We start from the raw sequence: 56,648 nt of genomic DNA on the forward strand, positions 1-56,648 counted from the left end.
GACTGCGCCGCCGCCTGTGGCCACAACGAGGGAGTGGCGCTGACTAATCGCGCTGAGCACCTGGGTCTCGAGGCTTCGGAATCCGCTTTCACCATCGCGCTTGAAAATCTCGGGAATGGTGCAGCCTGCGGCTTGCTCAATCACGGCATCGGCATCCACAAAGCCGTATTGCAAACGTTGGGCGAGGGGCCGCCCGGTGCTGGTTTTGCCGCTCCCCATCATCCCGACGAGATACAGGTTGCGGCCGCCGAGCCGCTGTCTGAGGGAAGGGACGGGATCCAGCATGGCTCCGAATTGCCGTTAGCTCATTAGGATGCCTCCCGGCCGGACCTTCACATGACTGAAACGAAGTCGATTGCCCGGCACGGCCAGGGCCGCGGTTGTGTGATCACCCGCCGAGCCTGTTTCAGCGCCAGTCATCGCTACTGGTTGCCGGAACTCTCTGCTGATGACAACGCAGCCCGCTTCGGTGCCTGTGCGCTGGCTCCCGGTCATGGACACAACTACGAGCTCATCGTGTCGATGGCGGGTGACCTCGATGCCGATGGCATGGTGCTCAATCTCTCCGAGGTGAAGCACGCCATCCGCAAGGAGGTCACCGATCAGCTCAATTTCCGATTCCTGAATGACGCCTGGTCGGATTTTGATGTGTCAAGACCGGAAGGTTGCCTGCCGACCACCGAAGCGCTTGTGCATCGCATCTGGCAACGGCTTGCACCGCATTTGCCGATCACGGCACTCCGCCTTTACGAACAACCGGGCCTCTGGGCCGACTACCTCGGACATCCCATGGACGCCTTCCTCACCATCCGCACCCACTTCGCTGCCGCCCACCGTCTTGCAAGACCGGAGCTGAGCCAGGAAGAGAACGAGCGCATTTACGGCAAATGTGCTCGTCCCCATGGTCATGGTCACAACTACCTGGTGGATGTGACGGTCCGTGGTGCCATCGACCCACGCACCGGCATGGTCTGCGATCTCTCCGCGCTCCAGCGACTTGTGGATGATTTGGTGGTGGAGCCCTTCGATCACACCTTCCTTAACAAGGATGTGCCCTTCTTTGCTGAGTGCGTGCCCACTGCGGAAAACATCGCTCTGCACATCGCCGACCGTCTTTCGGGTCCTGTGGGTGCCATTGGTGCCCAGCTCCACAAGGTGCGCCTTCAGGAAAGTCCCAACAACGCGGCTGAGGTGTACGCCGAGATGCCTCAGCTCGAAATGACACCAGCCACGTTGGAAGCGACGGCCGGGGTCTGATCGCGTCCCTGGATGACTCTTCAGACAACAGTCAGGCTGGTGCTGGCCGTCAGCCTGGACGGACGTTTGGCCTATCCCCAGGGAGGCCCTTCCCAGCTTGGGGGGGTCGGTGATCGCAAGGCTTTAGAGGAAGCCTTGGCCTGGTCTGACGGGGCATTGATCGGAGCTGGAACCCTGCGGGCGCATCGTTCCAGTTGTCTGATTCATGCGCACGATTTATTGGAGCAGCGCCAAGCGGCGTGTCGTTCTCCACAGCCCGACCTTTTTGTGGTGAGTCGCCAAGCGGATTTCCCTCTGCATTGGCCGTTTTTTCAGCAACCCTTTGCGCGTTATCTGCTGACCCCGGGGGGCGGCGGTGCTAAGGGATTCAATGATGGCTATCCCCTCGCTGCGTCGTGGACCGAGTCCTTGGCCAGCCTGGCTGTCCGTGGCTGGTCAAAATTTGTGCTCTTGGGAGGGGCTGGTCTTTGCGAATCGATGCTGGCGGACGATGCCGTAGACGAGCTGCAGCTCACGCTCTGCCCGCGACTTCTCGGTGGCCCTTTTTGTTGGGTGCCGTCCTTGGCCCCAGCACTCCCTGAAAACCTGGCCGGGGCTGATGCCTGGTTGCTGGAGCACAGCCATCCTCTTGGCGGCGGTGAGCTGCTGGTGCGTTACCGGCGTAACCGGAGCATCAGGTCTTTGAGAGGAAGGTCCTGAAGACCTGTGGCCGGCAAGCCAAGAAGAGAAGCCAGGCAGCGTTTGACCACCACCTGGGTGTCGTCTCCCACCCGACCGCTGATCAGTTCACTGACGATGCCGAGTTCTCTCCCACTGCGAGAGGCTTCGCGGATCAAGCATTCGCTGGCTGGCAGCGCCAGGTCACGACAAGGTTGCAGAACCGTTTCGTCAATGCCGGATATCAGCTCACCCAGAGGCAGGGAGCTGATATCGATCCTGCCAATAGCACGCTTGGCGATTCGCTGGCATTCCCCGGCAAGCTGCTGCTCCACCCTGGGCCGCATCAACTGCAGCAAGGGCTCCAGCAGCCCGGCCCTGGCCTCGATCGCCATCGTGCTGATGCCTACGGCCAAGAAGGCCATCAGCAAAGGTTGCCAAGGTCTTCTCCAGATCAAGGGTCGACGACATTGACTCTTGATCTTCGCCCCCTTGATCTCACCTCGTTAGGGTTCGACTACGGCACATGGATTGGCCTGAGATGGCGTCGCTCTCGGCTCGCTGGCATCGAAGCATCAGCGAGATTCCGGAGGAGCGGTGGGACGATCTGGTCGGTGATCAGGTTTCTCCTTTTTACCGCTGGCGATGGTTGCTGGCGTTGGAGCGTTCCGGCAGCGTCTCCCCCGATCAAGGCTGGCAGCCCCTGCACCTGTCGTTGTGGCGCGACGACAACGATCTCGTGGCTGTGGCCCCTCTGTATCTCAAGGGTCACAGCTATGGCGAATTCGTGTTTGATCAGTCTTTCGCGCGCCTGGCCGGTGATCTTGGGCTTCGTTATTATCCGAAATTGATCGGGATGAGTCCGGTCAGCCCCGTGCAGGGTTATCGCTTCCATCTGGCCGCCAGTGAAGACGCCCAGGAGCTCACCACGCTGATGCTCGGCTTGATCGATGACTTCGCAGCACGGCACGGAATTCTCAGCTGCAATTTTCTCTATGTCGATCCCGCCTGGCAGCCACTCGCTCAATCAGCCGGTTGTGCCGGCTGGCTGAATCAGCAGAGTCAGTGGTCCGCTGACGGACAGCAGACCTTCAGCGACTACCTCGCTGGTTTCAATGCCAATCAGCGTCGCAACATCAAACGGGAACGCAAGGCCGTGCGGAATGCAGGAGTCACCGTGACACCGATCACCGGTGACGCTCTTAGCCCTGCTCTGGTGTCGAGAATGCATGATTTCTACGAGCAACACTGTGCTCGCTGGGGAGCCTGGGGTAGCAAATACTTGGATTCCAGCTTCTTTGATCAACTGTGTGAGCCCTCACTGGCTCAGCATGTCGTGCTCTTCAGTGCCCATCGTGGAGATGTGGATCTCCCTGTTGCCATGTCGCTTTGCGTCAGAGACGCCCAGCATCTCTGGGGGCGCTACTGGGGAAGTGATGAGGAGATTGATTGTCTGCACTTCGAGGTGTGTTACTACGCACCGATCGAGTGGGCACTGCAGCAGGGGTTGGTGAGTTTCGATCCAGGTGCTGGTGGAAGCCACAAGCTGCGAAGAGGTTTCTCGGCCATGGCCCGCACCAGTCTTCATCGCTGGTATGACCCGCAGATGGATGCTCTGATCCGTTCGTGGCTACCGCGTGCCAATGCCTTGATGCGTGAGGAGATCGAGGCCATCAATGCGGATCTGCCGTTCCGTGCTCAACCTCCTGATTTGGTGAGCTGACCTTCGGATTCGTAAGGTGATCTGATGATAGATGGCACCCTCTCTCTCGATGATCAGCTTTCCCAGCGTTTCATCGCACTGGATCCCAGCGGATATTTTCTGATTCGGGTTGATGAGGATGCAGGGCAGTTGGTGGCCGAGCACTATCGCAATGATGTTGACTCCAAAGGCCGAGCAACCGACCCAGAAACCGGTGAGGTGCTCAGTTGCCGGGGCGGAAGCCAACGCACTCCCTCTTTTTCTTATCGAGGGCGAACGGCCAAAGAGCTGGGAATCGCGCTCACGGAAGGTGATGGACCCCATCCGGTGAGCTGTCTTGATCATGCCCTCTATCTCGGACGGGAACTCCAGAAAGCAGAAGAGTGCTTGTTGAAGGGAACGACGTACGTTCAGGATTGAGCCTTTTTGAACGTAGTCCTCGCTCTCAGACGGGTTGAAGTTCCTTGGACGCGCTGGGTTCTTCAGGTGGCAGTGATTCAAGTTGTTCCCTGATCTCGCTTTGAACGATCGAGCGGTACTCGAGAAAGTGCTCGTTGTGAGCCAGAACCACGAGGAATTGCTCCAAAAGAGCCGGATTCTGCATCGCCATACCAAGCATGTAACGCCAGAAGCGTCCACGGGTGTTTCGCTTCAGACCTTGGCGCCAAATCACGATTGAAAGAGCTCGGAGATCAGTCAAGCTCGGCAGCTGGGTGGATCCCTTCCAGCGAGGAGCGCCCATCTTCAAGTAGTAGGAATACACCCGATCCATGTAGGCATTGGGTTCGTACAGAGCGCAGAAAGCCTCCACGTACTCGTTGGCGATGTCCCGAATCGGTCTTGTGGGTTTGAAATTCAGGAGGTTGGTCTGATTCACGCCCTTTGCGGCGTCTTTGTCTTGGATCAGGCGGCCTTCCTTCTCGAGGCGATACCAAAGAGCGGTATTGGGGAGGGCCTGCAACATCCCCATCATCGCCGCGGGAATGCCCGTTCGCGTCACGAAGTCCACGATGCGACGACCTGCACCATCTTTTTCACCATCGAAACCGATGATGAACCCAGCCATCACGCGGATGCCATTGGCGGTGATGCGATCCACGGCCGCGTCAAGAGGATTGCGTGTGTTTTGGATCTTGCGGGAGGTTTCGAGGCTGGCCTCATCGGGCGTTTCAATGCCGAGGAACACACTTTCGAAACGGGCTTCATGCATCATTCGCATCATCTCGTCGTCATCGGCAAGATCCACTGAAGCCTCAGTGGCGAAGCTGAAGGGATAACCACGCTCTTCTTGCCAGCGTTTGATTTCGGGAAGCAGCAACTTGGCATTGCGCTTATTGCCGATGAAGTTGTCGTCCACAAGGAAGATGGATCGTCTCCAGCCGAGGTCGTACAGGCTTTGAAGCTCGGCCACCAGCTGGTCAGGCGTTTTGGTGCGGGGTTTGCGGCCGTAAAGAACGATGATGTCGCAGAACTCGCAATTGAAGGGGCAGCCCCGGGAAAACTGAACGCTCATGGAGTCATAAGCGTCGAGTTCGAGCAGATCGAAGCGGGGGATGGGGGTCGACGTCACATCCGGTTTTTCACCTTCTGAGCTGAACCGCCCGCCGCTGTCTCCCCTTTGGATGGCTTCGACAAACATCGGGAGGGTAATTTCTCCTTCATCCAGCACCTTGAAATCAGCATCCGCGATTTCGGGAGCGTCAGGTGTTGAGCTGGCGTAGGGCCCCCCAACGGCTACAGGAAGACAGCGACGCTTCGCTTCTTCGATCTGAACCTGCATGTCGTCCTTCTGGACGATCATTCCTGAGATCACGACCAATTCAGCCCAGTTCCACTCGGCTTCTGTGACCTCGCGAACATTGCGGTCAACCAGCTTCATCTCCCATTCCTGGGGGAGGAGAGCTGCCACAGTGACAAGTCCGAGGGGTGGGAGCAGAACCTTGCGGTTCACGAGTTCAAGGATTTTTTCGTAGCTCCAGAACGTCTTCGGGAACAGGGGATAGATGAACAGGGTGCGCATAATCCGAAGTCGCGTTTGTTGAGCTCTGGTGCTGACGGTCGACCCTGCTTGCAGACCCGTCCGATTCCTTTTGATTTCGATGCACGCAAGCTTAGGCGGGATCTGTCGTCTAGAGACCCGATTTCTGATCTAATGGTCCTGCATTCTGTGACTGCAATGGGAGTTGTTATTTATCTCGGCCTGGTGGGCGCTGGTCTCGTCACCGCAGCCGCCATCAGCTTGGTGTTACGTGGAATCAAACTGATTTGATCTCGGTCAGAACAGTGCCCCCACGGCGGCGAATTTCGACCAAAGCCAACACAACTCCGATCCCACCGGTGATGGCAAATGTGGCGGGCAGGCCAACGCTGATGCTCAACTGAGCTGCGATCAGGCCGCTGATTCCACCGCCGCCAAGAAAGGCAATCTGACTGAGTCCGGCCATACGGCCTCGCAAAATCTGATTGGATCCCACCTGGGTGATGAGGTTGCTGCTACTCAAAAGGCCTGCTGTTCCAGCGCCGATTAAAAAAGTCATCAGCAGGATGAACGAGATACTTCCTCCTCGCGCCATACCAAGCTGAGCCACAGCTGTGACCAGGCCAAACCCGGCGAGCGTTAGAGATGGACGCCTGCAGAAACTGTGACTGTTGCGTTGAAGAACGATTCCTCCAGCAATGCTCCCTAAGGCCAGAACACTGGTGAAAAGCCCCAGATCCATTGGGTCTGTTCCCAACTCCTGAGCGGCAATCAATGGGGCAAGCCCAGGGTGGAAAAAGCCAACGATGCACATCATTCCTGTGAACAGAACCACACGACGCAGGGTGGAGCCGCAGTCTCTCCAAGCCACTGCAAGCGACGATTCCTCGGTTGATGTACTGCGCTGCTCTCGCTCGAGCCGGGGATGAAGTAGCCAGATGACGCTGGCGATCGGCAGGAGGTAAGTGGCTGCATCGAGGGTCAGCGCTGTAGCGGGACCTGTGAGTGTGACAAGCCAGCCACCAATGGGCGGCCCCACTAATTTGCCAACGTTGAAGACCACGGAGAAACTCGTCAGATAAGGAGCGAGCTGGGCGTTGTCGTCAACCAGAAGAGCGCAGTACTTGTTGCGAGCTGTGAGTTCATAGGCCCCAGCGATCCCCACCAGAAGGGTGCTGGCCAGCAACATCAACACCTGAGGCAACCCATCTAGCCAAGGAATGGCGACAGCTCCCACGAGGCCTGATCCCAGCAGGGCCCATTGCGCCTGGATCAAAACCTTTTCACAGCCGATGCGATCGGTGCGGACCCCTGCCGGTCCGCTCACCAGCAGGGTTGGCAGCGACAGCGCTGCAAAATGAAGCGCCAGCACCATCGGGGCGGCGGTTTCATCCATGAGAATCCATCCCTTCGCTGTCAATCCGGCGAAGGATCCGGCGGTACTGACGCCAGAGGCGATCAGGAAAATGATGCGTTGGCGTTCATGCAAACCACTCCAGCTCACAGGTCGGCCCGTGCCGAGGCCACCATCGATGCCGCACCCACGATCTCTGCGCGGAGGTCGTAGATATCCGATCCTGTGATCTGGACAGGGATCATGGTCCCTGGTGCAGCCTGTAATCCGTCGGCCCTGGGCTCGACGTGAACCTCCCCATCCACCTCTGGTGCGAATCGGCCACAGCGACCGATCATCGCGCCGTTCGCAGGGTTGTGCTGTTCGATCAGGGCATCCACCGTGCGGCCGACCCAGCGCGCGTTGGCCGCTGCAGAGATGGGTTGCTGAAGCGTCATCAGACGATCTTTCCTAGCCATGGCGATGTCGGCATCGACGGGGTCGGGTAATTCGGCCGCGGCCGTTCCCTGTTCCGGCGAAAAGGTGAACACCCCGACGTGATCGAACCGTTGCCGCTCCAGAAAACTCGCCAAATGCTCGAACTGCTGCTGAGTTTCCCCTGGAAAGCCGACGATCAAGGTGGTGCGCAGCACCGCGTCGGGTAATTGGCTTCTGATCTGATCGAGCAGCCGCTCATTCACATCGGCTTGCCAGGGGCGATTCATGGCGCGCAGCACCTCTGGATGGCTGTGTTGCAGTGGCAAGTCGAGATAGGGCAGCACATTGGGCACATCCCTGTACGCACTGATGACCTCGTTGGTTAGGCCTGTGGGGTAGGCGTAGTGAACACGGATCCAGGGAATCTCCACCTCCCCGAGGGCCTGAAGCAGATCTGCCAAGCGTGGGCGCCCATACAGGTCTAGGCCGTAATTGGTGGTGATCTGGCTGATCAGGATCAGTTCTTTCACGCCTTCCGCTGCCAGCTGATGCGCTTCTGCCACGATTGATTCAATTGGTCTCGAGCGCTGATTGCCTCGGAGGTGGGGAATGATGCAGAAGGCGCAGCGGTAGTCACAGCCTTCGGCAACTTTCAGGTAGGCCACGGCCTCTCCGGTGGTGCGATGGCGCGGAAGTCGCTCGTCGGCCACGAAGGTGGGCGTTTTGCTGACCCGGTTCACCCGTTCTCCGGCCTCCACCCTCTCCAGCACTTCCACGATGTGCTGGTAGTCGCCAGTTCCCACAATCGCCTTCGCTTCGGGGAGGGATTCCAGAAGCTCTTCCTGGAAGTGCTGGGCCAGGCATCCGGCGATGATCAGCTCCTTTCCCTGCTCAGCCAACCCGACCAGCGTCCGCACGGATTCTTCCCTTGCGTCCTGAATGAAGCTGCAGGTGTTCACAACCACCACGCTCGCGTCGGATTCATCGCTGCTCACCCCATAGCCCGCTTCACTTAGAAGACCGAGCATGTGTTCGGTATCGACTCGGTTCTTCTCGCAGCCCAGATGGGCAAACGCCACCGTTGGCTTGGTGCTGGCCCCGTCTCGGCCAGGACGTCGGTCCGGGGACATGGGCATGGCGAATCAATCAGTCACCATAAATCCCGTTCCCACTCCTGCCAGAATTCACCCATTCTCTGCAGTTCGCATGGCCGCCAGCAGACTGACCAGCCGCCGTCGCCAAGACCAGGGCTCCAAATGGGTGCGGATCGCCATGGCCGTGCTGGCCACCGTAGGCGTGATCGATACCGGTTCGATCACTCTTAAGCGTTGGGGTCTGCTGGGCAATCTCAACTGCCCGATGTCCGCGGACGGTTGCGACAAAGTCCTCAACAGTCCTTGGGGAACGCTCTTTCAGGGAGACGGTTTCAGCGTCCCGCTCTCGTTTGTGGGGTTTCTGGCCTACTTGGCTGTGTTGATCATGGCCCTGGTTCCTCTCTTGCCAGGACTGTCTGAAAATCGCGGCGATCTGGCACGGCGCACTTGGTGGGGACTATTCGCTGTATCCCTCGGAATGGCGGTCTTCAGTCTTGTGCTGGTAGGCCTGATGGTGTTCAAGATCCAGGCGTTCTGTTTCTTCTGCGCTCTGTCCGCCACCCTGGCCATTCTTCTGTTGATTCTCGCTGTGGCTGGCGGGGGCTGGGACGACCCGTCCAAGCTGTTCTTCCGTGGCTTCCTCCTGGCGCTTGCCGTGTTGCTGGGAAGTTTGATTTGGGCCTCCGTTCTCGATCCGGAGCGTCCGGATGTCGCAGTCACGGGCCCTGGCGCGCCTCCTTTGGTGACGACTGAAAGCACACCGGCCAAGGTGGCTCTGGCGGAACATCTCACTGCCAATGGTGCCGTGATGTACAGCGCTTACTGGTGCCCCCACTGCCACGATCAGAAACAGGCGTTCGGCAAGGAAGCAGCGAAAAAACTCACGGTGATTGAGTGCGCTGCGGATGGCCAGAACAGCCAGCGTTCTCTGTGTGAGAGCAAGAAAATCGAGGGTTTCCCCACCTGGGAAATCAACGGAAAACTGGATTCAGGCGTCAAGCCCTTGGATGTGCTGGCGCGTCTTTCCGGTTTCAAGGGGGGGAGTGATTTTTAAAGGGTGATGTGGCCTGGTTCCTTCAATCGATGACCGGTCGGGTGTGGATGGTCTTGCCTTTGACCTGGCGGCTGTGGCATCGCCACTGCGGAAGTGGTGTCGGGGCATCACCGCGGAAGTGGCCTCCCCGGCTTTCGGTGCGAAACAGGCAAGCCTCAAGCAGCAGTCGGCTTGCCTGCTGGCGGTGATGAAGGTCCAGGAGAAGATTGATGTTGCTGCGACAGCTCTCTTCCAGCAGGAAGCATCGGTCTTTGTCCTGACGACGCATCGCCTCAAGAAGAGGGCTGGATTGCAGCGCCGCGTTGGCCTTGAGAAGCTCCCGCAAGGTCTGTCGCATCCCGATCACATGTCGATCGACTCCAGCTACATCCCAGCAAGCTGATCGGAGCGAGTTGATCGATTGGCTCAGGGATTCAGCAGCAGGCCCTGGCCCTGGCATTGGGATCTCCATCCCGAAAGGCTCCAGACCTTTGCTTGAAATTGTTCGTGCGCTGCGGTCATTAAGGGTGATGTCCCTGAGCCTCCCAGCGAATACAAGGCATTCCATCAATGAGTTGCTGGCCAACCTATTGGCACCATGCACCCCTGTGCTGGCCACCTCCCCAACGGCAAAAAGGCCGGGAATCGTTGTGGCCGCTTGCAGATCCGTGGCGACCCCTCCCATCCAATAATGCGCGGCTGGTGCCACTGGGATCGGATTCTGCAAAGGGTCGAGTCCGTATTCCCGGCAGCGCTCGAGAATCGTCGGAAAACGCCGTTTGGCCTTGTCTGCTGGAATTGGTGAGAGATCCAGCCCAAGACTGCTCAATCCTTGGTCGCGCATGCATCGCAGCAGGGCTCGGCTCACCTGATCGCGTGGAGCAAGATCGCGCTGGGGAAGCGCTTCCACAGGACTGCGCCCGAAGGGATCCACCAAGACGGCGCCTTCGCCACGGACGGCTTCGGAGATCAGAAAACAGGGCGCATCATCGCGTTTCAACGCCGTGGGATGGAACTGAACAAATTCGAGATCGTCGACTGCCGCACCGGCTTGCCATGAGAGAACGACGCCTTCACCACAGGCTTGGGGTGGATTCGTGGTGTTGGTGTAGAGATGGCCTCCGCCTCCTGTCGCCAGGACAACCGCTCGGGCTGCAACCCAATGCAGCCAAGGGCCATCAAGAACCTGAACCCCGCAGCAGCGTTGATCTTCAACCCAGAGTTGGGTGACCCGGACGCCGCGTCGATGGACCAAGCCTGGTCTGGCCTCGACGCGCTCTCGTAGGACATCCACCAAAGCCCTTCCGGTGCGGTCTTGCACGTGCAGGACCCGATGCTGGCTGTGGGCTGCTTCAAGTGTGGTCGCCAGAGACCCATCGGGATTGCGGTCAAACGCCATGCCGAGGGAGAGCAACCGGTCAACGCAGCGGGGTGCCTGGTCCACGAGGAGTCGAACGGCATGGCCATCGCAGAGTCCTGCACCTGCCTTCAGGGTGTCTTCCCCATGGCAGAAGGCGGAGTCATCAGGACCGGTGACGGAGGCGATTCCCCCCTGCGCCCAGCGACTTGAAGATCGTCGACCGGCATTCCGGTTGAGAAGGAGAACGTTCAGCTCAGCAGGGAGCTCCAGGCAGGTCATCAGGCCAGCTGCGCCTGCTCCAACAACCACGACATCCCAGGGGCCGTTGTGGATCGGATCCTGGGGTGTTAAACGCGCTTTGCTCATCGGAGCTTTTCGTAAACCACCGCTCGACCCGGCGGTTTAACCATGACGCATTCTCAGCGGTACTGCCCGTCGTTAATCCTGTCGAAGCCCTCGTTGAGCGCAATAGACGGTGCTGTCACAGTGAAATTGTCGCGGTACTTTTCGAAGAGTTCCTTCTGGCGCTCGGTGAGATCAAGAGACAACACGTCATCCACATTGTCGTAAGGACCGCCCAGCACGATTTTTCCGGCCAGGGTTGGGTACATCCCAGGAAATTGCTGGAAGCGCCGGACGGATGAATTGTTCAGATCAACCTTGTCGCCGCGCTCGGCAATCTTGTCGTCAGCCACATTGCGGATGTCAGCGGCCTGGACGCTGGAGGGCATGCTCAGGCTCATCAGCAAGCCAGCCATGACGACGAGACCTGTCAGCCAGGACAGCAGACGCTTCATGAAATTCTCCGTCTGAGAATCGGAAAGGGATGATGCCGGCAGAACCGACCAGCAAACCTTACAAGTGCTCTTCCCAGGCACCGGCATAAAACCACAGGGTTTTTGCAGTTCGTTTCAGATGAGACCGCTCAGGCCTGGTGCCAGCAAGGAAATCCCAAAGAAAACTCCATCAATGACCAAAGTGGTGAACAACACTGATGTTGCAACTGCCCATGCCGAAGAGTGGTCTCCAATCCGATCAACTCTGGAACGGCATTCGGACACCAACTTCGTGATCAATGACGCGGCAAGAATCACGACCAGGAGAGACTTTGGTGTTAAGACCTGAGAGGCTGCGCTGCGAAGCAGAGCTGGTGCCTGGTCGGCTGTGGCTGTGACCACCTCTGGCCACAGATTCATCACCCCGGAGATGGCCATCGAGAGATCGGTGAAGGCGGTTCCGATCAGGGACGCCAGATAAAAGGCGCAGGCGCAGCGCCACCGAGTGTTCAGTCCTCCCACTGCCAGAGGCAGGGCGAATGCCTCGACCGGTAAATGCAGAACAGGGTGAGCAGGCAACCACCCCCAAAACAAACTTCCTGCCATCCAGCTGCCACTGAATCCCAAGAGGAGGGCTCCAAGATCTCTCTGTCGGTTGTGATCGGCCTTGAGGTTGATCAGGATTCCCGCCCAGGCAAGGACAACCCCGAACAAACAAGAGCTGAACGGTTGGTGACGGACCCATGGTGCCTGCACAAACACAGGCATCACCACGAGAACAGAGGCCCAAAAGGGAAGCGATGTCAGAACGACTGAGGCAGGAAGCCTCTGCGTGCCCAGTGCCGGATTTTGCATCAGCCCACTGGACAAGGCCGCACCTCCAAACTGTCACGAAAGAATCGAAACCTTAGAAGATTTGAACGTGGCTGCGGGCTGAGTGCTCAATGTTGAGCAGCACTGGCGTCCTTGGCCTGATGGGCATAGCGTCCGACCACCCAACCATTGGAATCTGCGGTGTCGGAGCCCGGTCTTCTTGAAGCCATTTGGAGAGATTTCGTTCTCGGCGTTGTGCAGGGGCTTACTGAGTTTTTGCCCATCAGCAGCACAGCTCATCTCAAGATCGTGCCGGTGCTTGCCGGATGGGGTGATCCAGGAGTCTCTGTAACCGCTGTGATTCAACTGGGCAGCATCGTGGCGGTGATCGCTTACTTCAGAGCGGATCTGGCCGGTGTTTTGAGAGGGATGAGTGGTGCTCTGCTCAGGGGGCAGTGGCGGGAGCCGGAGGCACGGCTGGGTATCGCCATGGCGATTGGAACCATTCCGATTCTCTTCGCTGGGCTCGCGATCAAACTTTATTGGCCCGGTTATGAAACCTCGCCACTGCGCAGCGTGCCTGCAATTGCTGGTGTGTCCATCCTGATGGCTCTGCTTCTTGCTTTGGCAGAACGTTTGGGACCGCGCTCCAAGCAGCTCGATCAGGTGCAGGGACGGGATGGACTCGTTGTGGGCTTGGCTCAGGTCCTGGCACTGATTCCCGGTGTTTCCCGTTCCGGTAGCACCCTCACCGCTTCGCTGTTTGACAGTTGGAAACGGCCCGATGCAGCTCGGTTTTCTTTTCTGCTGGGCATTCCTGCCATCTCCATTGCTGGACTAGTCGAACTTAAAGATGCTTTCAGTGAACCCAGTGCTGGTGGGGTACTGCCCCTGATGGTGGGCATCATTTCTGCCGCGGTGGTGTCCTGGCTAGCGATTGACTGGTTACTCAAATTCCTGCAGCGACACAGCACCTGGGTGTTTGTGATCTACCGGCTGCTGTTCGGAGTTCTGCTACTGGTCTGGTGGGCCGGTCCTGGCTCAAACTGAAATCAGTCGAATCCATTCCGTGTGGAATGAACCCTCCGCAGGTGTTGCGGTTGCCGCTCTCGATCCGTCGAGCGTTGGACGTCAGCCCCAGCCCGCGATCGTTGCATCGGTGGAGCCTGGCTCGATCGGTGAAGATCTCGGCTTCGAACCCGGCGATCAGTTGCTGAGCATCAATGGTGTTCGACCGCGTGACCTCATTGATTACCGCTATCTGACCGTTGAGGAAGATCTCATCCTCGAGGTACGAGACAGCGAGGGGGAGCTCCATCGTGTGGAATTCGAAAAGGATGCGGATGATGGTCTCGGGCTTGCTTTTACAGAGGCGCTATTCGATGGCTTACGCCAATGCACCAATCGCTGCCCGTTCTGTTTCATCGATCAGCAGCCGCCAGGACATCGCGACAGCCTCTATCTGAAAGACGATGACTACAGGCTCAGTTTTCTTTATGGCTCTTACTTAACGCTGACCAATCTCGGTGAGGGCGACTGGAACCGGATTGAAGAGCAACGCCTCACCCCCCTCTTTGTGTCGGTGCATGCCACAGACCCAGGCCTCCGTTCTCGGTTGCTTGACAACCCACGGGCGGGTGAGCTGCTCCATCAGCTCCAGTGGTTCGCGCAGCGCGGATTGCAGATTCATGCACAGGTTGTGGTCTGCCCGGGGATCAACGACGGCGATGCTCTGATGCAGACACTCACTGACCTTGTGCGGTTTGGTGCTGGTGAATGGCCGGCTGTTTTATCAGTTGCAGTGGTTCCTGTTGGGTTGACGCGATTCAGGCCTGCGCAGGATGGACTTCGCGCTGTCACCCCGTCGGACGCTCTCAGGGTGATTCAGGCTGTGGAGCCGCTTCAGGACAAATTTCAGAGACAAATCGGCAGTCGGTTCGCCTGGCTGTCTGATGAGTGGTATTTGATGGCTGGTCAGCCTCTGCCGCCTAGAAGCAACTACGAAGATCTCCCCCAAGAGGAAAACGGTGTTGGCACCATCCGAGCGTTTCTTGAATCACTAGATCAGGCAACTCAGACGCTCCCTGAAAGGATCGATTCTCCGCTTCGCAGCAGTTGGGTGGTGGGCCGTTTGGTGGATCAGGCTCTGGCGCCAGTGCAAGCACGCCTCAATCAGGTTGATGGGGTGACGTTGTCGCTCCATGGGCTGCCGAGTCCCTACTGGGGCCAGGATCAGGTGGTGACCGGCTTGCTCACAGGCGAAGACCTTCTGCATGGACTCAGGGATCAAGTTTTGGGGGATCAGCTGCTCCTGCCTTCGGTGATGCTTCGCCAAGGAGAGCCTGTGTTTCTTGACGACATGACGCTTGATCAGCTGCAGCAGCAACTGCCAGCGCCGATCCGGATTGTGCATGGAGCAGCTGACATCGTGTCTGCTGTCCTGGGACAGCAAGTCAAAACCTCCTAAACTCCGTCCAGCCCCGGAATCGTTGTGCCTCGGACTGCTGCACGTCTCTTACTCATTGCGGGAGTTTTGCCCTTTGTCATTGGGGTTTCATCGAGGGCTCAGGAAGCATTGTCTGCTGGTTCTGCATCAACTGCAGATGGTTCGGAGCTCATTGACCAGTCGACCCTTCCAACTGCGACAGAAATCAAAGGCACAAGGCCGAAATCGGATCCTTCAGTCCTTCCTCCAGCCGCAACGACGCTTCCTGAGGGGCAAAAAACTCTCCAGGCGCCACCGCCACTCGCATTGCCTGATAAGCCTGCTCAGGTCAGGATTCGTGAGCTTCGCCCTCTCACGCTCGCCGAAGTTGAGCGTTTGGTTGAAGTCAACAATCCCAGCTTGAAAGCAGTCGCTAGCCAGGTACAACAGGCTAAATCATCTCTTCGTGCAGCACTGTCGTCCTGGTATCCCACTCTCAATCTCAACGCTAACGGATTGCCTCAATATCTCTCAGGAGAGCGGCAGACATTTAATACCGATTCCAACTTCAATCCTAATCAAAGTTCTGACTTCGATAATCCAAATAATCTCGATTCTTTGTCTGATCGGTCCTCCGGGGGGTCAAGACGCACTGTTTCATCGCGTTGGTCTGCGAATTTTGCCGCACAGTTGAATTGGAACCTTATCGACCCTGCAAGGGTTCCGCAGATTTCAGCCGCGCGAGATAATTATGAACGTACTCAAGACACGTATTTGATTGCACTGCGTGATCTTCGTCTTGAGGCAGCCAACGCTTTCTTCCAACTTCAGCGTCAAGACGAACAAGTACGAATTGGACAGCAGTCGGTAAGGGCTTCGCTGGTTAGTCTCCGCGACGCCAGAGCCCGTTACCAAGCAGGCGTGGCCACCAAGCTCGAAGTCTTAGAAGCTGAGACACAGCTTGCTCGCGATCAGCAGCTTCTCACCAATGCACTTGGTGCTCAGGTCTTCGCTCGTCGATCTTTGTCGAGTCTGATGGACTTGCCCCAAGACATCACCCCTACCTCTGCAACTCCCGCTCGTGTTGTCGGTTTGTGGGAGCCTTCACTTCAGGAAAGCATCATTGCGGCCTACACGTTCCGCGAGGAATTGGACCAGTTCCTGCTCGATATTTCTATTAATAACAGCAATGCCAACGCTGCTTTGGCTGCGGTTCAACCAGTTCTGAGTATTTTTAATAATTTCAATACGCAGCGTTTTCAAGGTGAAGCCAACGCGTTTCCCCCTGTTAATGATGACGTTAATGGGTGGAGTTTTGATAATTCTGTTGGTCTATCGGCCCGTTGGAATATTTTTGATGGTGGACGGGCGCGTGCCGAATACCGTCGTAACAAGCAGGCGGCAGAGGAAAGTCAATTCAATTTTGCTTCGGAGCGCGACAGAATCCGGCTTGAAGTTGAGCAGAGTTTCTATGAACTCAGGGATGCGCAGCAGAACATTCGCACGACAACAAGAGAAGTTCTGTCTGCCACCGAGTCCTTGCGGCTAGCACGGCTGCGTTTTCAAGCGGGTGTGACCACACAGCGTGAGGTCGTCGATAACCAGCGTGATCTCACCAGTGCTGAGGTGCGTTATGCCGACGCAATTCTCGATTACAACTCCAATCTTGCTGGATTAAGGCGGCGTACAGGGCTTGACCAAGTTGCGGCTTGTCCTGAGCTCAAGCTGCCAGGTACGAAGCCTGAGGTTGATGAAATGGAAGCTGTTCCGATCGAACCAGTCCCCAACATTCCAGCCTGTGAGGCTTCTCAGCTCGGCGCCTGAGTCTGGGCCTGTGACCCCAGCTCCTCTATCGCCGACTCAGCTGCTGGCTGTCCATCAACTGCTTGACCATGTTGCTGACAGACAACGTCAAGACTTTGGTCACATCGTGTCCGATGTCAAGCCAGATGGGAGTTTGATCACCGCTTGTGATCGCTGGAGTGATGCGACTTTGGTTCAAGGTCTTGGAGAGATTTCACCAGGGGAACGCACTCTTAGTGAGGAAGGCGACAAACGTTGCCCGAGTACGTCAGCGTTCTGGGTTGTTGATCCATTGGATGGGACAACCAACTTCGCTGCAGGTATTCCTTATTGGGCGATCTCAGTGGCGCGATTTGTGGATGGTCAACCGATGGAGGCGTTCTTAGAGATTCCTTCCTTGAAACAGCGCATCGTGGCGATTCGTGGTCGTGGTGCCTGGCGTAATGGCAAGCGGCTGACGACTGAAACCCGTCTGGCGGCAGGAAGTGCCTGCGTATCCCTGTGTAGCCGAGCAATTCGGGTGTTACAGCGCCGCCATCAGGAGCCGTTCCCAGGAAAGATTCGTCTTCTTGGGGTTGCCAGCCTCAATCTTGTGAGTGTGGCGATGGGGCAGACCGTGGCTGCATTGGAGGCCACCCCCAAGATCTGGGATCTTTCCGCGGCTTGGTTAGTGCTGTCGGAGCTTGGTTGCCCTGTTCTTTGGTTGCGTGAAGATCCAACCTCTCTTGTCCCCGGTCGTGACCTCTCTGATGTGGGTTTCCCAGTGCTCGCAGCCAGTTCCGAGGATCAGCTGACGCGGCTCAAACCTTGGGGGCAGTCCTTGCTTCTGTCTTAATGCGGTTTGTAGTTGCCTGAAAGGGGGTGGGGGGTGTTATGGTTATGGACTGCGCGGGGGGCTGAGGCCTGAAGCGCAGCTTTCAAGCATGAAGAGCGTGAGCTTGTAGTGTTTGGGAGTGCTTACAAGGCCAAAGGGGAGCGATCCCACGGTGTTGTAAGTTTCACAAGCGGTCGCGAGACCGCACCGCCAACCGCTTCTGCAAGGGAGCGCGACGGCAGAACCTGGACAACTGAAAAGTTTAGGAACTGACGCTTTCATCGCGTTTGTTGCTGATGACTCAACTGAGAAGTTGAGGAGTGAGTGATGAATGAAAGAGCGATGAAGGTGTGAGGTCCCGTCAACAACAATTCGTTGCGAAGAAGCATTGTGCTTACAACTTGGAAGTTTTCACGAGCTTTTGAGTTGTCGGTGTGCGCAATGTGGAGCAACAACCGGATCTGAGATCCTGGAAAGTCACGAAGGAGAGATTCTAAGTGCACTCTTTTGAACCCTTCTGTCAGAGGAAGGAGGCATCAACTGTGATCAGTACGCCAGTGCTGATGAATGGGTGAAGCAAATCATTTTGAGGATGCGCGAGCATTCAAGAGGAAATGATCTACAACGGAGAGTTTGATCCTGGCTCAGGATGAACGCTGGCGGCGTGCTTAACACATGCAAGTCGAACGAACCTTCGGGTGAGTGGCGGACGGGTGAGTAACGCGTGGGAATCTGCCCTCAGGAGGGGGATAACGGCTGGAAACGGCCGCTAATACCCCATATGCCGAGAGGTGAAATGAATTTCGCCTGAGGATGAGCCCGCGTCTGATTAGCTAGTTGGTGAGGTAAGAGCTCACCAAGGCATCGATCAGTAGCTGGTCTGAGAGGATGATCAGCCACACTGGGACTGAGACACGGCCCAGACTCCTACGGGAGGCAGCAGTGGGGAATTTTCCGCAATGGGCGAAAGCCTGACGGAGCAACGCCGCGTGAGGGATGAAGGCCTCTGGGCTGTAAACCTCTTTTCTCAAGGAAGAAGATCTGACGGTACTTGAGGAATAAGCCACGGCTAATTCCGTGCCAGCAGCCGCGGTAATACGGGAGTGGCAAGCGTTATCCGGAATTATTGGGCGTAAAGCGTCCGCAGGCGGCCCTTCAAGTCTGCTGTTAAAACGTGGAGCTTAACTCCATCATGGCAGTGGAAACTGTTGGGCTCGAGTGTGGTAGGGGCAGAGGGAATTCCCGGTGTAGCGGTGAAATGCGTAGATATCGGGAAGAACACCAGTGGCGAAGGCGCTCTGCTGGGCCATAACTGACGCTCATGGACGAAAGCCAGGGGAGCGAAAGGGATTAGATACCCCTGTAGTCCTGGCCGTAAACGATGAACACTAGGTGTCGGGGGAATCGACCCCCTCGGTGTCGTAGCCAACGCGTTAAGTGTTCCGCCTGGGGAGTACGCACGCAAGTGTGAAACTCAAAGGAATTGACGGGGGCCCGCACAAGCGGTGGAGTATGTGGTTTAATTCGATGCAACGCGAAGAACCTTACCAGGGTTTGACATCCTGCGAACCTCTTGGAAACGAGAGGGTGCCTTCGGGAGCGCAGTGACAGGTGGTGCATGGCTGTCGTCAGCTCGTGTCGTGAGATGTTGGGTTAAGTCCCGCAACGAGCGCAACCCACGTCTTTAGTTGCCAGCATTTAGTTGGGCACTCTAGAGAGACCGCCGGTGATAAACCGGAGGAAGGTGTGGATGACGTCAAGTCATCATGCCCCTTACATCCTGGGCTACACACGTACTACAATGCTACGGACAAAGAGCAGCAAGTTCGCGAGGACAAGCAAATCTCATAAACCGTGGCTCAGTTCAGATCGTAGGCTGCAACTCGCCTACGTGAAGGAGGAATCGCTAGTAATCGCAGGTCAGCATACTGCGGTGAATACGTTCCCGGGCCTTGTACACACCGCCCGTCACACCATGGAAGTTGGCCACGCCCGAAGCCGTTACTCCAACCCTTGTGGAGGAGGACGTCGAAGGTGGGGCTGATGACTGGGGTGAAGTCGTAACAAGGTAGCCGTACCGGAAGGTGCGGCTGGATCACCTCCTAACAGGGAGACAAACAACGATTTTGATGTCTGAGTATTTTATTCTTAGGCCAAAATCCTGTCACCTTAGGTCGATCGGTACCTCAACTTTGAAGCTATCAAATTTGCAGCAATGCAAGTGAGGATAGTGGAAATTTTTAGTTCCTAAACTTTGTCTAGGTCACACCCCTGAAGGGATGAGACTCCTGGGCCATTAGCTCAGGTGGTTAGAGCGCACCCCTGATAAGGGTGAGGTCCCTGGTTCAAGTCCAGGATGGCCCATTCGGTGTTGGGGGTTTAGCTCAGTTGGTAGAGCGCCTGCTTTGCAAGCAGGATGTCAGGAGTTCGAGTCTCCTAACCTCCACTGACCAAACTGTATCCCCATCTCCAAAAGGAATTGGAGTATGAATTCGATTGGAGTGTGATTTTAGACGTGTCCGCTGGATGGACCCCAGCTTCCTGTCATTCCAAATGAAAGCAAAAAAGATTTTGCTAATTGATTTTGGTTGATAAGATGCTGGGCTCAATTCAAATGATCAAGCAATTGATGATTTGGTTTGAAGTTCTAGCAGAACCTTGACAACTGCATAGGTAAGTCTGGAAAGAATAAAGCATCTCTCATGGATGCATCATTCTTTTTAAGGATGATGTCGATTCTTGAGCAAGAGCCGAGACTCCATCACGTTCTTTTGATTGTGTCGAGCAATCAAGAGTTTGATTTTTGATTCAGCAATGAATCAGGAAGAATCTGTTTCAACGACAGCAAGCGTGTTGGAGATTATATGGTCAAGCTACAAAGGGCTCACGGCGGATACCTTGGCACACAGAGGCGATGAAGGACGTGGTTACCTGCGATAAGTCTCGGGGAGCTGGAAACACGCTTTGATCCGGGAATTTCCGAATGGGGCAACCCCTAGAACGGCCAGCTGAATCTATAGGCTGGCGCGAGCCAACCCAGCGAACTGAAACATCTTAGTAGCTGGAGGAAAGGAAAGTAAAAACGACTCCCTAAGTAGCGGCGAGCGAACGGGGAAGAGCCTAAACCGACAGTTTCGACTGTCGGGGTTGTGGGACAGCAATGTGGATCAGGAATGTTAGTGGAAGTGTTTGAAAGACACGCCACAGAAGGTGAAAGCCCCGTACACGAAAACTGAACTGACCTAGCTGTATCCCGAGTAGCACGGAGCACGTGAAATTCCGTGTGAATCAGCGAGGACCACCTCGTAAGGCTAAGTACTCCTGTGTGACCGATAGCGAAACAGTACCGCGAGGGAAAGGTGAAAAGAACCCCGGGAGGGGAGTGAAATAGAACATGAAACCGTGAGCCTACAAGCAATGGGAGCCCTACTCATAGGGTGACCGTGTGCCTGTTGAAGAATGAGCCGGCGACTTATAGGCACTGGCGGGTTAAACCGGAAATGGTGGAGCCATAGCGAAAGCGAGTCTGAATAGGGCGTTTGTCAGTGTTTATAGACCCGAACCCGGGTGATCTAACCATGGCCAGGATGAAGCTTGGGTGATACCAAGTGGAGGTCCGAACCGACTGATGTTGAAAAATCAGCGGATGAGCTGTGGTTAGGGGTGAAATGCCAATCGAACCCGGAGCTAGCTGGTTCTCCCCGAAATACGTTGAGGCGTAGCGTCTCGTGCTCCAGCAGGGGGGTAAAGCCACCATTTCGGTGCGGGCTGCGAGAGCGGTACCAAATCGAGATGAACTCTGAATACCCTGTGTGTAGCGAGGCAGTCAGACTGTGGGGGATAAGCTCCATGGTCGAGAGGGAAACAGCCCAGACCGCCAGCTAAGGTCCCCAAATCAACACTAAGTGATAAAGGAGGTGGGATTGCCCAGACAACCAGGAGGTTTGCCTAGAAGCAGCCATCCTCAAAGGAGTGCGTAATAGCTCACTGGTCGAGCGATCCTGCGCCGAAAATGAACGGGGCTAAGTGTTGTACCGAAGCTGCGGATTTATGGTAGGGGAGCGTTCTATGTGGGGCGAAGCGTTAGCGTGAGCGGGCGTGGACTTCATAGAAGTGAGAATGTCGGCTTGAGTAGCGAAAACATGGGTGAGAATCCCATGCACCGAAACCCTAAGGGTTCCTCCGGCAGGCTCGTCCGCGGAGGGTTAGTCTGGACCTAAGGCGAGGCCGAAAGGCGTAGTCGATGGATAACAGGTCAACATTCCTGTACCGGTTATGTTTTGGGAAGAGGGACGGAGAAGGCTAGCCAAGCCAGATGTTGGTTACTGGTTCAAGCGTTCGAGGCGTTGAGGAGCGGCGAAAACGTTCCGAGCTGAGGCGTGAGTACGAGCTGCTACGGCAGCGAAGTTGGTGATGTCAAGCTTCCAAGAAAAGCTCTATACCCGTTAAGGCATAACTGCCAGTACCCGAAACCGACACAGGTGGGGTGGTAGAGAATACCGAGGTGCGCGAGGTAACTCTCTCTAAGGAACTCGGCAAAATGGCCCCGTAACTTCGGGAGAAGGGGTGCCACCGCAAGGTGGTCGCAGTGAAGAGGCCCTGGCGACTGTTTACCAAAAACACAGGTCTCCGCTAAGTCGCAAGACGATGTATGGGGGCTGACGCCTGCCCAGTGCCGGAAGGTTAAGGAAGCCGGTCAGCGTAAGCGAAGCTGGCGACTGAAGCCCCGGTGAACGGCGGCCGTAACTATAACGGTCCTAAGGTAGCGAAATTCCTTGTCGGGTAAGTTCCGACCCGCACGAAAGGCGTAACGATCAGGGCGCTGTCTCGGAGAGAGGCTCGGCGAAATAGAATTGTCTGTGAAGATGCGGACTACATACACCCGGACAGAAAGACCCTATGAAGCTTTACTGTAGCTTGGTATTGTGCCCGGGCTCTGAATGCGCAGGATAGGTGGGAGACGTTGAAGCAGTGCTTGCGGGTGCTGCTGAGTCAATGGTGAGATACCACTCTTTCAGAGCTAGGGTTCTAACGTTCACCCGTTATCCGGGGAGCGGACAGTATCAGGTGGGCAGTTTGACTGGGGCGGTCGCCTCCTAAAAGGTAACGGAGGCGCGCAAAGGTTTCCTCAGGCTGGTTGGAAATCAGCCGACGAGTGCAAAAGCAGAAGGAAGCTTGACTGTGAGACCTACAAGTCGAACAGGGACGAAAGTCGGCTTTAGTGATCCGACGGTTCTGAGTGGAAGGGCCGTCGCTCAACGGATAAAAGTTACTCTAGGGATAACAGGCTGATCTCCCCCAAGAGTTCACATCGACGGGGAGGTTTGGCACCTCGATGTCGGCTCATCGCAACCTGGGGCTGAAGTCGGTCCCAAGGGTTGGGCTGTTCGCCCATTAAAGCGGTACGCGAGCTGGGTTCAGAACGTCGTGAGACAGTTCGGTCCATATCCGGTGTATGCGTAGGAATATTGAGAGGATTTCTCCCTAGTACGAGAGGACCGGGAGGAACGCACCTCTGGTGTACCAGTTATCGTGCCAACGGTAAACGCTGGGTAGCCATGTGCGGAGTGGATAACCGCTGAAAGCATCTAAGTGGGAAGCCCACCTCAAGATGAGTATTCCCATGGGGTAACCCAGTAAGGTCACGGGAAGAACACCCGTTGATAGGCTCTACGTCGAAGTCCAGTAATGGATGCAGCGGAGGAGTACTAATAGACCGAGGGCTTGACCATTAATTTGGCTCTTGTCTGAGGCAAGTTTTATTTAGACCAGACCCATTATCTGAAGTGAGAGCTTTGGGTAATGACCTATGCAGTTCTCAGGGTTCAACCCTTGGGAATGTATCTATCCTGGTGTTCATGGCGCTGTGGTCCCACTCCGATCCATCTCGAACTCGGTTGTGAAACGCAGCAGCGGCGACGATATTTGGGGGGTAGCCCCCTGAGAAAATAGCTCAATGCCAGGTAAAACATTCCAAACGAAGAAAGCCACCCCTTGGAGGGGTGGCTTTTTTTGTGCCTTATTTTCTTTGCACGCTAGTTTGGAGTAAGGGTGTAAATGTGATCTGATGGCCAAACGGCTGCTTCTGCGCCGAATCGTGCGTTCGCTTTGGTTGGCTTATCAACGCTGGGCAGGAAGTGATTGTATTGATCTCAGTGCTGCTTTTGCCTATTACACACTGCAATCGATTTTCCCAATTCTGCTGATTTCTTTGTCCCTCGCTTCATTCTTGTTGGGTAGGCAGGATAATCTCGATCAGCAGATCATCTTTTACGCCAGTGGTGCTCTGCCACCGCCTGCTGTTTCAATCGTGAGGCAAACGTTGAATCAGCTTGTTCAGCAGGGCTTTGGTGCCGGGCTTCTCGGTGCAGCAGTCCTGCTTATCACTGCGGGTAACGTTTACCTCACTCTGCAGCGTGGCGCTGATCGTCTTTGGAGGGATGTGCTTCGCCCTCTGCCAGAGTCCATGCCCTTTGGCGCGCAAGCTTTTCAGTTTGTACGGGTACGAATTGAGGCCTTCTTTATTGTGATCCTGATCGGTCTTCTGATTGTTGCTGATCAAATTAGTGTCAATTTGCGGATGATTCCTGCTGGTGTAGTGCAGGATTTTCAGCAATCTCTGCCCTGGCTCGGGGATTTCCTTGATGCGCTTCCTTTGCTCCAGGTTGGACGTGTGTTGTTCTCTTTTGTTGGGTTTTCATCGATGGCTCTGCTTTTGCAGGCTCTTCTCCCAAGTCGTCGCGTGCCATTTATCCCTTTAATTCCAGGATCTTTGCTGATTGGTTTTTTGCTTACAACTTTGAATTTAGCGGTGAGTCGAAGCATTCTTTCTCTGGGTGCTCGCTTTCAAGCCTATGGTGTTATTGGTGGCGTCCTAGTGCTCACATTGTGGGTGTATATGGTTGGTGTTGTGATCTATTTTGGTCAGTGCTGGAGTGTTGAGCTCGCTTTGATGAGGCAAAAGCAGTGTGGAGATCCGCTTGCTTCTCGTGTCCATTGATCAGCGAATCAAGTAATTATGGATTGTGTTCGTTCATGTGAGGCTGTGGATGGGTCGTGTTCCTCCTCTTGTCTGGCTGCTTGCTTTGCTTTTGTTGCTGCCCACGACGGCTGGACGCGCTTTGGTAGGGATTTTTGGCGGAGCTGCTCTTCTGCTGCTGACGCTCTCTCTGGTTTTGGGAGGTCTCGGTTGGTTGGGTTGGAAACGGATGAAAAGCCAGTTCAAGGTCTGCGGCAATTGCGGTACGACCAATCTCGGCTCGGCGTCGGTTTGCGCAGCCTGTGGTTCTGCTTTGGATATGGGCTCTCAACCATCGGCAAGCAGTTCCTTTGATGCTGATGCCACACCCGCGAGTTCGGCGACCATCGATGTCAGCGCTGAGGACGTGGAGTCATGAATAGGCAGTGAATATTTGTGAGTACGTCTTCTAGGGGTTTGATTTCGTATCGGCATTCAATGCAAGTTCATTCAGCCTTCGTTCGCGCAGATAGAGAAATAGTGGGCCACCGCAGGCAAAAGAAATGGTGACACATGCAAGGAGTGTGAATTGCCAACCTTTGACATCCAGGCGTCGGCCCTCTACAACGATCCAGATCGTGAACGCGCTTGCGGCCACCAAGAGATCACGGCTGAGTGAGCGTGAAGCGGCTGTGAGATTGGCATCTGAGATGAAGCCTGCGAGATCGAAACCACCCGTTGAACTGGATTGAATGAATTCAATGTTTGCTTGCCAGGGAAGAATGCCACCGAGAACAGCAAGCAGCAGGTAGATCCATGGCAACGCTTTAGGCACGAGGTGGATTCTCCGTTAATTCACGTTCCAGCGTATCGGGGTTGAGTTGGGCAACGTTCTGTTCGATCTTGTTCAGCAGTTCTTCGCATCGGTTCAGATAGATCTCGGCCCGTTGATGGCCTCCTTGCAGTTCAGCTAAGGGGATTGAATCATCCTGGAGTTTCGTCAGCAGCAGATCCAGTGCTTGGAGCGACTCCTCATAGCTGAGAGATTCTGCATCCTCCTGCCACTGGCGCTGGGTGTCATTGCCTTTCGGTTTCGTTGGACGCGGCATCGGGATGCTTGGGTGCTGTTGTGGTGCTTTCTGCAGTTTGAGAGGACTCAGGGTCTGGACCTGACTTCTACTGTGCTGACGTCGATCTCTCCGTCGCTGAGGTGAATCACCAGTGGCTGAGATGGACTGGCTTCGGCAACGGATTGAAGCAGGCGCCCCTCGCTGTCGGTGACCGTGGCGAATCCACGGGCCAGCCATCGTTTAGGGGACAGGGCCTGCAGCAGCAGTCTGCGTCGGTCCAGACGATCACGGCGATCTGCGACGACTGCTATTGGATCAAAGCGAGTTAAAGACATCCGTCTCTGTGCCAGCCGTTCCTGCTCTCTGTTCAGTCTCCAGGTCTGATATTGAACCAGCTGAGTTCGGCATTGATTGAGGTATTGCAGTGCCGCGTTCCGGTTGGGAAGAAGAGTCACAATCGCTGCGGTCGGCGTAGCAGCTCTGAAATCGGCCACAAGATCCGCAACTGTTAGATCGTCTTCATGGCCTAGACCTGTCACCACTGGGACTGGGTACTGCGCCAACGTTCTGCAAAGCGCTTCATCATCGAAGACCATCAGATCCTCGCGACTCCCTCCCCCTCGCGCCAGAACGATGGCATTCACATGCAATGCCTCGATTTGATCGGCCAGTCGTTCGAGTACAGCGCAGATCTGTGGTCCTACCTCGCCTTGGACGGGGATGGAAATCACGAGGAGCTCGGTCAGCGGCCAGCGTTCCCGCGCCGTGCGCAACATGTCGGCGAGAGCTGAACTCGGAACGCTCGTGAGGAGTGCGATCCGCTCGGGTGCAGGTGGAAGGGCTCTCCGCCTCGAGGGATTGATCAATCCTTCTTTGCTGAGAACCGCTTTCACCGCTTCAAAGCGGCGCTCGATCGTGCTTCTGCTGGGACGCAGGTCGATCGCCTGAATGGCAAGGCTTGCTCGAGTGGCCCAAAAGTTCAGTCTCCCCACCACCGTGACGCCTTCGCCCTCAGCGGGCACGAAGTTCAACTGCTGCAGCCTTGAAGCCCAGCAAACAACCGTGATGCTGGCGTTTCCGTCGCTGAGCGTTAGCCAGAGATGCCCTTTCTTGATCTGCGGACGCAGGGCGCTGCCGTGCACAAGAAACCTTGGAGCAAACCCTCGTTCGAGAAGGGCTCCGACGGAGGCATTTAACTCCTGTACGGAGTAGCTGGGAATGGAGTCAGCGTTCAAGGCGTCGGTAGGCGAACCCCCAGTACAAGCAGATGGCACTGGACAACACACTGACGACTTGCCCCCAAGGCCGGTTCAGTTGAGTGAGGGCTATGGCAAGAATCACCAATCCACTACTGAGCAACCTCGCACCATCGCGGCGGTTCTTGGCAAAAAAAGTAGGCAATTGACTCACAATGCGGCTTTCACTCTCGCGCAGAGCGCTTGTCACAAAAAAACCCACCGGTGACCGGTGGGTAATACAACGGATTGGTGCTTGATGCCGAAATCAGCCGAGGCCGATCTGGGACAGGATGCCCTGGCCGGTGAGCAGTTCGGTGCCCAGGCCAATCACGAAACCGAGCATGGCCAAACGGCCATTCCAGGTTTCAGCAAAGTTGACGAAGCCGAAGCGGGGTTGCGCGGAGTCAGACATGGTGGAAGGTTTTAACGGATCCAATGTAACAAAGGGTTGACTTTTATTGACTGTCGTTACGGCAACATCAAGGGGCTTTTTTAGTTCTGCGTGTTGCGACGGCCTCCGCCGGAGATTCAGGCCAGGGATGCTTGGGGTACCGGCCGCGCATCTCCTTGCGAACGTCGTGATAGCTGCCTTCCCAGAATCCCCGTAGATCCCTCGTGCGCTGCAAAGGACGGCCCGCCGGGGAGAGCAGTTCCAGGGTGATCGGAAGGTTGCCGTTCAATAGGTGAGGACTGTCTGTGCAGCCGAACATCTCCTGAAGCTTCACGGCGAGAACGACCCCCTCCTCTTCGTAGGTCAATGCCGCATCGCGCCCACTGGGGATGCGAATTGTTGTAGGCAGCAATGCATCCAGTTTGCGCCGAAAGTTCCACGCAACGTCTCCCCAAAGCGCTTCAATCAGGCTCGCTTCATCCAGCGCCCCCCAGCGGCGGAATCCCAGGCTTGCTTCTCTAAGCCAAAGCTCAGGATGATTCTGGAGGAAGGACCTCTCACGGCATGGCCAAGGTGTACCGATGCGCTGGTGGGCCAGCTGAAGCCGTCGGCGAAGTTGCTCGCTGTGTTGACTCCAGGGCAAGAGCGCTAGCCCCTCACGCCTGAGCTGTTCGAGTAAGACAGCACTGATGGCATCGGCCGAAGGGTTGGACCAAGGCTGACTCCTCAGCTCTAGAGCGCCGAGAGAGAGAACCCGCTCCGCGCGGATTTTCTGTTGTCGGTCGTCCCAGTCGACGTCTTCCCGCCACTGCCCTTCGGATTCAGCGACGCTTTCAAGCCAGCTGCTGGGCATGGGGATGGCCAGGCGGATCCGTGCGTCGCGACCACTGAGATCGAGCTGAGCCACTGCGAGCGCTTCGGCATGGATCAATGGGTCGTGTTCTGGAAGCGTTGCTCCTCGTCCTTGCCTCAGCAGAAACTGTCCCGGGCGTTGGTCGCGGGCTAGAGCGAGCCATTCGGGGAAAGCCTTGGCGACCAGGTGTCCAGCCATCACGTCCCATGATTCCCGCGGTTTTGTGCCGCAGGGGATCTCAGTGAGCCCTGCCAGCTGCTGTTGCCATTGCTTGCTCTGCTGAAGGATTGTCCCAGAACTGGTTGTCCCATCTCGTCGCCCCGATTGCCGAAGCAACTGAAGTCTGCGGAGGAGGTCGCACCCCTCAGAACGGGCGCCAGGCAGGTCTCGTTCGCTCAGAAGTGCCGCGAGATCACAGCCAAGTCGCTCCAGTCCCAAGCGACGAGCTTCAACCATCATCAGTCCCAGCCTGGGATGAACGCCGAACATCGCCACGTGATGCCCTCCCTTCGTGATCTGTCCTTCTGAATCGATGAGACCGAGCTGCTGCAGTTGCTGACGCCCTTCAAGAAAGAGGGCTTGTGGAGGTGGCTCCAGCCATGCCAGCTCCTGCCCTAAGCCCGCTCCCCAGCGGGCGAGATCGAGCAGAGTCGGTTGTGGATCAGCCCGTTGGAGTTCTGGTAGATCCTGCAGAGGGCGACGCTGTTGTTCTGCAGGAGACCACAGGCGGACGCAGCGCCCAGGCGCCTGTCGGCCGGCACGCCCCCGTCGTTGATCAGCGCTGGCTTGACTTGCAGGAACCGTCTCCAGGCCCTCCATGCCGGTACCCGGGTCAAACCGTGTGTGCCGGCTCAGGCCGGCGTCGATCACCAGGCGAACGCCGTCCAGGGTGAGTGAACTTTCAGCGATCGATGTGGCGAGCACCACACGGCCATCCCATTCGTGATTGCAGGGCTGCAGTGCGTAGGCCTGCTGGTTCAGGGACAGCAGGCCGTGAAGAGGAACGGTCTCCCAGGTTTTCAGCCGGTTTGAGCTTCTGATCTGTCTGAGGCAGCGCTCGATCTCCTTGATGCCCGGCAGAAATACCAGAACAACCGGCGGATGGGGGCTGATCAGTCGTTCGTTTTCGAGATACGGAAGCTCCGTCTCAAGCGCGCGGAACACATGTTGTTCAAGGGGCTCCTGGTGGCGCCGTGGACAGTGGAGGGTGTCCACGGGAAAGGCCCGTCCATCGCTGCGCAGCGTCCTGGCCCCGCCCAGCTGTCGGCTGAGATCGCCCAGCTGAAGTGTGGCTGACATCAGCAGCACCCTCAGATCCGGCCTGAGCAGCTCCCTGGCCTCTCGCAGCAGTGCTAAGGCAACGTCGCTGTCGCGACGGCGTTCATGAAACTCATCGAAGATCACACAGGCCACCCCGGGGAGGTCGGGTTGTGCCTGAAGCCTGCGCAGGAATAAGCCATCGGTGATGGCTTCAATGCGGGTCTTTGAGGACCGCCTTTGTTCGTTGCGTACCGAGTACCCCACCCGTTCGCCGATGGGTTCGCCGAGAGAGTGCGCAAGACGTGCTGCTGCTGCCCGCGCTGCCAGTCGCCTAGGCTCGATCAGAAGAACCCTGCCTTCAATGCGCTGTTTGCCGGCAAGCTCGCCGAGCAGCGCCAGCGGAACTCGGGTCGTTTTTCCGGCACCAGGCGGAGCTTGCAGGATCACAGTGGCACCTGGGATCAGCAAAGACTGCAGCTCAGGCAGCAAGGGATCAATGGGGAAGGGACCCGTCAGGGGCTGCTCCCGTTAGCTGAGTAGCTCGAGAACTCCCAGTAGGAGCAGGCTGCTGAGCGCTCCCATGGCTGCGAGGAGGCGGACAAGCGGTGCGAAGCGAAAACGGAGTGTGGCCATGAAGAAAACCTTAAAGGCCGGAGTGACTCTGTTCTAGTCCGGTTCGTCTTTTTGCACCAGCTCCGGTTTGCAGGGCTTCACAGATGCGCGTTTGATCAACGCACGTGTCTGGCGCCATCAACAGGGTGGTACTCCTCGCCTGTGAGCTCCTCGTACACGATGGCTGGAAGTCCCGTTTCGAACATGGTCTGGAGGGCTTCCTTCAGATAAGGGTTCCAGCCACCGGTGCTCACCTGCCCATGCCGCACCGTCCAGTCCCATGTCCCCTGAAGATCTCTTGGGATGCGCCCTTCACGATCTCTTCGGGCCACGAGGTCGAGCGATTCCACAAGACCAACCTGCACGGGCTCCTTGCCGTAGGCGGGCGTCAGGCTCAGTTCCAGGCGCACGGGATCTTCCTTGAGAAGGCGAAGCCGGAAACGCGGCGGCAACTTCACGGATTTGATCACTGCAGCAACGATCCGTGTTCTTTGGTCCACCAGGCAGTTCCCCCTACGAGTCCGAGACGAGCTGTCATGCAGCTCATTCGTCCAACTTATTCACCGGAGCGATCAGCAGGTTCTCCCTCGTCGTCGTCGCTGAAACGAACCGTCAGCAGATTTTCCTCGGTCAGGCGGCCTTCGCCATCCAGTAGCTCGGGATGGATGGTCACCTTTCCAGTCCGATCATTGCGACTTGCAGGCGCATTCAGCGGTCTTCCTGCAGCACTGAAGCCCCGACCCATCACCTTGAACGCCTGCCAGAGCAGGGCCAGGAAGATCAGCCCGTAGAGGAGAGGAAAAACACTACTCAACATGACGTAAGCCTGAATGGGGGTTGGGCGCAAACCTCCGTCCTCCATCATCGCTTCTGCTGGGGGGAAGCGGCATCGATTCCTTGGCATCGGTCGCATCCGGTCATGGAACGGTCGGGCTTCCCCTCTGTTCTCTCCCAGGATTGCTTCCTACGGTCTGATACAAGATTCAACGCCTCTTCGCCCATGGCTGTGGCCGTTCCCTCCGCTCCTCGGATTTCGGCGCGACGTGTCCGTCACAAACGTGGGTTGATTCCACTCGTTGTGACGGCGTCTCTGTTTGGTCCCTTGATCGCTCTATGGACGCCCAGGCATGCCAAGGCCGTCCCAGCCCCTTCGTCTGTGCTGTCGTCGCAATCCTTTGTTGCTGGTGCAGTGGCTCGAAGCGGCCCTGCTGTCGTCACACTCGAAACGCAACGCACGGTGAGGACATCAACAGGCAATGGAATGCCACAGGGGCTGCTGGTGGACCCCTTCTTTCAACGGTTTTTCGGTCTGCAGGCTCAGCCGGCTCCCCGCTCCCGTGTTGAGCGGGGCCAGGGAAGTGGTGTGATCTTTGATGCCCAGGGCCTTGTCCTTACGAATGCCCACGTCGTGGAAAACACCGACCAAGTGATGGTGGGACTTCCGGATGGTCGTCGTGTGTCCGGTCAGGTTGTGGGGCAGGATTCCGTGACGGACCTGGCCGTGGTGAAACTGGAGGGTGGAAGCAGCTGGCCAACGGCTCCTCTCGGGGATTCCGATCGGCTCCGTGTTGGGGATTGGGCGATTGCTGTCGGCAATCCTTTCGGTCTCGAGAACACGGTCACACTGGGAATTGTGAGCAACCTGAATCGCAATGTGTCCCAGCTGGGAATTCAGGGCAAACGTTTGGATTTGATCCAAACCGATGCAGCCATTAATCCAGGCAATTCAGGTGGCCCTCTTCTCAATGCCAGTGGAGAGGTGGTGGGCATCAACACACTTGTGCGCTCAGGTCCGGGCGCTGGGCTTGGATTCGCGATCCCGATCAACCGTGCAAAGACCATCGCCATGCAGCTCGTCGAGCAGGGGCGAGCCAGTCATCCGATGGTCGGGATTGGTCTCTCCTCAATCCCTGCATCCGCTCCTGGAGGGATAGCACCTCCAGGAGCCGTGGTGCGTTCCGTCGTGGCGGGTGGTCCGGCCGCTCAGGGGGGGCTGCAGGTCAATGATGTGATTGTGGCTGTGGCAGGTGCTGTTGTGAAGAACCCTGCGGAGGTGGTGACAGCGATTGACCGTAGTGGCGTAGGGCGACCTCTGGAGCTTCGTGTTGAGCGTCAGGGTCGATCAGTTCCCATCACGGTGACGCCGGTGGACATGCGCGCTCTGAAGATGCGCTGATCATTCCTCATCAGCATCACGCAGCTGCTCGACACAGCGCGTGATGCATTCGCCGTCGTCAAGATTGCATGTGGTGATGCATTCGAAATAGGTCTCAACCGCATCCCAGGTCTGCTCATGGTCTGCTCCATTGGCTCGGTTCTGGTTGAGGCCTGAGGGCAGGGTTCCTGGGTGTGTCATCAGCTGCCGGGATCAGTAATGTCAGCTTATGCACACGTTTTGGGTGGGTAAAGGGAAATGAGTCTTCCTTCCTAGCGGTTCATGAAGTTTCGTCTTGCTGTGTCGAATTGCTGCGTTAAGCCGCCTTTTTGCGACGGCTTTCGCGCTCTTTTTGCTTGTTGCGTTTGGCTTGGCGTTTGGCCTCCTGCTGCGCCTTCAGCAGCGCTTCGCCAGCAGCTTGACGCTCTTCCTTTTTTTTCTCGAGGTAGTAGTTGTAATCACCGCGATAGAGCACCAGCTCTCCGTCGCGCAGTTCAACGATCCGGTTGGCAACGCGGGAGATGAAATAACGATCGTGCGACACGAGCAGGGCAGCCCCTTCGTAAGCACAGAGTGCGTCCTCCAGCATCTGCTTGGCCGGAATGTCGAGGTGGTTGGTCGGCTCATCGAGCACCAGCAGATTGCAGGGGTTCAGGAGCATCAGGGCCAGTGCCAGGCGTGCTTTCTCGCCGCCGCTGAGCTGTCCAACTTCTTTAAAGACGCTGTCATTGCTGAAACAGAAGCTTCCCAAAAGGGAGCGCACCTGGGTTTGTGTCCAGTCCGGAACGGCTTCGAACATGGTGTCGATCACTGTTTTTCCGAGATCCAGTGCTTCTGCCTGGTTCTGTTCGAAATAGCTCGCCACGATGTTGTGTTCGCCAAGGGTTGCTGACCCCTCATCCGGCGTTTCCAGCCCCATCACCAGACGAAGAAGGGTGGATTTGCCAGCGCCGTTTGGGCCGACGAATGCGATTCGATCTCCGCGCTCCACTTCAAGTTCAGCGCCCAGGAAAAGGATCTTGTCTCCATAGCTATGGGTGAGGTTGTCGATCAGGGCAACCTGCGCTCCGGATCGGGGCGCGGGGGGAAAGCGGAAGCTTGGCCCCGCCACCGATTCGATCGGTGCCTCCACGCGATCCACCTTCTCGAGCTGCTTTTCCCGGCTTTTGGCTTGGGTGCTGCGGGTTGCACTGGCTCGGAAGCGGTCGATGTAGGCCTGCTGCGCAGCGATGTCCTTCTGCTGGCGCTCAAATGCAGCTTGCGTGGCCTCCTGCTCCAGCGTCTTCTGCTCGAGGTGAGCTGTGTAGTTCCCCAGGTACGCCCGGGAGATTCCCCGTTCGGTTGAAACGATCTGATTGCAGACCTTGTCAAGGAAGGCTCTGTCGTGACTGATGACTACCAGTGCGGCGGTTTGTGTCTGGAGGTAGTCCTCAAGCCATTGAATGGTTTCGACATCCAGGTGATTGGTGGGCTCGTCGAGAAGCAGCAGATCCGGGTCCTGAAGAAGGATCTTACCGAGAGCGATGCGCATCTGCCAGCCCCCTGAATAGTCCTTCACTTGCCGTTCGGCCCCTTCAGCTGTGAAGCCGATGGTGGGAAGGAGTTTGTCGATCCGTGCATCCAGCTCGTAGCCATGCAGGGATTCGAATCGGGTCTGCAGGGCTCCAAGGCGGTGGATAAGCCGGTCGAGATGGTCTGGATCGGCAGCGGCCTGCTCCGACCCCATGGCCAGCTCCACCTGCTTCTGCTCAGTCAGCACCTCCGCCGCTTCGCCAAAGGCCTGGAATAGCTCTTCACGAACCGTGCGCTCAAGGTCCACATCGAATTCCTGCTGAAGAAAAGCGATCCGGGGTTCTCCTTGACGAACGATCTGGCCGCTACTGGGCTCTTCCAGACCGGCGATCAGTTTCATTTGTGTGGATTTTCCCGCGCCGTTCACGCCGACAAGGCCAATGCGGTCGCCGTCTTTCACCTCCCAGGTCACATCCCGGAGCACCTCTCCTGTCGGATAAATCTTGCTGACGCGCTCAAGTCGCAGCACAGGGGGCGAAGGCAGATGCCTTCATCATCCCGTGCCGGGGTGAGGGCAGACTGGGGATTGATGAGGCGGCGCTGATGCGGAGGCTTGAGCAGTTCGCAGCTCTTGTGGTCGCGGCAGGACTTGCGCTGGTGAGTTATTGGTTGTTCTTCAGCTGGGCTGGAGGTGGGGGAACTCGGGAGCGTCGAGTGGATCCTCCTCGGTCGCCTCAGTCTGAAGAGCGGGTCAGAGCCCCCCTCTCGCTTTGATCAACCATTGCTTGCTCAGGTCGTCATCGAGATTGTTGATATGAGCCTTCACCTCGTCGGCCGTGACGGGAAGCTCTAGTTGCTCGCCGATTGCGCAGATGGCATCAATGGCGCCACCAGGATTCTGTAGTGCCTGGCGAAAGAGAGAACGGGTGAGTTCTTGGTCACCTTCGATTCGTTTGTAGAGCGCGGCTGCGTTGCCCATGACACACCCATGACTGACCCAACCCTATTCACGACTCGTGAATCAGTCCTGAACACGCAAGACCTAAATCAGACCGGAATCAGGCGGCTTGGTCGAGATCAGCCTCCTTCAGGCCTGCTGCTGAGGCGTCTTCCATACTCCGCGCATCCATGCAGAGAACTTTGCGCAGCTGGGCATAGTTTGCGGCTTGGGATGGACGTCCTTCCTGAACAGCGCTGTATTCGGCGCGTTGGAGGACATGGTGTAGGTGGGTCAGTAAGTACGTGCTGATCACAGCAGACACCAAGACGTCACTGTTCTCGTTGGTGCGACGGGTCCGGCGCGCACCGCTGGTTCGCCTGGCGCGAGGCGTCGTCTGACGGGTGCTGGTGGCCTGGCTGGTGGAACGGGGCATGGCAGTCCTAGCTGAACGTCGAGATGGGAGTTCTGATGAATGAACCGTGTGTCAGGGGTCGGATCGATGACCACATCATAGTGATGGATACTATCCTTGCGCATCTCTGTACACTTTTAAGTAGCTCTGGGTCTGCGGTTGTGGCAACCCGCCAAACGTCATCCAGCGGGAAGCCGAAGTCCCCTCGGATTCAAGTGGTGCTGCCTGAAGATCTGTGCGTTCGCCTTACTGCACTCGCGGAGCAGGAATCACGCACCGTCAGCAATATGGCCAAGGTGCTGATTCAGCAGGGCGTCCAACGTCTGGAACAGGGGGAGTCTGCTGTGCAGCCCTCCGTATCTGCTCCGCTTCAGTCCCCGACCGAGCGCCTCCGGTCTGCACTTGAGGCCCAGCAACCGAGGCGGTTGCGTGGTGCGCCTCGACGGGTTCGCTTGCATCGTCCCAATGGGCCCGGCGCCTGATCAAGCTGGGTCCACACGGTGACCAAGCACTGTGGCTTTCGATGCGCCTGTGATGGCAGGCGCGTTGCCGGGATGGCCGGATTGATGCCACCAGGCCAGAAGTGCGAAGACGAGTGCTTCACGGAACTGCTCTGGGAGATCCAGTTCACTGCTGGGGCGCACATGCACTCCTAGGCATCGCTGCCTGAGCTGCTGCATCAGGGTTTTGTTCTGGCAGCCCCCACCCGCAACCAGCAGCTCTACGGGCAAAGGCTGACCTGCCGATGTCAGCCGGTGCAGGTCCTGGGCCACCACTGCAGCGCTGAAGGCGGTGAGAGTAGCCAGCTGGTCCTCAGGTGCATGGGGACCGAGCTGTCGGAGTCGCCGGTTGAGATCCTCCTGCCCGAACACCTCCCGTCCAGTTGATTTCGGCGGTGAGCTCAGGAAATAAGGCTCCTGAAGCCATCGTTGGAGGGTCTCCTCGCAGACGGTCCCACGTGCTGCGAGCGCTCCATCCTGGTCACAAACTTCTCTTCCTTCGCTCAGCCGGGCCATGGTCAGATCCATCAGCGTATTGGCTGGGCCGCAATCCCAACCCAGCACAGGGTTCTGGCGATCCGGGCCAGCCTTTGGTGGAATCAATGTGATGTTGGCGATGCCGCCCAGATTGAGAAGTCCTCGCCATCCGTCGATGCGACCCATCAGAGCGGCATCCGCCATCGGCACTAAAGGTGCGCCTTGTCCTCCGAGCACAAGATCGGCGGCTCGGAAGTCATGAACAACCGGACGTCCGACCAGGTGCGCCAGGAGTGGAGCTTGCAGCATCTGCCAGCTGGCACCTCGACGGAGGACTCCATCCGACCGGTCGTTTTGAGAAGGAGGCGGGGCGTGCCAGATCGTCTGGCCATGACAGCCCACCAGGCTTGCCGATCGTTGAGGGTCGCAGAGTTGCGCGGCTTTCGCCTGCATCTCAGTCACGGCCACTGACATCTCTAGTAGATAAGAAGCACTGATGGCCTCACCCTGGGCCACATGAACCAATCGCTCTTTCAGCTCTGCTGGGTAGGGCACCGATGCGGTGCTCAACAGAGCCCAGTCCGGGGCATCGGGTCTGCCTTTGAACTGAGCGAGCGCTGCATCAACCCCATCGGCGCTGGTTCCGCTCATCAGGCCGAGAACGCGCATGATTGAGCTGTTCAGATTCTCGGAAGATTCTGAAGGTCCTCGGTAAGCCCCATGACGACCAAGACATGCCCCTTGAGCAAAACGTGAGACGCGGGAGGATTCACCAGCAGTTCTCCTGCAGGGCCAGCTGCAAGAACATTCACCCTGTGGTTTTTGCGCAAATTCAGATCACGAAGTGATCGGCTTACGAACCGTTCAGGGACCTTGATCTCTTCAATCGAGTGATGCTCATCGAGCTCCAGCCGCTCCATCAAGTTGGGGCGCACCAGCTCGAGCCCCAAACGTTCACCCTGCATGCGGGAGGGGAACACCACGCGATCAGCTCCAACGCGCTTGAGCATCTTTTCGTGCAGGTCGCTGGTGGCTCTCGCAATCACTTGTTGGACTCGGGTCCCAACGCTGTCTTTCGCGATCAGGGTGGCTGTAATGCTTGCCTCGATCGGCTCACTGATGGCCACAACCACGGTGTCCATGTCAAGGATGCCGGCTTCGCGGAGTGACTCCTCATCGGTGCAATCCACCACTCTCGCTTCAATGGAAGGCTCCAGTTGGCGCAGTTCCTCGATTGCCTTTGAGGAGCGGTCGACGGCCAGCACCTCGGCGCCGTTTTGCATGAGCTGACGACAAACTGCGCTCCCGAAACGTCCGACGCCGACAATCCCGAAACTCTGTGGATCGTTGACCGAGGACTGTGACCAATTCCACCAGTCCCTCATGACAGCCTCTCCAAGGAACCTCGTTCAGACATATAGATCCTCGCGGGGATAGCCGACACGATTCTGGCTGTGGATCTGGTCGCGCTCGAAGCTCTCCCAGATCGCGCTGAGCAACAGCAGAATGCCCAGCCGCCCCACGAACATTCCGACCACCAAGATCAGCTGTCCGAGATGTCCAAGCTGTTCTGTCACGCCCAGATCGAGGCCCACAGTCGCGAAGGCCGAGATGCACGTGAACATCAGTTCCAGAAACGACAACGGGTCCTCGCCTGTGGGGTCGCTGATCAAAGCGAGTAGCAAGGCCATCACCAGCACGAACAGCAGGGAGGCCACCGTGATGCTCACGGCTCTAAGCACCACCTTGTCAGGAATCTGACGATGACGAATCACCACATCATCGTGTCCTCGCAGAGTGGAGCGGGTGGTGGCCATCAGCGCAGCCAATGTGGTGGTTTTGATTCCTCCACCGGTGCCACCGGGACTGGCACCAATGAACATCAGCGTCATCAGCAGCAACAGGCCTGAATCAGAAATGCTTTGGATAGAAAGAGGCACGGTAGTGAAGCCTGCTGTGCGTGAGCTCACGGATCCAAACAGGGCACTCATGACTCTCTCCTGCCATCCCATTGAGGTGAGGGCGTGGCCTTTTGACAGGGATTCGGTCAGCAGCAGTCCGAGCATGCCAATCAGAATCAGGAGTGCTGATGTGCGGAGCACGAGCCGGGTGTGCAGGCTCAGATTTCGACGCTTGAGTCGCTGCCTGTTGCTCCAAAGATCGTTGGTCACTCTCCAGCCAAGACCACCCAGCACGATCAGAAGCATGATCACAGCGTTCACGACGCGGTTGGTTCGATATCCCTCGAGACTGTCGTTCCAGAGTCCGAAGCCGGCATTGTTGTAAGCCGAAATGCTGTGAAAGAGAGAGGCCCAGATCCTGGTTCCTCCCGCGGGCAGGTCTGAAAATCCGAAGGCGTACAGCACCAAAGCACCAACCAGAATCAGAACAGCCGCTGTGAGAGCGATGCTGCGGAAGGTGCTGCCAACGCCGCCGACGCCGAATTGATCCAGGGTCTGACCTCGATCCAGTCGCCTGCGAAGGGACGCACCACGCACCACGAACCCCTGCAGAAAGGTTGTGATCGCCATCAATCCCAGCCCGCCCACCAGGATCATGAAGGCCAAAAGGCCCTGGCCGAAAGGCGTCAGATCACGTCCGACATCGATCACTGTCAGCCCGGTCACCGTGACGGCGGAGGTCGCTGTAAACAGCGCTTCCCAGAGCCCCACATCCGTGGAGGAGCACAGCGGGGTTGCGAGAAGAAGGGTCCCGGTGGCGATCACCAGTAGACCTGTCACCACTGTGAACTGAGGCACGGTGAGGCGTCGGTACCACGCCTGAGTGCGATGAATCGCCCGGGGGAGAGGCATCCGTTTCATGGGTTCCCTATGGGCATGAAACGTGAGCGATTCGTGTTGAAGAAAATGGCGCGCGGCCAGGGTTGGGATGCTTGATCTTGAAGAACGTTGGATCCAACTGCAAGGTGAAATGCGGAATTGATCTCATGCATCGGCGTCTGCGCTGTTCTGATAGGCCAGGTCAGGGTTGACTGGTGACGGTGAGGCTCCCCAGAACGTCTGCTCGAGCCATGCTCGCAGACCTTTCAAGCCCGTTCCTTGGGTGGCTGACACATACACGACCTCAGATTCAAGGTTTCTGATCAGCTCGAGAGTCGATGCATCGCAGCGGTCAATCTGATTAGCCAGAACCTGCCTCGGTTGATGGCAATTGAGACCGTTCAGGATGGAATGCACTGCAGTGAGCTGGCCTCGCCAGTCCGGATCTCCAAGATCCACCACCAGAAGAAGCCGGTCAGCTTCCCGGGTTTCTTCCAGCGTGGCCATGAACGCCTCGATGAGCGGCTCGGGTAGTTCCCGGATGAAGCCGACTGTGTCGGTGATCAGTAGCTCCCTGGGTGCAGAGCCTGATCTGGGAAGGCACAACCGTCTTGTGGTCGGGTCAAGAGTGGCAAAGAGACTATTTCTTGCTTCCACAGAGCGCCCCTGGCCACGGTCGCAGAGCGCATTCAAAAGGGATGATTTCCCCGCATTGGTGTAGCCCACCAGCGCGACCTTTGGAAGCATGCTGCGTTGTTGCCGCAGCCGGGCGCGATGAGCCCCAAGCTGCCGCAATTCCCGACCCAGGTGTTCGATACGCCGGCTGATGGCGCGACGGTCTTTTTCCAGTTGTGTTTCGCCTGGCCCGCGAGTGCCGATTCCCCCACCTTGCCGAGACAGGCTCAGCCCGCGTCCTTTGAGACGTGGAAGTCTGTAGCGCAGCTGGGCAAGCTCCACCTGCAAGCGTCCAGCTGCGCTGGACGCCCGTTGAGCGAAGATGTCAAGAATTAGTTCACTTCTGTCCATCACCGGACAGTCGAGAAGACGTTCGAGGTTTCTGGCCTGTACCGGCGTCAGTTCCCTGTCGGTAATCACAAGGGAAGCCCCGTGTCGGCGCACATCCAGCGCAGCCTCCTGAAGCTTGCCAGTGCCCCAAAGAGTTTGTGGATTGATCTGCCCCAGGCGTTGACGGCAGACCGCTACGGGGCATGCCCCCGCGCTGCGTGTCAGTCCTTCGAGTTCAGCCAGGTCGCGCTCATTGATTGCAGGATCCGCTCCGGTGAGCGTTAAGAGCAGGACGCGTTCCTGTCTTGATCCCGGGTTGTCGAGGACCTCTGCGACAGCGGCCTGATCAGACCTGCGCTCGGTTTGTCCGGCTTCACAGAGGTCTTGGAGTCTGCCTGTCGCGTCGCAGCACCAGCCAAGGGTTGCAGCGGAATCGGCTCGCCAGATGGCAGCAGGCCTTGTGCCCGATGCGGAAACGGTCGCCTGCAGCCGTAACCAATGGCTGGTGTGAACATCCAGAGCAATGACGGCTTCGCGTCCCTCAGGTTTCAACCCCTCTCCCTGGGTCCCAGCCAATGCACTGATCAACCTCCAGCGCTGGCGACGTCTCGATCCCTTTGGCCAATGTCCTTCGATACGCTCCGATTCCCCAAAAGGACCGACCCACAGCAGTCGGCACACCCCCCGTGCATCAACCAGCAGGTGCAGAGACTGCTTGAGTTCAAGTGACAGTTCGGCCAGGCGTTCGAGGGTGAACAAATCGGCGCCATCCTCAGGTGGGTGGCGGCGGTGACTGAGGCTCTCCAGCTGATGCAGCTGCGATGGCCTTAGCCCGCGGGTTCGTCCTGACAGATGGGTCTGCTTCAAGAACCGACCAACCAGGCCCCTGCAGAGCGCAGTCCAAGGGATAGTCCTGGCAGGCGAGTGAGATAGGCCAATCGCCGAATCTTGAAGGCGAGAGGGCCAGCCAAGGTCATGCCCATCCCCGTGATCGTGGCATCACTGATCCCAAGACTGAGCATTTCACCGAGATCCTGAAAAATGAAAGGTGAAGGTGTGCCGCCTTTGAGATGAGCTTCGAGAGTGCGTGCTGCTGCCTGGCCCTGCTGAATGGCGGCTTGGGCCGACAGGGGCCATGGAGTTTGGCCTTCATCTTTGCGGGCATGGGTGGCGATGTCCCCGAGGGCAAGGACGTCAGGCTGTCCCTGCAGCCGCAGGGTCTGATCAACAGGCAGTCGCTTCTGATGCAATTCTGCTGAAGGGTGCAGGTCAGGGATGTTCGGCTTGCTGCCGGCAGTCCAGATCAGACCGTCGTGAGCCTGTTCGACATCGCCTTCGATGCCGTTCCAGCGGACGGAGTCCGGTTTGACGCTGAGAACGCGTGTCTTCAGATGGACGTTGATGCCTCGCCGTTTCAGGGCACGCTCTGCCTGCTCTCTGTTGAAAGCCCGCGAGCGGGCAAGGATCTGATCGCCTTGATCCACGAGATGAACTTGTGCTGCTCCTTCAAGCAGGTCCACCAGCTTGCAAGCCAGTTCCACGCCTGTGGCCCCGGCTCCGACGATCACAACAGAGCTCGTGCCGGATGGACGCAGACGAAGCTGCCTCAGGCGTTCCTGCAGTGGGGCAAGGTCGCGGAGGGAGTGGAATCCCAGAGCGTGATCGCGAACCCCAGGGATCCCGAAGTCGTCAGGGACTGCTCCTGTGGCTAGGACGAGCTGGCTGTAGACCAGATGGTCTCCCCCTGCTGTGGTGATGCTGTGATCCTCAACATTGACTGAGGTGACGATGTCTCTGATATGGCTGATGCCATGTCCCTGAATCAATGGTGCGTAGTCGGGAGCCACTTCCCATGCCTGCAGCTCTCCGCTGAGGAGTTCGTAGAGCAGGGGAACAAAAACAAATTGGGCCTTTGGTTCAATCAGGACCAAGGGCGGGCGGGGATGCACTCTGCTGAGTGTCAGCAAGGTTGATAATCCTGCGAAGCCACCTCCCACCACGATGATCGGCCGTTCCTGCGGGTTGGATACTGGCTGCAAGGGATCATTCGCTCCTTCCGTGAACCATAGGCAGGGTTCTCGTTCCCTCGGCGTATGAGAATGACTTGATGAGGCACGGCATCACCCCTATGACGAGCGCTGCCCCGGACTTGGACTCCAGTGGTGAATCCGCGCTCTTGACGCATCAGAGAGTCCACCTGGAGGCACTCGAGCCTGTTCAACGCTTGCAGTGGGCGAAGCAGCACTTCGGTGCGGGTTTCGCAATGACAACGAGCTTCGGCATTCAGTCTTCCGTGCTTCTCCACATGCTGAGCTCTCTGCCGGACGCTGAGGCAGTTCCAGTGATCTGGGTGGATACCGGTTACTTACCGCCGGATACTTATCAATATGCAGACAAATTGTGTGAGCTTTTCCACCTCCAACCGGTTGTGGTCCAGTCACCGATGTCTCCGGCAAGGATGGAAGCCCTGCACGGGCGTCTCTGGGAAACCGGAAAAGACAGCGACCTTGACCTCTATCTGCGTCTACGCAAGCTTGAGCCGCTTGAAAGTGCACTCGATCAGATGGCTGTGACCTGCTGGGCCAGTGGGGTGCGCAGCGGGCAGACCGACCACCGACGCACGATGACGGTGATCGATGAAATACGCGGTCGCTACTCCCTCAGGCCGCTCCTGCATTGGACCAACCGAGACATGTACTACTACATGCAAGAGCATGAGCTTCCCCAGCACCCTCTGTTTGAACGTGGATACTCCACCGTCGGTGATTGGCATTCGAGTGCGCCTGACAGCGGCACTGTCGTCGGTCGCAGCACACGCTTCGGAGGGCAGAGACAGGAATGCGGAATTCACCTGCCGGGGGTGATGGGCGAAGGCATCTGAGGGTGATCAATCTGCAGCGATTCCTGCTCATCGGCAATACGCGCTGGCACTGGGCTGAAGGTGCCGGGACATCCCAATGGACGTATTGGCATACGACTCCAAAGGATGGACCCTCCTGGAAAGCGATGGTCCCCGATCGATGGGCAGCCGTGGGGCCTGTTCCCGAAGCGCTCTCTCTCAGCGAAGACAGCCGGGTGCATCTTGATCAGGTGCCTCTCAAAGATGTGCCTCCCTGGCTTGGGATTGATCGGGCTTTAGCTGGATGGGGTGCCTGGAGTCGATCAAGCGGTGGCGAAGATTTGTCGGTGGTGGATGCAGGAACCGTGCTCAGCCTGACGCGGGTTACGGCTTCCGGATGCTTTGCCGGGGGATTGCTTTGTGCCGGATTGCGCCTTCAGCTCCAATCCATGAGTGAGGGGACTGTCGCCTTGCCAGTTGTGGGACCTGATGTGCCAAGCATGGAGCCAGGCCCGAAACTTCCTGCTGACACCGCGAGTGCGATGACCCAAGGTGTTCTTCAAAGCCTGTTGGGTTTGATCAATGGTGCCCAGCGCCATTGCGATGGAACGATCTGGCTTTGCGGAGGAGACGCTCCGCTTCTTTTCCCCGAGCTGGTAGCTCGGGGTATGGATGTTCAGCACACCCCGGATCTTGTGATGGAGACACTCGTCGACCTAGTTAGCTAGCTGAGGCCAAGGTCATTCAGGATCTGGTCCGCCATGATTTCTGCCTTCACTTTGCGGTAGATCAGCTCGAGATTCCCCTGAGCATCCACAACAAAGGTGTGTCGCATCATGCCCATGTATTCGCGTCCCATGAACTTCTTGAGCCCATAGCTTTCATAAGCGCTGGCCACAGAGCAGGGTTCGACGTCGGTGAGCAGAGTGAAGGGCAACTCCTGTTTGTTGATGAAGCGGGTATGCGATGCGGCATTGTCTTTGCTGATTCCCAGGACATGAATGCCATGGGCCTCGAATTGATCCCATCGATCTCGGAAATTGCAGGCTTCCTTGGTGCACCCTGGCGTGGCGTCCTTCGGATAGAAATAGATCACGACCCGCTGGCCTTTGAGTGATGACAAAGTCACTGGCTCTTCCTTTTCATTCGGAAGCGTGAAGTCCGGGGCTGGGTCACCGATCTGCAAAGTCATGGATCAGGAATGGACTGGCGGAAGCGTAACGGCCCTCTGGTTTCAGCGGATGTCTGTTCTGCTGCCGTGTGATGCCAGCTCTTTGTCGACGAAGGAGCAGCATTGGTCGACGCGCTTGCCAAAAGCCCGCTCCGAGGTGTTCATCCGTTCGCGGGTCTGGATGCGAGCCTGCCTCGCTAACTGCTTCAATGTGTCCCCTCAGGCGGTGCCATTGCAGGCGCCACCTGGAGAACCCCCCACCCTGCCGAGGGGCTGGGGGTTCCTGAGCTTGAGCCATTGCCCTGATGCTCTGCTGCTGGGCTGTTCAAAGCATCCGATTGGTTTGGATCTCGAGCGCCACGACCGCATGATCCCTGCGGCCTCGATTCTGCAACGGGCCTATTCCCAGGAGGAGCGGGAACGGCTGCAACATTTGCAAGGGGAAGACCTGCGACGGGCTGTGTTGAAGCACTGGTTGATCAAAGAAGCATCGATCAAGTGGCAGCAGGGGGCGATTGCCCGTGATCTGCGCTTCTGGGAGGTTCGTCCTGGGATGCGCAGCGTGGTTCATCAACGCAGCCATCAAAGGCTTTCCGCTGCATTGCATGCCCATGACTCCTGGGAGTTCGCCGTTGTGGCAACAGATCAACAACTGTTGCAATCGATCAGGCTCTTCCTAACCTGATCCAAAGCGTTGTTGTGCCGTATCCAGTGCCTGTCGCCGCCTGGTCCAGCCTTCCTACTTTGGCTTCAGCATTCATTCTGGCTGGCCTGGGAATCGCGGCGACGCTGAATTCTCCATCGGGCAAGGTCTTGGCAACCGTCTGGGATGGCGCAGATCCCGACTACAGCCTCTTGGATGAGAGAGATGCCACGTTGCATCAACGAAGAGATGTTGAAGAGTTGCTCTCGGCGTTCACCAAAGGACAACTCACGCGTCATTACTGGGGGCATTTCGCCCCCACGCTTGCCGACCTGGGTCTTACAGCTGATGCCTCTCTTGGTGTTCACGTTGAGAATTCAAAGGGAGTGAGCCGGCTCTGGCTGACCCCTCGGCGGGGGGCAGAGGCTTATTTGGCTCAAGTCAGCTTCAACGGCGAAAAGCTTGAAAGATTTCATTGCCGAGGAACTGCAGGCAGTGAAGTTGAACCGCAAGCTGATCAATGTCCTGTTGGGTGGACAACTTTTTCTCAATTAAATCCTTAAGAGTTTCTATCAGGGATTCACGAGCCTCGCGAGATCCGTGAGACACAAGACGTGTGATCCTTTTTGGGCGATTTTTCGCTACTTCCCGTGCTGATCCAAGGATTGTTGTTGGCATTCGTATTTCCTACGGCTAAATTCAAAATGACGTCTTTTTCTCGCCGTCCGTGTTCTCCCGTTTTGCTGCAGGCGCTCTCGCCGCCGCTTCCATCTCCACTCTGGCTGTCGCCGCTGAAGCTGGCACCAAGCACCCCGTGCGCTGGGTGTCCGGTGGTGCTGTCTGGACCACCAAGTCCAAGGCTTTCAAAAAGTTCTTCATGGACGGTGAAATCACCGATCGTGCTCTTCAAGCCGGTATCAACAACTCCGGTTGGACTGCCGACGAAATCCAAGAAGGCATGACCAAGACCTATGAAGTGGATCTGGTGGGTGTGTCCCGCTTCCTCTACTCCAAGGATGGTGTCGCATTCCTGGATGATCAGACCCGTTCCTACTTCCCTTACTGGCAGAAGAAGAAGACCGCTGTTGTGGCTCTTCGTTCCGCCATCATCCTCGACGCTGCTGACGGCAAGATCTCCTCTGCCGGCATCATGAAGCAGCTGCCCGTTGCCTTCCGTCTGAACGACAACGGCTCTTCCGATGGTTCTCAGAACGTCTGCAAGGACGGCCTCGATGGCGCTCAGTCCACCTCCCTGCTGTCTTGGTACGTGTTCCTGCCCGCTTGCGTGCAGGCCAACCAGATTCTCCCTGCAGCTCCCGCTCCTCGCTCTGCCGCTCCCGTTCGCGGTCTGTGGTGATCCTTTGAAATCTACGGATTTCAATTCGCTTCTCCAATCCTCGGCTCTGCCGGGGATTTTTTATGCCGATCAGCAACGGCGACCATCAAACCGCCAGTGCTGCAGCCTCATGGGCAGTTGTTGACCAACACGTTTCATCAGTTCTTTTTTCAAGGTGACGAGAGCGGAGGGATCGCCATTGGCGTGGTTTTCGAAGCTCACGCGGTAGGGCCGTCCGTCACCCAGCCAGCGATTCATCAAGGATTGATCCACGCGCAGGCTGGAGGATTCCTGCGAGTTGGTGCTTTCAATGGTCCAGCCGTTGTTCTCAAGTTGTTGTCTGAGTGCGTCACGCTCCGATCTCTGGCTGAGCCAGCGGGCTTCCAGTTCCTTCAGGTCATTCAGCTCATGGATGGCTTGAGGCGTTAGAGCCTCCTGGCTGTGCTCGAGGAGAGCCGACGCAGGGCCAAGTTCTGATTCACTCAGGAGAAGGCGTAGCCGGGCTCCTGTAGATGTTCGATTGGTGATAGCGGGCCAGTGCCGCATCAGTGTTGGCGACTTGAGATCGTCCTGAGTGAGGCGTCCACCGATCACCTCAAAGTTGTGGTTTTGGCTGAGAGCGTCAAGGGCCTGCAGGTTGCTCAGCAGGGAAGGGCGGTTCAAAGGATCCAGCAGCTCCAGCTGCGCTGCCAGACGCTGCTGATCGGAGGCTGAAGCACACAGAATCAACACGCCTCCCTCCGAAACTGCCGCCAAGGGATCCAGGCTCCAGAGCAGGGATCGACCGCTGAGCATCAGGACTCGATCGGTACGGCTCCATTCGAGATCCGACCACAGGTGCTTGCGGAGGGTCTGGAGTCGCTCGCCGTCCACTGCGAGTTGCCGTTGAAGCCAGCGCTCGAGCTGGGGTTGATCGGGCCCGCTGCTCACCAGAAGTGGGTGGGCATCCTCGGCTTCCGCTGCAGCAGCGAGCTGGGCTGCTCTGCGCTCCAGGTTCAGCTCCCGCCTCTGACCTTCCCAGCCCTGATGACTTGGAGCCCAGAACGCTTCTCCTTGAAGGGCATCCGGGAGGTACTGCTGAGCCACCCAATGCTCCCGGAAGGCATGGGGATAGCGGTATCCCTGGCCATCGCCGAAAGCGTCCCCATCGCGGTTGGCATCCCTCAGGTGCGTAGGAACGTCCTGACGTTGGGCGGTGCGAACAGTTCGAAGAGCTTCGAAGAAGCCACCGGTGCTGTTGCTCTTGTCGGTGCAGGCCAGGTAGAGGGCAGCCTGAGCCAGGGGGTAGAGGCCTTCCGGCAGGCCAACGCGTTCAAAGGCGGCGGCACAGGCTTCCACTACCACCATGGCCTGCGGATCCGCCAGACCCACATCCTCGCCAGCAGAGATCAGCATCCGCCTAAAGATGAAGCGTGGATTCTCACCAGCCTCGATCATTCGAGCGAGCCAGAAGAGGGTGGCATCAGCATCGGAGCCCCGGATCGACTTGATGAAGGCACTGATCGTGTCGAAGTGTGCATCCCCCTGCTTGTCGTAGAGAACAGCCCTCTGCTGAATGGATTCCTCGGCAATTCCCAGATCAATTCGGATCACCCCGTTGTCATCCGCTGGGGTGCTCTCCACCGCCAGCTCAAGGGCATTCAGAAGACTGCGCGCATCGCCTGATGCCACGTCCACCAGGTGGGCCGCGGCCTCCGGTTCGAGTTTGATATTGCGACCGCCGTAGCCACGCTCGGGATCTTTCAAGGCGCTGTGCAGGAGTTTGTTGAGGTCTTCCGGCCTGAGCGTCTGAAGCCGGAACAGACGGGAGCGGCTGACCAGTGCCTTGTTGACTTCGAAGTAAGGGTTTTCCGTGGTGGCCCCGATCAATGTGAGGGTGCCGTTCTCCACCCAAGGAAGGAGGGCATCTTGCTGTGCGCTGTTGAATCGATGCACTTCATCGATGAACAGGATGGTGCGCAGTCCATGGCGTTCCAGCCGCTGTCCGGCTTCGCTCACTTCGGCACGGAGGTCTTTCACACCCGCGAGAACGGCATTGAGCGAACTGAAATGCGCTCTGGTGTGATTGGCAATGATTCGGGCCAGGGTCGTTTTGCCGACGCCGGGTGGGCCATGAAGGATCAGATTGCCAACACGATCCGCGGCGATGGCACGGCGTAGTAATCGGCCCTCCGCGAGAATTGCTCCCTGTCCGACAAATTCATCGAGATTGCGCGGTCGCAAGCGATCAGCGAGAGGTGCTTGACGCCGCAGCAAAGCCTCCCGTTGATGACTGAATAGATCGGACTCCTGCGATCCGCTCAAGACCGTTTGATGTGCATGAGCCGATTCTTGCCCAAACAGCCCAGCGAGTTCCTGATTCGCGGTCATAATGCGCCCGACCGGAGCTGAACCGTGCGAGCGCTTTCTTCCTGCCTGGCCTTGGCACTAACCACCGTTGCACTCAGTGCCTGTGGCGGGAAGGGTGAGGCACAAAAACCCCTTCCCGAAGTTCAGCAGGCTGCGGTGACGGAGGCATCCTTCACTGACGACATCGATACGGTGAGCACGCTGGAGGCCAACGATCTGGTGCACCTCGCAGCGCAGGCCTCTGGGAGGGTCCTCCAACTCAATATTTCTCAAGGGGATGAGGTTCAGCCTGGTCAGTTGCTGATCACCTTGGATCAGGCTCAGGAGCAGGCCCGACTTGCCTCTTCCAGAGCTCAAGAGCAGAAGGATTTGCTTGAGCTCAAGCGTTATGAATTTCTTGTGCCTCAGGGTGCAGCTGAAGCGTCTGAGCGTGACCAGCGTCGCGCGATCTACATCGCCTCGCGTGCGCAAGTGCGTGCCCAGGAGGCCACCTTGGCTTACAGCAACCTGAGGTCTCCGATTGGAGGCACGGTTGCGGATGTCACCGTGAAGGTCGGTGATGTGGTGCGTTCGGGTGACCCGTTCACCAAGTTGATTCGCAACAACACCCTTGAAGCGCGTGTGGAGATCCCATCCACCTCAGCAACCCGTGTGAAGGTGGGCTTGCCGGTGCTTCTCAGCCTTCCCGGCAGCGACGAGGTGCTGGCGAAAAGCACCGTGAGTTCGGTGGACCCCAATATCTCCTCAGAGACTCAGGCTCTGCTTGCTCTGGCTGTGTTTCCTAACCCTGATGGGAAGCTGCGCAACGGGCAACGCCTGCGAACGCGTTTGCAGCTTGAGGAACGCAAGGAGCCTTCGGTGCCTTTTTCTGCTGTGACCCAGTCATCGGGTCAGAGCTTTGTGTTTCGGCTTGGCAGCTTCAAGCAACTTGAGGCTCAGCCTGGAAAAGCCGATATAGCCCGTATCAAAAAGGGAATCGAAGCCGGCAAGATTCCTTCCACAACACTGTTTGCTCTGCAGACTCCGGTCAATCTTGGGTCTCTTCAGAACAACCGTTATCCCGTTACGAAGGGATTGAAACTCGGTGAGAAGGTGATCACAAGCAACTTACTTAGCTTGCGTCATGGTGTGCCTGTGAAGGTCAAGAGCTGAGGATTTAAATAATGTCTGCATCCAATAATTTCATCACGCGACCGGTTCTCACCACGGTCTGCAGCATTCTCATCGTGATCGTTGGCCTGATCGCTATTCCGATTCTGCCGATTGAAAACCTTCCGGATATTGCTCCTCCGACGGTGAAGGTAAGAGCGACCTACACCGGTGCTGATGCGGTGTCAGTTGAAGAAGGTGTCACCACCGTTCTGGAGCAGCAGATCAATGGTGTGGAAAACATGGACTTTATTAAGTCCAACAGTTCTTCCGATGGTGTGAGTGCCATTGATGTGGCTTTTGCGAGCGGCACGGACGGCGATATCAATCAGGTGAACGTCCAAAACAGGGTGTCGTTGGCAGAGCCTCAGCTACCTGAAGAAGTGCGAAAGGCCGGAGTAACCGTTAATAAGGCGTCCAACTCAATCCTTTTGGTTTACAACTTCGGAAGTGCTGATCCCGAGCAGATTCTTTATAGCGCTGAAACCATCAGCGGCCTGCTTGATCTCAAGCTCACTGATTCGATCAAAAGGGTTACAGGCGTCGGTGATCTCACTTACTTCGGTAACCGAAAACTGGCCTTCCGCCTTTGGCTCGATCCGAACAAATTGTCCGTATTCGGGCTCACCTCAACCGATATTGTGAATCAACTCACCAGTCAGAACCGACTGGTGCCAGCTGGGCAAGTTGGCGGTGAGCCCTCACCGAAAGGTCAGGAATTCACATTCACTGTTCAGCTTCAAGGTCGCCTGCGCAGTGTTGAGGAATTCGAGAACATGATTGTGCGCACGGCTGATGAAGGCGGAATTGTGCGTCTCCGCGACGTGGGCAGTGTGCAATTGGGTGGTGAATCCTATGCAGTTAGCGCAACTGATCTCCAGGGAGTGCCATCGGTGGGCCTCGCTGTTTATCAGCTCACAGGCAGCAATGCCCTGGAAGTGTCAGATGGGGTCAAGAAGGTGCTGGCGGAGTTCGAGAAGTCCATGCCCATCGGCATGAAGATGGAGAAGATCTACGACAACACCGATTTCATTACCGCATCAATTAAAGGAGTTGTGAATTCCCTCCGGGATGCTGTGATTCTGGTGGTGTTGATTCTCTTTCTGTTTCTGCAGAACTGGAAGGCCACCTTGGTTCCTGGAATTGCAATTCCGGTCGCACTGATTGGAACCTTCGGGCTGGTTTTGGCCTTTGGTTTTTCGCTGAATCAGCTCACTCTCTTCGGTCTTGTGTTGGCAACAGGTCTCGTCGTTGATGATGCGATCACGGTGATTGAAGACACCTCCACCAAAAAGTCGGAGGGGCTGAGCGCACTTGAAGCGGCCAAATCCACAATGGATGAGTTGTTCTCAGCCATCATCGCCACTTCTCTTGTGAAGTTCGCAGTGTTCTTGCCCGTGCTCTTCTTCCCAGGAGCCACGGGAACGATCTACAAGCAATTCGCAGCCACGGTGATTTTCTCGATCGCTATATCCACCTTCAACGCCCTCACCTTCTCGCCGATGCTTTCGGCCCTTTTGCTGGCGCGCGAATCAAAAGATCCCGGACGCAAGGTGTACGCCATCGCCGGAACCGTGATCGGATTTATCTACGGACTTCTTGTGGTGGGTGATGGTGCGGCGCTTGTGTTGGTGCCGACCATCGTTGGCGCCCTGATCGGGCTGCTGCTGTCCCGCTTCCTTCAACGTGAAGCTGTTCTCCCCTTCACCATTGGTGGAGCCATTGCCGGGTTGGTGCTCGTGGGTGTGAGCCGGATTCTTCCGGTGATTTTCTATCCCGCCCTGGGCCTCACTCTGGGTTGGTTCACGCCCGTGATTTTCGCCAACTTCAATCGCTTCTATGCGGTGATGGAAATCCGCTATTCCTCCGCTTTGAACTGGGCCCTGGGTTCACGCCGGCTTGTGATGGGGATTCTCGGCGTTGGCATCCTCCTTACCGCTGTCGCGTTCCGAGCGATCCCTGGGGGGTTCGTCCCGATTGAGGATCAGGGGTACGCCATCGGAGTTGTTCAGGCTCCTGAGGGTGTGTCCACTCAAGTGACTGAAGCCATCAACCAGAAGGTGGCCGCTGTCTTGAGAACAGAAAAAGACATCACAGCCGCATCGGTGTTCAGCGGAGCCAGTCTTGATGGAAACAGCCCGAATAAGGGTCTGTTCTTCTTTGGCACGAAGAATTGGTCTGATCGCAAGGAGAGGGATCAGAACGTCGGCGCCATCGTGGAGCGACTCAATCAGAAATTGGCTGCCTCCGTTGATGGTGCTCGGGTCATCGTGGTTGAACCTCCTGCCATTCCTGGATATGGAACTGGAGGCGGCTTTGAATTCCAGTTGCTGGATCAAAGCGGGGGTGCTTACAACCTTGCTGATCTCTATGCCACCGCTGGACGCCTCGTGCAAGCAGGTAATGCCGATTCTGATCTCAACAGGGTGTACACCCTGTTCGCTCCTGAGTCTCCCCAGATCGAGATCAAGGTTGATCGTGAGCGCATGGCCGCTGTTGATGTGGACTTTGGCTCTGCGATGCAGACCTTCAGTGTCAATTTCGGAGGCTTGTATGTGAACGACACCTTCCAAGAAGGCAAGGTGCGCCGCGTTTATGTGCAAGCTGATGCTCAAAGTCGGGCCACACCAGAGAAACTTTCATCGATCTACGTGAAGGATCTGAGCGGCAAACAGATTCCCCTATCTGAGTTCTTCACGGTTCGCGAGACCCTTGGACCGACGGTGGTTCCACATTTCAACCTTTACCGGGCCATCAAGATTGAGGGCACACCAGCTGCTGGCAAGAGCTCAGGCCAGGCGATCACCGCCATGAAAGGCACCTTTGAAACACTGAATCCCCAGGGGCTCGGTTTCGACTGGACAGGTATCTCTCGAGAAGAGGTCAAGGCGGGTGCACTCGCGGTGGTGATTTTCGCCCTTGGCATCCTGGCGGTGTATCTGGTGCTCTCGGCTCAGTACGAAAGCTATTCGGATCCTTTGATCATCCTGATGACGGTTCCAACGGCAATGCTCGGGGCCCTGGCCTTTCTGGCGCTGCGCGGTGAGGTGCTCAATGTTTATGCGCAGGTGGGTCTGGTGATGCTGATTGGGCTCGCTGCCGGTAACGGCATCTTGATCGTGGACATGGCCAACCAACGCATGCAGGCCGGTGCCAATGCCCTGGAAGCGGCTCGCTATGCAGCAGGATCCAGGCTCAGGCCGATTTTGATGACGGCGATTTCATCGCTGTTCGGCTTTATTCCGCTCGTTTTTGCCAGTGGTGCCGGTGCTAGGAGTCAAACCTCTCTCGGAGCCGTGGTGTTCGGCGGTCTGTTGATCGCCACAGTGTTGTCTCTGTTTGTTGTCCCAGTCTTCTACGTCGTGATGAAGACCCTGTTGGGTCAGGCAGAGGGGCAGGCTGACGGGGAGGTCAGCGCATGAGCAAAGCTCCTGCTGGCAAGGAGTCAGGCACTCCTCCTGGATTCAATGGATTCAAGGTGCTCTGGGCGGCGTTCATCGGTGCCGGCATCGGCGTTGTGCTGGCGTTGTTCCTTGAAACTTTTATCCGCAACACCCCAGCAGATCTTTCCAAAAATCGACTCCTTTACCTCTACGGAGTGGTGGTGGCATCCGCGGCTCTGTTCGGCTCATCCATCGAGAGCATGCGCCAGCTGCAGGAAGCGTCACCTGAAAAGGAGTATCGCCAAAAGCAACGCGCTCCTCGCGGCTAAAAAAAGCCCCCCTCTCGGGAGGCAGTGTGTTCATTTCGATGAACAGGCTTGATCAAGTGATCACAGTGGGCCTGTCCATGCCGGTGCGCGACTGAATTTCAGCCAGGTCGTTGATCGCGCTGATCATCTCGGCCAGGGCGACTTGGGGATCCTGGTTGAGGTCGCCGCTGTTGGGCACATAGCTCTCCAGATAAATCCGGATCGTGGCTCCCTTGGTGCCTGTGCCGGAGAGGCGCACCACCACGCGGCTCCCGTCGTCCAACAGGATGCGCAAACCCTGGCCGGTGGTGACGGACCCATCGACGGGGTCGGTGTAGCTGAAGTTGTCGGCTTCGCTGATGGTGCGTCCAGCAAAGGGCTGGCCAACCAGGTTCGGCAACATGGCCTCCAGGCGGTCGTAAAGGCCATGGGCGGCTTCGCTGGCAACGGCTTCATAGTCGTGGCGCGAGTAGTAGTGGCGTCCGAAGCGCTCCCAATGCTCGGCCATGATTTCGGCGACGCTGCAGCGGCGTTCGGCCAGGATCTGCAGCCAGAACAGCACGGCCCAGAGGCCGTCTTTTTCACGCACATGGTTGCTGCCTGTACCGAAACTCTCTTCACCGCAAAGGGTGATCTTGCCGGCGTCCAGAAGGTTGCCGAAGAATTTCCAGCCTGTGGGGGTTTCGAAGCAGTCAATCCCCAGCTCCTTGGCCACCACATCCACTGCTGCGCTGGTGGGCATGGAACGGGCCACACCCGCCAAGCCGGAGGCGTAGGCCGGCGCCAGCGTGGCGTTGGCGGTCAGCACCGCGAGGCTGTCGCTGGGATTCACAAAGCAGCGCTGGCCCAGAATCATGTTGCGATCCCCATCGCCGTCGCAGGCGGCACCGAAGCGGTAGTCGTCGCCTTCGAGCAGTAGTTCAGCCAGCTCGTGGGCGTAGGTGAGGTTGGGGTCGGGGTGCCCCTTGCCGAAGTCCTCTAGGGGAACGCCGTTGCGCACGCTTCCGGCTGGTGCACCCAGCAGACCTTCGAACAAGCGGGTGGCGTAGGGCCCGGTGACGGCATGCATGGCATCGAAGGCCAGCGGGAAGTCGCTGCGGATTAGATCGCGGATCTGATCAAAGTTGAACAGCTCCTGCATCAACGCGACGAAATCGTCCACGCCGTCGATCACCTCCACCTGCATGGCACCGATGCTGTGCAGACCCGGCGCATCCAGTGGGATCGCTGCGGCCTCAACAATCGTGTATTCCTCCAGGGTCTTGGTGCACTCGTAGACCGCATCGGTGAAGGAGGCGGGGGTGGGTCCACCATTGGCGCCGTTGACCTTCACGCCGAAGTCACCGTCAGGACCACCGGGGTTATGGCTGGCGGACAGGATGATGCCGCCGATGGCTTGGCGCTGCCGGATCAGGTTGGAGGCGGCTGGTGTGGAGAGGATCCCGCCGGTGGTGACGATCACCTTGCTCAGACCATGGGCTGCGCCCATTCGCAGAATCACGTCGATAGCGCGGCGGTTGCCATAACGTCCATCGCCCCCCAGCACCAGGGTTCCCCCCTGCACGCCTGGCAGCGTGCGCAATGAAGCCTCGATGAAGCTCTCCAGATAATGGGGCTCCTCGAACTGGGTGCTGCTTTTGCGCAGGCCGGAGGTGCCGGGTTTCTGGTCAGTGAAGGGAGCGTCCAGACGAACAAGGGTGTGCGTTGGTTTAGCCGAAGCGGATGCGGTCATCCCATCAGGCAGCGTTTCAACGGGAACCTAAACACGTCTGAACGCAAGACGGGTGTTCGGCACAACCAGTTGTCGCAGCTACCTTTCTTTTACGTGCGGGTTCCCATGCCTCATGCAGATCGATCACCCCAACGCCGAACCGCTCTCTGATGAGCAAAAGGCAGTGCTTGATGGGTTTCGCAAACGTCTGGAATCCATGGTATCCAGCCATGGCCTCACCAGTGATGATATGAATGAGTTGATCCGGGATCTGAAAAGCAACCCCCTGATCAGCGCACAGTTGCTGGAAGAAGCTCGTTCAGAGGTGACTCGGCTTCTTCCCGGTCAGCGCTTTAGTTTTGATTGGTCATAAGACCCTCAGGCCTTACCTGGAAATTGAGGGGTTTGTTGTTGGGGCTTGACCGGTTTGGCGCAAACCACGGTGAGGCGCCGCGCTGGACTGTCGATCCTGTCGCGGCGTTGGAACGTGTTTGTATCCACTGCGGTCGAGGCCTGGATCAGTTCCCACACGGCGTCCTTGCAGGCAGCGGGCAGCCGCGGGTGATCCATCATTGGGTCTGCCGTTAATCGAGTGCGTTCGCAGCTCCCGGTCTCGTTCTCACGCGAACACTCGTAGGCGAGCAGCTGAAGGGCGCGCAGCTCCTCTTTTGTGGGGAAAGGAACGTACTCAACATTTGCCTGAGCGGCGGGAACCCTCAACACCGCGAGGCTGAGCAGAAGAGTCAGGAAGCGCAAGGTGAGGTGCAGATCGAGAATTTCATTCTGCCTCTGATCTCCAACAATCGGATGCTTTGAGAATCGCCTGACAAGCTCCTGCCACAGCGTCTTTGAGTGCAGGGATGTGGTGCTTGAAGCCGTGTTCGGCACCAGCGATCCACACCATGCTGATCGATTCGGACAGTGTCAGCCCCGCGATCAGGTTCTTGCTCCGTAGCGGTCTTCCTCCTCCTGAATGATGACGACGGGCCCGTGGATGTGTTCGAGGTGGCTGAGCCGCTCCCAGTGATTTGCCGACCAGGATCGAGGGGCTGTTGCTCGCTCGACGTAAGCGCTGGCAACGACGGACGAGCTGGTCGCAAACATCATCCACCTGCGGGTCCGTCAGTTTGTGTTGGGTCTGATGGATGGCCTGGCCTTTGAAATCGTTCCCGATCGCGTGATAGCCGGCAGCAAAGAATGTTCGTGCGATTCCTGCGTTGGCTGAACTCCAGCAGGGGGCGCACTTCCCTTTTCAGCCGATGCCAAAGCAATGGCTCATGCTCGCGTTGTCCCACTCCCGCACTTGACCCGTTGCCGTTCCAGCTTGCGGCGCATCCATGGTGTGATTCCCAGTTCCGCACTTCGCCACATCCGATCGATTTCACGGTTGAAATGCGCTGCCAGTTGGGGTGAGTGAATCACTAGCAGGGTTTCATCGTTCTGATGCGCAGCACTCGGGCTCCAGTTGAAGGATCCAGTGATCACGATGCGGTTGTCGATTACAGCGAACTTGTGATGCAGCTTGTCGCCATGGGCGAGCCGCGGGGAGCCGACTCCGCTCAGAGCCTTGACCAAGGGACGGTTGCCCTTTTCCAACTTGCAGAAACGGTCAGGAAGGGCCACTCCGAGTAAATCGAGCACCTCTGAAAAGGACCGACTGGCAAAGCCAGGATCCGCCAGCAGCCTGATCGCCACTTGCGATTGACTGCGTTCGGCCAGTACATCTGTGAGCGACTGGGCTGAGAAAACGAACAGTGCCAGATCAATGCTGTGCTTCGCGGCGGTCAGGTGTTGGGCGATCAGTTGGAGGCCATGGTCTTCAGATCGCTGGCTATGGGGAGCGAACAGCACATCCACCCGTATCCCCCCCACCATCACACCTCTGACAGGCCGGCTTGGCTTTCCTCTCCCGAAGCGGCTGTTCTGCAGGCCACCCGGACCATCCCCCCACAGGATCTGGAATTCCTCTCTGAATACATTCGCCAGCTCGGTGCTTTGGATGCTCAGCAGATGATTCACATTCCCGCGCGTCCGAGGCGCGCCCGCATCGCCGTGAATACCGGAGCTTGTGAAGTTGGCACTGCCTGTGATCACCAGTTGCTGGTCGATCACC

The 56,648-nt window shown here is 57.3% G+C and carries 54 protein-coding genes, 2 tRNA genes and 3 rRNA genes (2 of these 59 cut by a window edge); 29 read left to right on the top strand and 30 right to left on the bottom strand.

Going from position 1 to position 56,648, the window contains the following annotated elements:
• A protein-coding gene (locus ACLM45_RS11165; protein WP_415409332.1) for a shikimate kinase crosses the window boundary here: on the bottom strand, positions 1 to 285 show its 5' end (the start). Its footprint begins 291 nt before the window's first position; only the first 285 of its 576 coding nucleotides appear in the window; the start codon lies at positions 283 to 285; its stop codon lies beyond the left edge, outside the window.
• A gap of 51 nt (positions 286 to 336) precedes the next feature.
• Between ACLM45_RS11165 and ACLM45_RS11170 the strand changes: the two genes are divergently transcribed.
• Entirely contained in the window at positions 337 to 1,257 is a 921-nt protein-coding gene (locus ACLM45_RS11170; protein WP_006043064.1) for a 6-carboxytetrahydropterin synthase, read from the top strand.
• A gap of 12 nt (positions 1,258 to 1,269) precedes the next feature.
• The gene (locus tag ACLM45_RS11175) at positions 1,270 to 1,956 is read left to right on the top strand and encodes a RibD family protein (protein WP_415409334.1); all 687 of its coding nucleotides are present in this window, start codon (positions 1,270 to 1,272) and stop codon (positions 1,954 to 1,956) included.
• Here the strand turns inward: ACLM45_RS11175 and ACLM45_RS11180 are convergent.
• A complete protein-coding gene (locus tag ACLM45_RS11180) occupies positions 1,911 to 2,339 on the bottom strand; it encodes a hypothetical protein (RefSeq protein WP_415409335.1) in 429 nt (142 codons plus the stop codon). The genes ACLM45_RS11175 and ACLM45_RS11180 overlap by 46 nt on opposite strands.
• Before the next feature lie 116 nt (positions 2,340 to 2,455).
• Here ACLM45_RS11180 and ACLM45_RS11185 point away from each other — a divergent pair, with 116 nt between their 5' ends.
• Positions 2,456 to 3,637, top strand: coding sequence for a GNAT family N-acetyltransferase (locus ACLM45_RS11185; protein WP_415409336.1), 1,182 nt, complete (start codon positions 2,456 to 2,458; stop codon positions 3,635 to 3,637).
• 24 nt (positions 3,638 to 3,661) lie between these two features.
• On the top strand, positions 3,662 to 4,036 hold the full coding sequence (locus tag ACLM45_RS11190; protein WP_415409338.1) for a DUF4346 domain-containing protein: 375 nt from the start codon (positions 3,662 to 3,664) through the stop codon (positions 4,034 to 4,036).
• Positions 4,037 to 4,061: 25 nt separating this feature from the next.
• Here the strand turns inward: ACLM45_RS11190 and ACLM45_RS11195 are convergent, their stop codons facing one another.
• The gene (locus tag ACLM45_RS11195; RefSeq protein ID WP_006043069.1) at positions 4,062 to 5,636 is read right to left on the bottom strand and encodes a B12-binding domain-containing radical SAM protein; all 1,575 of its coding nucleotides are present in this window, start codon (positions 5,634 to 5,636) and stop codon (positions 4,062 to 4,064) included.
• Positions 5,637 to 5,684: 48 nt separating this feature from the next.
• On the opposite strand from ACLM45_RS11195, the gene ACLM45_RS11200 reads away from it, so the two are divergent.
• Positions 5,685 to 5,885, top strand: coding sequence for a hypothetical protein (locus ACLM45_RS11200; protein ID WP_415409339.1), 201 nt, complete (start codon positions 5,685 to 5,687; stop codon positions 5,883 to 5,885).
• Here the strand turns inward: ACLM45_RS11200 and ACLM45_RS11205 are convergent.
• Together ACLM45_RS11205 and rimO are read right to left on the bottom strand one after the other, a co-directional pair.
• Complete coding sequence (locus ACLM45_RS11205) at positions 5,872 to 7,098, bottom strand: MFS transporter (protein WP_006043071.1); 1,227 nt, start codon at positions 7,096 to 7,098, stop codon at positions 5,872 to 5,874. The genes ACLM45_RS11200 and ACLM45_RS11205 overlap by 14 nt on opposite strands.
• Positions 7,095 to 8,501 carry a 30S ribosomal protein S12 methylthiotransferase RimO gene (rimO, locus tag ACLM45_RS11210; protein WP_415409340.1) on the bottom strand — a complete coding sequence of 469 codons (1,407 nt, stop codon included), beginning with the start codon at positions 8,499 to 8,501 and terminating at the stop codon, positions 7,095 to 7,097. The genes ACLM45_RS11205 and rimO overlap by 4 nt, the downstream gene beginning before the upstream one ends.
• 70 nt (positions 8,502 to 8,571) lie before the next feature.
• On the opposite strand from rimO, the gene ACLM45_RS11215 reads away from it, so the two are divergent.
• Positions 8,572 to 9,513, top strand: a complete 942-nt coding sequence (locus ACLM45_RS11215; RefSeq protein ID WP_006043073.1) for a vitamin K epoxide reductase family protein — start codon at positions 8,572 to 8,574, stop codon at positions 9,511 to 9,513.
• Between the two features lie 22 nt (positions 9,514 to 9,535).
• Here the strand turns inward: ACLM45_RS11215 and nadB are convergent, their stop codons facing one another.
• From nadB to ACLM45_RS11230, 3 genes are all read right to left on the bottom strand, one after another.
• Positions 9,536 to 11,218 carry an L-aspartate oxidase gene (gene nadB / locus ACLM45_RS11220; protein ID WP_415409342.1) on the bottom strand — a complete coding sequence of 561 codons (1,683 nt, stop codon included), beginning with the start codon at positions 11,216 to 11,218 and terminating at the stop codon, positions 9,536 to 9,538.
• A 53-nt stretch (positions 11,219 to 11,271) separates the two neighbouring features.
• A complete protein-coding gene (gene psbU, locus ACLM45_RS11225) occupies positions 11,272 to 11,649 on the bottom strand; it encodes a photosystem II complex extrinsic protein PsbU (protein WP_415409343.1) in 378 nt (125 codons plus the stop codon).
• A gap of 114 nt (positions 11,650 to 11,763) precedes the next feature.
• Positions 11,764 to 12,483, bottom strand: a complete 720-nt coding sequence (locus ACLM45_RS11230; protein WP_415409345.1) for a DUF3120 domain-containing protein — start codon at positions 12,481 to 12,483, stop codon at positions 11,764 to 11,766.
• Positions 12,484 to 12,630: 147 nt separating this feature from the next.
• On the opposite strand from ACLM45_RS11230, the gene ACLM45_RS11235 reads away from it, so the two are divergent.
• The 11 genes from ACLM45_RS11235 (at position 12,631) to ACLM45_RS11285 (ending at position 24,880) form a co-directional block, all read left to right on the top strand.
• Positions 12,631 to 13,491, top strand: coding sequence for an undecaprenyl-diphosphate phosphatase (locus ACLM45_RS11235; RefSeq protein WP_006043077.1), 861 nt, complete (start codon positions 12,631 to 12,633; stop codon positions 13,489 to 13,491).
• Positions 13,492 to 13,510: 19 nt separating this feature from the next.
• On the top strand, positions 13,511 to 14,908 hold the full coding sequence (locus ACLM45_RS11240; RefSeq protein ID WP_415409346.1) for a TIGR03279 family radical SAM protein: 1,398 nt from the start codon (positions 13,511 to 13,513) through the stop codon (positions 14,906 to 14,908).
• Positions 14,909 to 14,932: 24 nt separating this feature from the next.
• Positions 14,933 to 16,690: a TolC family protein gene (locus ACLM45_RS11245; protein WP_415409347.1), complete on the top strand. Its 1,758-nt coding sequence runs from the start codon at positions 14,933 to 14,935 to the stop codon at positions 16,688 to 16,690.
• Positions 16,691 to 16,700: 10 nt separating this feature from the next.
• Entirely contained in the window at positions 16,701 to 17,504 is an 804-nt protein-coding gene (locus ACLM45_RS11250; protein ID WP_415409348.1) for an inositol monophosphatase family protein, read from the top strand.
• 600 nt (positions 17,505 to 18,104) lie between these two features.
• Positions 18,105 to 19,589, top strand: a 16S ribosomal RNA gene (locus ACLM45_RS11255).
• Between the two features lie 184 nt (positions 19,590 to 19,773).
• Positions 19,774 to 19,847, top strand: a tRNA-Ile gene (locus ACLM45_RS11260).
• 9 nt (positions 19,848 to 19,856) lie between these two features.
• Positions 19,857 to 19,929 (top strand) — tRNA-Ala (locus ACLM45_RS11265).
• A 420-nt stretch (positions 19,930 to 20,349) separates the two neighbouring features.
• Positions 20,350 to 23,215: ribosomal RNA gene (locus tag ACLM45_RS11270) — 23S ribosomal RNA — on the top strand.
• Positions 23,216 to 23,331: 116 nt separating this feature from the next.
• Positions 23,332 to 23,448, top strand: a 5S ribosomal RNA gene (rrf, locus tag ACLM45_RS11275).
• The 16S, 23S and 5S rRNA genes sit together here with 2 tRNA genes alongside, the layout of an rRNA operon.
• Before the next feature lie 102 nt (positions 23,449 to 23,550).
• The gene (locus ACLM45_RS11280; RefSeq protein WP_006043082.1) at positions 23,551 to 24,483 is read left to right on the top strand and encodes a YihY/virulence factor BrkB family protein; all 933 of its coding nucleotides are present in this window, start codon (positions 23,551 to 23,553) and stop codon (positions 24,481 to 24,483) included.
• Positions 24,484 to 24,532: 49 nt separating this feature from the next.
• Positions 24,533 to 24,880: a hypothetical protein gene (locus tag ACLM45_RS11285; RefSeq protein WP_038005408.1), complete on the top strand. Its 348-nt coding sequence runs from the start codon at positions 24,533 to 24,535 to the stop codon at positions 24,878 to 24,880.
• Between the two features lie 30 nt (positions 24,881 to 24,910).
• Here the strand turns inward: ACLM45_RS11285 and ACLM45_RS11290 are convergent, their stop codons facing one another.
• The 8 genes from ACLM45_RS11290 to ACLM45_RS11325 form a co-directional block, all read right to left on the bottom strand.
• Complete coding sequence (locus ACLM45_RS11290) at positions 24,911 to 25,276, bottom strand: DUF2834 domain-containing protein (RefSeq protein WP_415409349.1); 366 nt, start codon at positions 25,274 to 25,276, stop codon at positions 24,911 to 24,913.
• The gene (gene xseB, locus ACLM45_RS11295) at positions 25,269 to 25,550 is read right to left on the bottom strand and encodes an exodeoxyribonuclease VII small subunit (RefSeq protein ID WP_415409350.1); all 282 of its coding nucleotides are present in this window, start codon (positions 25,548 to 25,550) and stop codon (positions 25,269 to 25,271) included. The genes ACLM45_RS11290 and xseB overlap by 8 nt, the downstream gene beginning before the upstream one ends.
• 47 nt (positions 25,551 to 25,597) lie before the next feature.
• Positions 25,598 to 26,746 carry an exodeoxyribonuclease VII large subunit gene (gene xseA, locus ACLM45_RS11300; protein WP_415409351.1) on the bottom strand — a complete coding sequence of 383 codons (1,149 nt, stop codon included), beginning with the start codon at positions 26,744 to 26,746 and terminating at the stop codon, positions 25,598 to 25,600.
• Positions 26,736 to 26,912: a hypothetical protein gene (locus tag ACLM45_RS11305; protein WP_415409352.1), complete on the bottom strand. Its 177-nt coding sequence runs from the start codon at positions 26,910 to 26,912 to the stop codon at positions 26,736 to 26,738. Before ACLM45_RS11305 ends, xseA begins: the two co-directional genes overlap by 11 nt.
• 102 nt (positions 26,913 to 27,014) lie before the next feature.
• Positions 27,015 to 27,161, bottom strand: a complete 147-nt coding sequence (locus ACLM45_RS11310; RefSeq protein ID WP_006043088.1) for a chlorophyll a/b-binding protein — start codon at positions 27,159 to 27,161, stop codon at positions 27,015 to 27,017.
• Positions 27,162 to 27,228: 67 nt separating this feature from the next.
• Positions 27,229 to 29,751 carry an ATP-dependent helicase HrpB gene (gene hrpB, locus ACLM45_RS11315; RefSeq protein WP_415411423.1) on the bottom strand — a complete coding sequence of 841 codons (2,523 nt, stop codon included), beginning with the start codon at positions 29,749 to 29,751 and terminating at the stop codon, positions 27,229 to 27,231.
• Between the two features lie 230 nt (positions 29,752 to 29,981).
• Positions 29,982 to 30,365: a hypothetical protein gene (locus ACLM45_RS11320; RefSeq protein WP_006043091.1), complete on the bottom strand. Its 384-nt coding sequence runs from the start codon at positions 30,363 to 30,365 to the stop codon at positions 29,982 to 29,984.
• A gap of 56 nt (positions 30,366 to 30,421) precedes the next feature.
• Positions 30,422 to 30,682: a DUF2973 domain-containing protein gene (locus tag ACLM45_RS11325; RefSeq protein ID WP_415411424.1), complete on the bottom strand. Its 261-nt coding sequence runs from the start codon at positions 30,680 to 30,682 to the stop codon at positions 30,422 to 30,424.
• Between the two features lie 183 nt (positions 30,683 to 30,865).
• Between ACLM45_RS11325 and ACLM45_RS11330 the strand changes: the two genes are divergently transcribed.
• On the top strand, positions 30,866 to 32,041 hold the full coding sequence (locus tag ACLM45_RS11330; RefSeq protein WP_415409354.1) for a trypsin-like peptidase domain-containing protein: 1,176 nt from the start codon (positions 30,866 to 30,868) through the stop codon (positions 32,039 to 32,041).
• Here the strand turns inward: ACLM45_RS11330 and ACLM45_RS11335 are convergent, their stop codons facing one another.
• Together ACLM45_RS11335 and ACLM45_RS11340 are read right to left on the bottom strand one after the other, a co-directional pair.
• Positions 32,042 to 32,221, bottom strand: a complete 180-nt coding sequence (locus ACLM45_RS11335) for a hypothetical protein (protein ID WP_006043094.1) — start codon at positions 32,219 to 32,221, stop codon at positions 32,042 to 32,044.
• Positions 32,222 to 32,336: 115 nt separating this feature from the next.
• Positions 32,337 to 34,061 (bottom strand): ATP-binding cassette domain-containing protein, encoded by a 1,725-nt coding sequence (locus tag ACLM45_RS11340; protein WP_415409355.1) that lies wholly within the window; start codon positions 34,059 to 34,061, stop codon positions 32,337 to 32,339.
• 74 nt (positions 34,062 to 34,135) lie between these two features.
• Here ACLM45_RS11340 and ACLM45_RS11345 point away from each other — a divergent pair, with 74 nt between their 5' ends.
• Entirely contained in the window at positions 34,136 to 34,306 is a 171-nt protein-coding gene (locus ACLM45_RS11345; protein WP_415409357.1) for a hypothetical protein, read from the top strand.
• On the opposite strand, the gene ACLM45_RS11350 is transcribed toward ACLM45_RS11345, so the two are convergent.
• Both ACLM45_RS11350 and ACLM45_RS11355 read right to left on the bottom strand, forming a co-directional pair.
• On the bottom strand, positions 34,284 to 34,511 hold the full coding sequence (locus tag ACLM45_RS11350) for a hypothetical protein (RefSeq protein WP_006043097.1): 228 nt from the start codon (positions 34,509 to 34,511) through the stop codon (positions 34,284 to 34,286). The genes ACLM45_RS11345 and ACLM45_RS11350 overlap by 23 nt on opposite strands.
• A 79-nt stretch (positions 34,512 to 34,590) precedes the next feature.
• The gene (locus ACLM45_RS11355) at positions 34,591 to 34,905 is read right to left on the bottom strand and encodes a hypothetical protein (protein WP_415409358.1); all 315 of its coding nucleotides are present in this window, start codon (positions 34,903 to 34,905) and stop codon (positions 34,591 to 34,593) included.
• Between the two features lie 140 nt (positions 34,906 to 35,045).
• Between ACLM45_RS11355 and ACLM45_RS11360 the strand changes: the two genes are divergently transcribed.
• Positions 35,046 to 35,366, top strand: a complete 321-nt coding sequence (locus ACLM45_RS11360; protein ID WP_038005413.1) for a ribbon-helix-helix domain-containing protein — start codon at positions 35,046 to 35,048, stop codon at positions 35,364 to 35,366.
• Here ACLM45_RS11360 and ACLM45_RS11365 read toward each other — a convergent pair whose 3' ends face one another.
• The 5 genes from ACLM45_RS11365 to ACLM45_RS11385 form a co-directional block, all read right to left on the bottom strand.
• Positions 35,367 to 36,530 (bottom strand): anhydro-N-acetylmuramic acid kinase, encoded by a 1,164-nt coding sequence (locus ACLM45_RS11365; protein WP_415409359.1) that lies wholly within the window; start codon positions 36,528 to 36,530, stop codon positions 35,367 to 35,369.
• 11 nt (positions 36,531 to 36,541) lie between these two features.
• The gene (locus ACLM45_RS11370) at positions 36,542 to 37,246 is read right to left on the bottom strand and encodes a potassium channel family protein (RefSeq protein ID WP_006043101.1); all 705 of its coding nucleotides are present in this window, start codon (positions 37,244 to 37,246) and stop codon (positions 36,542 to 36,544) included.
• Positions 37,247 to 37,270: 24 nt separating this feature from the next.
• Positions 37,271 to 38,674 (bottom strand): TrkH family potassium uptake protein, encoded by a 1,404-nt coding sequence (locus tag ACLM45_RS11375; protein ID WP_415411425.1) that lies wholly within the window; start codon positions 38,672 to 38,674, stop codon positions 37,271 to 37,273.
• A 132-nt stretch (positions 38,675 to 38,806) separates the two neighbouring features.
• On the bottom strand, positions 38,807 to 40,513 hold the full coding sequence (hflX, locus tag ACLM45_RS11380; RefSeq protein ID WP_415409360.1) for a GTPase HflX: 1,707 nt from the start codon (positions 40,511 to 40,513) through the stop codon (positions 38,807 to 38,809).
• On the bottom strand, positions 40,510 to 41,685 hold the full coding sequence (locus tag ACLM45_RS11385) for an NAD(P)/FAD-dependent oxidoreductase (RefSeq protein ID WP_415409362.1): 1,176 nt from the start codon (positions 41,683 to 41,685) through the stop codon (positions 40,510 to 40,512). The genes hflX and ACLM45_RS11385 overlap by 4 nt, the downstream gene beginning before the upstream one ends.
• A gap of 89 nt (positions 41,686 to 41,774) precedes the next feature.
• On the opposite strand from ACLM45_RS11385, the gene ACLM45_RS11390 reads away from it, so the two are divergent.
• Positions 41,775 to 42,527 carry a phosphoadenylyl-sulfate reductase gene (locus ACLM45_RS11390; RefSeq protein ID WP_415409363.1) on the top strand — a complete coding sequence of 251 codons (753 nt, stop codon included), beginning with the start codon at positions 41,775 to 41,777 and terminating at the stop codon, positions 42,525 to 42,527.
• 2 nt (positions 42,528 to 42,529) lie between these two features.
• Entirely contained in the window at positions 42,530 to 43,213 is a 684-nt protein-coding gene (locus ACLM45_RS11395) for a type III pantothenate kinase (protein ID WP_415409365.1), read from the top strand.
• On the opposite strand, the gene bcp is transcribed toward ACLM45_RS11395, so the two are convergent.
• Entirely contained in the window at positions 43,210 to 43,677 is a 468-nt protein-coding gene (gene bcp / locus ACLM45_RS11400; RefSeq protein ID WP_415409367.1) for a thioredoxin-dependent thiol peroxidase, read from the bottom strand. The genes ACLM45_RS11395 and bcp overlap by 4 nt on opposite strands.
• Between bcp and ACLM45_RS11405 the strand changes: the two genes are divergently transcribed.
• From ACLM45_RS11405 to ACLM45_RS11415, 3 genes are all read left to right on the top strand, one after another.
• On the top strand, positions 43,676 to 44,341 hold the full coding sequence (locus ACLM45_RS11405) for a 4'-phosphopantetheinyl transferase family protein (RefSeq protein ID WP_415409369.1): 666 nt from the start codon (positions 43,676 to 43,678) through the stop codon (positions 44,339 to 44,341). The two genes, bcp and ACLM45_RS11405, sit on opposite strands and share 2 nt — an antisense overlap.
• A gap of 14 nt (positions 44,342 to 44,355) precedes the next feature.
• Entirely contained in the window at positions 44,356 to 44,862 is a 507-nt protein-coding gene (locus ACLM45_RS11410) for a thymidylate synthase (protein ID WP_415409371.1), read from the top strand.
• A gap of 164 nt (positions 44,863 to 45,026) precedes the next feature.
• On the top strand, positions 45,027 to 45,656 hold the full coding sequence (locus ACLM45_RS11415; RefSeq protein ID WP_415409372.1) for an alpha/beta hydrolase: 630 nt from the start codon (positions 45,027 to 45,029) through the stop codon (positions 45,654 to 45,656).
• A gap of 69 nt (positions 45,657 to 45,725) precedes the next feature.
• Here ACLM45_RS11415 and ACLM45_RS11420 read toward each other — a convergent pair whose 3' ends face one another.
• Positions 45,726 to 48,005, bottom strand: a complete 2,280-nt coding sequence (locus tag ACLM45_RS11420) for an AAA family ATPase (protein WP_415409374.1) — start codon at positions 48,003 to 48,005, stop codon at positions 45,726 to 45,728.
• 24 nt (positions 48,006 to 48,029) lie between these two features.
• Here ACLM45_RS11420 and ACLM45_RS11425 point away from each other — a divergent pair, with 24 nt between their 5' ends.
• Genes ACLM45_RS11425 through ACLM45_RS11435 form a run of 3 tightly spaced genes read left to right on the top strand, consistent with a single transcriptional unit; the run spans position 48,030 to position 52,845 of the window.
• The gene (locus ACLM45_RS11425) at positions 48,030 to 49,136 is read left to right on the top strand and encodes an efflux RND transporter periplasmic adaptor subunit (protein WP_415409375.1); all 1,107 of its coding nucleotides are present in this window, start codon (positions 48,030 to 48,032) and stop codon (positions 49,134 to 49,136) included.
• 11 nt (positions 49,137 to 49,147) lie between these two features.
• Positions 49,148 to 52,555: an efflux RND transporter permease subunit gene (locus tag ACLM45_RS11430; RefSeq protein ID WP_415409377.1), complete on the top strand. Its 3,408-nt coding sequence runs from the start codon at positions 49,148 to 49,150 to the stop codon at positions 52,553 to 52,555.
• Positions 52,552 to 52,845: a hypothetical protein gene (locus ACLM45_RS11435; RefSeq protein ID WP_006043115.1), complete on the top strand. Its 294-nt coding sequence runs from the start codon at positions 52,552 to 52,554 to the stop codon at positions 52,843 to 52,845. Before ACLM45_RS11430 ends, ACLM45_RS11435 begins: the two co-directional genes overlap by 4 nt.
• A gap of 52 nt (positions 52,846 to 52,897) precedes the next feature.
• Here ACLM45_RS11435 and ACLM45_RS11440 read toward each other — a convergent pair whose 3' ends face one another.
• Positions 52,898 to 54,556, bottom strand: coding sequence for an alpha-D-glucose phosphate-specific phosphoglucomutase (locus ACLM45_RS11440; RefSeq protein WP_415409379.1), 1,659 nt, complete (start codon positions 54,554 to 54,556; stop codon positions 52,898 to 52,900).
• A gap of 112 nt (positions 54,557 to 54,668) precedes the next feature.
• On the opposite strand from ACLM45_RS11440, the gene ACLM45_RS11445 reads away from it, so the two are divergent.
• Complete coding sequence (locus tag ACLM45_RS11445; RefSeq protein WP_415409380.1) at positions 54,669 to 54,908, top strand: hypothetical protein; 240 nt, start codon at positions 54,669 to 54,671, stop codon at positions 54,906 to 54,908.
• A 5-nt stretch (positions 54,909 to 54,913) separates the two neighbouring features.
• Here the strand turns inward: ACLM45_RS11445 and ACLM45_RS11450 are convergent, their stop codons facing one another.
• Positions 54,914 to 55,423, bottom strand: coding sequence for a hypothetical protein (locus tag ACLM45_RS11450; RefSeq protein ID WP_415409381.1), 510 nt, complete (start codon positions 55,421 to 55,423; stop codon positions 54,914 to 54,916).
• Positions 55,424 to 55,810: 387 nt separating this feature from the next.
• Positions 55,811 to 56,648, bottom strand: partial view of a phospholipase D-like domain-containing protein gene (locus ACLM45_RS11455; RefSeq protein WP_415409383.1) — the 3' portion only. 593 nt of this gene lie beyond the right edge of the window; the window shows 838 of its 1,431 coding nt (coding positions 594–1,431); its start codon lies off the right edge, out of view; the stop codon is at positions 55,811 to 55,813.

The organism is Synechococcus sp. A10-1-5-9 (assembly GCF_047716785.1).
Classification (GTDB): Bacteria; Cyanobacteriota; Cyanobacteriia; order PCC-6307; family Cyanobiaceae; genus Synechococcus_C.

Coding starts and splice junctions, on each gene's coding strand:
- ACLM45_RS11335 (WP_006043094.1), bottom strand. CDS start 32,221: ATGACACACCCAGGAACCCTGCCCTCAGGCCTCAACCAGAACCGAGCC.
- bcp (WP_415409367.1), bottom strand. CDS start 43,677: ATGACTTTGCAGATCGGTGACCCAGCCCCGGACTTCACGCTTCCGAAT.
- ACLM45_RS11325 (WP_415411424.1), bottom strand. CDS start 30,682: ATGTTGAGTAGTGTTTTTCCTCTCCTCTACGGGCTGATCTTCCTGGCC.
- ACLM45_RS11355 (WP_415409358.1), bottom strand. CDS start 34,905: ATGCCCCGTTCCACCAGCCAGGCCACCAGCACCCGTCAGACGACGCCT.
- ACLM45_RS11175 (WP_415409334.1), top strand. CDS start 1,270: ATGACTCTTCAGACAACAGTCAGGCTGGTGCTGGCCGTCAGCCTGGAC.
- ACLM45_RS11350 (WP_006043097.1), bottom strand. CDS start 34,511: ATGGGCAACGCAGCCGCGCTCTACAAACGAATCGAAGGTGACCAAGAA.
- ACLM45_RS11230 (WP_415409345.1), bottom strand. CDS start 12,483: ATGCAAAATCCGGCACTGGGCACGCAGAGGCTTCCTGCCTCAGTCGTT.
- ACLM45_RS11405 (WP_415409369.1), top strand. CDS start 43,676: ATGGATCAGGAATGGACTGGCGGAAGCGTAACGGCCCTCTGGTTTCAG.
- ACLM45_RS11390 (WP_415409363.1), top strand. CDS start 41,775: ATGACGAGCGCTGCCCCGGACTTGGACTCCAGTGGTGAATCCGCGCTC.
- ACLM45_RS11370 (WP_006043101.1), bottom strand. CDS start 37,246: ATGAGGGACTGGTGGAATTGGTCACAGTCCTCGGTCAACGATCCACAG.
- ACLM45_RS11285 (WP_038005408.1), top strand. CDS start 24,533: ATGGGTCGTGTTCCTCCTCTTGTCTGGCTGCTTGCTTTGCTTTTGTTG.
- rimO (WP_415409340.1), bottom strand. CDS start 8,501: ATGCCCATGTCCCCGGACCGACGTCCTGGCCGAGACGGGGCCAGCACC.
- ACLM45_RS11170 (WP_006043064.1), top strand. CDS start 337: ATGACTGAAACGAAGTCGATTGCCCGGCACGGCCAGGGCCGCGGTTGT.
- ACLM45_RS11440 (WP_415409379.1), bottom strand. CDS start 54,556: ATGACCGCATCCGCTTCGGCTAAACCAACGCACACCCTTGTTCGTCTG.
- ACLM45_RS11375 (WP_415411425.1), bottom strand. CDS start 38,674: ATGCCTCTCCCCCGGGCGATTCATCGCACTCAGGCGTGGTACCGACGC.
- ACLM45_RS11190 (WP_415409338.1), top strand. CDS start 3,662: ATGATAGATGGCACCCTCTCTCTCGATGATCAGCTTTCCCAGCGTTTC.
- ACLM45_RS11435 (WP_006043115.1), top strand. CDS start 52,552: ATGAGCAAAGCTCCTGCTGGCAAGGAGTCAGGCACTCCTCCTGGATTC.
- ACLM45_RS11365 (WP_415409359.1), bottom strand. CDS start 36,530: ATGCGCGTTCTCGGCCTGATGAGCGGAACCAGCGCCGATGGGGTTGAT.
- ACLM45_RS11215 (WP_006043073.1), top strand. CDS start 8,572: ATGGCCGCCAGCAGACTGACCAGCCGCCGTCGCCAAGACCAGGGCTCC.
- ACLM45_RS11345 (WP_415409357.1), top strand. CDS start 34,136: ATGCGGAGGCTTGAGCAGTTCGCAGCTCTTGTGGTCGCGGCAGGACTT.
- psbU (WP_415409343.1), bottom strand. CDS start 11,649: ATGAAGCGTCTGCTGTCCTGGCTGACAGGTCTCGTCGTCATGGCTGGC.
- ACLM45_RS11180 (WP_415409335.1), bottom strand. CDS start 2,339: ATGGCCTTCTTGGCCGTAGGCATCAGCACGATGGCGATCGAGGCCAGG.
- xseB (WP_415409350.1), bottom strand. CDS start 25,550: ATGCCGCGTCCAACGAAACCGAAAGGCAATGACACCCAGCGCCAGTGG.
- ACLM45_RS11420 (WP_415409374.1), bottom strand. CDS start 48,005: ATGACCGCGAATCAGGAACTCGCTGGGCTGTTTGGGCAAGAATCGGCT.
- ACLM45_RS11445 (WP_415409380.1), top strand. CDS start 54,669: ATGCAGATCGATCACCCCAACGCCGAACCGCTCTCTGATGAGCAAAAG.
- nadB (WP_415409342.1), bottom strand. CDS start 11,218: ATGAGCAAAGCGCGTTTAACACCCCAGGATCCGATCCACAACGGCCCC.
- ACLM45_RS11310 (WP_006043088.1), bottom strand. CDS start 27,161: ATGTCTGACTCCGCGCAACCCCGCTTCGGCTTCGTCAACTTTGCTGAA.
- ACLM45_RS11195 (WP_006043069.1), bottom strand. CDS start 5,636: ATGCGCACCCTGTTCATCTATCCCCTGTTCCCGAAGACGTTCTGGAGC.
- ACLM45_RS11430 (WP_415409377.1), top strand. CDS start 49,148: ATGTCTGCATCCAATAATTTCATCACGCGACCGGTTCTCACCACGGTC.
- ACLM45_RS11280 (WP_006043082.1), top strand. CDS start 23,551: ATGGCCAAACGGCTGCTTCTGCGCCGAATCGTGCGTTCGCTTTGGTTG.
- ACLM45_RS11185 (WP_415409336.1), top strand. CDS start 2,456: ATGGCGTCGCTCTCGGCTCGCTGGCATCGAAGCATCAGCGAGATTCCG.
- ACLM45_RS11330 (WP_415409354.1), top strand. CDS start 30,866: ATGGCTGTGGCCGTTCCCTCCGCTCCTCGGATTTCGGCGCGACGTGTC.